The organism is Nonomuraea sp. ZG12, assembly GCF_052068115.1.
Classification (GTDB): Bacteria; Actinomycetota; Actinomycetes; order Streptosporangiales; family Streptosporangiaceae; genus Nonomuraea.
In genome coordinates this window covers 617961-672872 of sequence record NZ_JBQHCW010000001.1, presented here as the reverse complement: position 1 = coordinate 672872, position 54912 = coordinate 617961, and the positions used below count along the sequence as shown (strand labels likewise).

At 71.1% G+C, this 54912-nt stretch carries 57 protein-coding genes, 1 tRNA gene and 1 pseudogene (2 of these 59 running past the window's edge); 24 read left to right on the top strand and 35 right to left on the bottom strand.

Annotation, left to right across the window (positions count from 1 at the left end; all coding sequences use genetic code 11):
* Positions 1-34: the 3' end of a TIGR03086 family metal-binding protein gene (locus ACTMTF_RS03155; protein ID WP_441109116.1), read on the top strand. Its footprint begins 551 nt before the window's first position; the window shows 34 of its 585 coding nt (coding positions 552-585); its start codon lies off the left edge, out of view; the stop codon is at positions 32-34.
* A 65-nt stretch (positions 35-99) separates the two neighbouring features.
* Here the strand turns inward: ACTMTF_RS03155 and ACTMTF_RS03150 are convergent, their stop codons facing one another.
* From ACTMTF_RS03150 to ACTMTF_RS03125, 6 genes are all read right to left on the bottom strand, one after another.
* The gene (locus ACTMTF_RS03150; RefSeq protein WP_441109115.1) at positions 100-1062 is read right to left on the bottom strand and encodes a hypothetical protein; all 963 of its coding nucleotides are present in this window, start codon (positions 1060-1062) and stop codon (positions 100-102) included.
* Complete coding sequence (locus ACTMTF_RS03145; RefSeq protein WP_441109114.1) at positions 1059-1940, bottom strand: ABC transporter ATP-binding protein; 882 nt, start codon at positions 1938-1940, stop codon at positions 1059-1061. Before ACTMTF_RS03145 ends, ACTMTF_RS03150 begins: the two co-directional genes overlap by 4 nt.
* The gene (locus tag ACTMTF_RS03140) at positions 1937-2329 is read right to left on the bottom strand and encodes a GntR family transcriptional regulator (RefSeq protein ID WP_397000468.1); all 393 of its coding nucleotides are present in this window, start codon (positions 2327-2329) and stop codon (positions 1937-1939) included. The genes ACTMTF_RS03145 and ACTMTF_RS03140 overlap by 4 nt, the downstream gene beginning before the upstream one ends.
* Before the next feature lie 62 nt (positions 2330-2391).
* A complete protein-coding gene (locus ACTMTF_RS03135) occupies positions 2392-3135 on the bottom strand; it encodes a DUF427 domain-containing protein (protein WP_397000470.1) in 744 nt (247 codons plus the stop codon).
* Positions 3136-3177: 42 nt separating this feature from the next.
* A complete protein-coding gene (locus ACTMTF_RS03130) occupies positions 3178-3765 on the bottom strand; it encodes a hypothetical protein (protein ID WP_441109113.1) in 588 nt (195 codons plus the stop codon).
* A 209-nt stretch (positions 3766-3974) separates the two neighbouring features.
* Positions 3975-4442 (bottom strand): adenylyltransferase/cytidyltransferase family protein, encoded by a 468-nt coding sequence (locus ACTMTF_RS03125; protein WP_397000474.1) that lies wholly within the window; start codon positions 4440-4442, stop codon positions 3975-3977.
* A gap of 158 nt (positions 4443-4600) precedes the next feature.
* On the opposite strand from ACTMTF_RS03125, the gene ACTMTF_RS03120 reads away from it, so the two are divergent.
* The gene (locus tag ACTMTF_RS03120) at positions 4601-5041 is read left to right on the top strand and encodes an ATP-binding protein (protein ID WP_441109112.1); all 441 of its coding nucleotides are present in this window, start codon (positions 4601-4603) and stop codon (positions 5039-5041) included.
* 32 nt (positions 5042-5073) lie between these two features.
* Here ACTMTF_RS03120 and ACTMTF_RS03115 read toward each other — a convergent pair whose 3' ends face one another.
* Positions 5074-6045, bottom strand: a complete 972-nt coding sequence (locus ACTMTF_RS03115) for a response regulator transcription factor (RefSeq protein ID WP_441109111.1) — start codon at positions 6043-6045, stop codon at positions 5074-5076.
* A gap of 211 nt (positions 6046-6256) precedes the next feature.
* On the opposite strand from ACTMTF_RS03115, the gene thrS reads away from it, so the two are divergent.
* From thrS to ACTMTF_RS03095, 4 genes are all read left to right on the top strand, one after another.
* On the top strand, positions 6257-7432 hold the full coding sequence (thrS, locus tag ACTMTF_RS03110; protein WP_441109110.1) for a threonine--tRNA ligase: 1176 nt from the start codon (positions 6257-6259) through the stop codon (positions 7430-7432).
* A gap of 92 nt (positions 7433-7524) precedes the next feature.
* Positions 7525-9663: a TRAP transporter permease gene (locus ACTMTF_RS03105; RefSeq protein ID WP_441109109.1), complete on the top strand. Its 2139-nt coding sequence runs from the start codon at positions 7525-7527 to the stop codon at positions 9661-9663.
* A complete protein-coding gene (locus ACTMTF_RS03100) occupies positions 9660-10601 on the top strand; it encodes a TAXI family TRAP transporter solute-binding subunit (RefSeq protein WP_441109108.1) in 942 nt (313 codons plus the stop codon). The genes ACTMTF_RS03105 and ACTMTF_RS03100 overlap by 4 nt, the downstream gene beginning before the upstream one ends.
* 29 nt (positions 10602-10630) lie before the next feature.
* On the top strand, positions 10631-11176 hold the full coding sequence (locus ACTMTF_RS03095) for a DUF1850 domain-containing protein (protein WP_441109107.1): 546 nt from the start codon (positions 10631-10633) through the stop codon (positions 11174-11176).
* Here ACTMTF_RS03095 and ACTMTF_RS03090 read toward each other — a convergent pair.
* Positions 11071-12036, bottom strand: a complete 966-nt coding sequence (locus ACTMTF_RS03090) for a magnesium transporter CorA family protein (RefSeq protein ID WP_441109106.1) — start codon at positions 12034-12036, stop codon at positions 11071-11073. The genes ACTMTF_RS03095 and ACTMTF_RS03090 overlap by 106 nt on opposite strands.
* Positions 12037-12750 (bottom strand): DUF72 domain-containing protein, encoded by a 714-nt coding sequence (locus tag ACTMTF_RS03085; RefSeq protein ID WP_441109105.1) that lies wholly within the window; start codon positions 12748-12750, stop codon positions 12037-12039.
* A gap of 72 nt (positions 12751-12822) precedes the next feature.
* Here ACTMTF_RS03085 and ACTMTF_RS03080 point away from each other — a divergent pair, with 72 nt between their 5' ends.
* Complete coding sequence (locus ACTMTF_RS03080; RefSeq protein ID WP_441109104.1) at positions 12823-14223, top strand: YibE/F family protein; 1401 nt, start codon at positions 12823-12825, stop codon at positions 14221-14223.
* On the opposite strand, the gene ACTMTF_RS03075 is transcribed toward ACTMTF_RS03080, so the two are convergent.
* A complete protein-coding gene (locus tag ACTMTF_RS03075; protein WP_441109103.1) occupies positions 14169-15029 on the bottom strand; it encodes an NAD(+)/NADH kinase in 861 nt (286 codons plus the stop codon). The two genes, ACTMTF_RS03080 and ACTMTF_RS03075, sit on opposite strands and share 55 nt — an antisense overlap.
* Before the next feature lie 186 nt (positions 15030-15215).
* Positions 15216-15289: transfer RNA gene (locus tag ACTMTF_RS03070), tRNA-Pro, on the bottom strand.
* Positions 15290-15425: 136 nt separating this feature from the next.
* On the opposite strand from ACTMTF_RS03070, the gene ACTMTF_RS03065 reads away from it, so the two are divergent.
* The 4 genes from ACTMTF_RS03065 to ACTMTF_RS03050 all read left to right on the top strand — a co-directional run bounded on the left by ACTMTF_RS03065 (position 15426) and on the right by ACTMTF_RS03050 (position 17301).
* Entirely contained in the window at positions 15426-15866 is a 441-nt protein-coding gene (locus tag ACTMTF_RS03065; protein WP_441109102.1) for a hypothetical protein, read from the top strand.
* Positions 15867-15940: 74 nt separating this feature from the next.
* Complete coding sequence (locus ACTMTF_RS03060) at positions 15941-16486, top strand: hypothetical protein (protein ID WP_441109101.1); 546 nt, start codon at positions 15941-15943, stop codon at positions 16484-16486.
* Positions 16487-16491: 5 nt separating this feature from the next.
* Positions 16492-17100, top strand: coding sequence for a hypothetical protein (locus tag ACTMTF_RS03055; RefSeq protein WP_441109100.1), 609 nt, complete (start codon positions 16492-16494; stop codon positions 17098-17100).
* A 6-nt stretch (positions 17101-17106) separates the two neighbouring features.
* On the top strand, positions 17107-17301 hold the full coding sequence (locus tag ACTMTF_RS03050) for a hypothetical protein (protein ID WP_441109099.1): 195 nt from the start codon (positions 17107-17109) through the stop codon (positions 17299-17301).
* Between the two features lie 111 nt (positions 17302-17412).
* Here the strand turns inward: ACTMTF_RS03050 and ACTMTF_RS03045 are convergent, their stop codons facing one another.
* Together ACTMTF_RS03045 and ACTMTF_RS03040 are read right to left on the bottom strand one after the other, a co-directional pair.
* On the bottom strand, positions 17413-17769 hold the full coding sequence (locus ACTMTF_RS03045) for an ATP-binding protein (RefSeq protein ID WP_441109098.1): 357 nt from the start codon (positions 17767-17769) through the stop codon (positions 17413-17415).
* Between the two features lie 75 nt (positions 17770-17844).
* Entirely contained in the window at positions 17845-18618 is a 774-nt protein-coding gene (locus tag ACTMTF_RS03040) for a SigB/SigF/SigG family RNA polymerase sigma factor (RefSeq protein ID WP_397000506.1), read from the bottom strand.
* A gap of 212 nt (positions 18619-18830) precedes the next feature.
* Here ACTMTF_RS03040 and ACTMTF_RS03035 point away from each other — a divergent pair, with 212 nt between their 5' ends.
* Positions 18831-19187, top strand: a complete 357-nt coding sequence (locus tag ACTMTF_RS03035; protein ID WP_441109817.1) for an STAS domain-containing protein — start codon at positions 18831-18833, stop codon at positions 19185-19187.
* Here the strand turns inward: ACTMTF_RS03035 and ACTMTF_RS03030 are convergent.
* On the bottom strand, positions 19184-19900 hold the full coding sequence (locus tag ACTMTF_RS03030) for an ANTAR domain-containing response regulator (protein WP_397001532.1): 717 nt from the start codon (positions 19898-19900) through the stop codon (positions 19184-19186). The two genes, ACTMTF_RS03035 and ACTMTF_RS03030, sit on opposite strands and share 4 nt — an antisense overlap.
* Positions 19901-19959: 59 nt before the next feature.
* Here ACTMTF_RS03030 and ACTMTF_RS03025 point away from each other — a divergent pair, with 59 nt between their 5' ends.
* From ACTMTF_RS03025 to ACTMTF_RS03015, 3 genes are all read left to right on the top strand, one after another.
* Positions 19960-21792: a SpoIIE family protein phosphatase gene (locus ACTMTF_RS03025; RefSeq protein ID WP_441109097.1), complete on the top strand. Its 1833-nt coding sequence runs from the start codon at positions 19960-19962 to the stop codon at positions 21790-21792.
* A 105-nt stretch (positions 21793-21897) separates the two neighbouring features.
* Complete coding sequence (locus tag ACTMTF_RS03020; RefSeq protein ID WP_441109096.1) at positions 21898-23001, top strand: glycosyltransferase; 1104 nt, start codon at positions 21898-21900, stop codon at positions 22999-23001.
* A 45-nt stretch (positions 23002-23046) separates the two neighbouring features.
* Complete coding sequence (locus ACTMTF_RS03015) at positions 23047-23640, top strand: FMN-binding negative transcriptional regulator (RefSeq protein WP_441109095.1); 594 nt, start codon at positions 23047-23049, stop codon at positions 23638-23640.
* Positions 23641-23644: 4 nt separating this feature from the next.
* Here the strand turns inward: ACTMTF_RS03015 and ACTMTF_RS03010 are convergent, their stop codons facing one another.
* Entirely contained in the window at positions 23645-24697 is a 1053-nt protein-coding gene (locus tag ACTMTF_RS03010; RefSeq protein WP_441109094.1) for a PucR family transcriptional regulator, read from the bottom strand.
* Between the two features lie 75 nt (positions 24698-24772).
* Here ACTMTF_RS03010 and ACTMTF_RS03005 point away from each other — a divergent pair, with 75 nt between their 5' ends.
* Both ACTMTF_RS03005 and pruA read left to right on the top strand, forming a co-directional pair.
* The gene (locus ACTMTF_RS03005) at positions 24773-25690 is read left to right on the top strand and encodes a proline dehydrogenase family protein (RefSeq protein WP_441109093.1); all 918 of its coding nucleotides are present in this window, start codon (positions 24773-24775) and stop codon (positions 25688-25690) included.
* Positions 25691-25692: 2 nt separating this feature from the next.
* Positions 25693-27318: an L-glutamate gamma-semialdehyde dehydrogenase gene (pruA, locus tag ACTMTF_RS03000; RefSeq protein WP_441109092.1), complete on the top strand. Its 1626-nt coding sequence runs from the start codon at positions 25693-25695 to the stop codon at positions 27316-27318.
* Positions 27319-27429: 111 nt separating this feature from the next.
* Here the strand turns inward: pruA and ACTMTF_RS02995 are convergent, their stop codons facing one another.
* The 10 genes from ACTMTF_RS02995 to ACTMTF_RS02950 all read right to left on the bottom strand — a co-directional run bounded on the left by ACTMTF_RS02995 (position 27430) and on the right by ACTMTF_RS02950 (position 36263).
* Positions 27430-29736 carry a xanthine dehydrogenase family protein molybdopterin-binding subunit gene (locus ACTMTF_RS02995; protein WP_441109091.1) on the bottom strand — a complete coding sequence of 769 codons (2307 nt, stop codon included), beginning with the start codon at positions 29734-29736 and terminating at the stop codon, positions 27430-27432.
* A complete protein-coding gene (locus ACTMTF_RS02990) occupies positions 29733-30722 on the bottom strand; it encodes an FAD binding domain-containing protein (RefSeq protein ID WP_441109090.1) in 990 nt (329 codons plus the stop codon). Before ACTMTF_RS02990 ends, ACTMTF_RS02995 begins: the two co-directional genes overlap by 4 nt.
* The gene (locus ACTMTF_RS02985; RefSeq protein WP_441109816.1) at positions 30719-31219 is read right to left on the bottom strand and encodes a (2Fe-2S)-binding protein; all 501 of its coding nucleotides are present in this window, start codon (positions 31217-31219) and stop codon (positions 30719-30721) included. Before ACTMTF_RS02985 ends, ACTMTF_RS02990 begins: the two co-directional genes overlap by 4 nt.
* Positions 31220-31304: 85 nt before the next feature.
* Positions 31305-31973 (bottom strand): TetR/AcrR family transcriptional regulator, encoded by a 669-nt coding sequence (locus ACTMTF_RS02980; protein WP_441109089.1) that lies wholly within the window; start codon positions 31971-31973, stop codon positions 31305-31307.
* Between the two features lie 225 nt (positions 31974-32198).
* Entirely contained in the window at positions 32199-32552 is a 354-nt protein-coding gene (locus tag ACTMTF_RS02975; RefSeq protein WP_441109088.1) for a dihydrofolate reductase family protein, read from the bottom strand.
* 311 nt (positions 32553-32863) lie between these two features.
* On the bottom strand, positions 32864-33472 hold the full coding sequence (locus ACTMTF_RS02970; RefSeq protein WP_441109087.1) for a hypothetical protein: 609 nt from the start codon (positions 33470-33472) through the stop codon (positions 32864-32866).
* Complete coding sequence (locus ACTMTF_RS02965; RefSeq protein WP_441109086.1) at positions 33469-34032, bottom strand: hypothetical protein; 564 nt, start codon at positions 34030-34032, stop codon at positions 33469-33471. The genes ACTMTF_RS02970 and ACTMTF_RS02965 overlap by 4 nt, the downstream gene beginning before the upstream one ends.
* Positions 34033-34061: 29 nt before the next feature.
* On the bottom strand, positions 34062-34781 hold the full coding sequence (locus ACTMTF_RS02960; RefSeq protein WP_441109085.1) for a DUF6461 domain-containing protein: 720 nt from the start codon (positions 34779-34781) through the stop codon (positions 34062-34064).
* Between the two features lie 154 nt (positions 34782-34935).
* Positions 34936-35673, bottom strand: coding sequence for a VOC family protein (locus ACTMTF_RS02955; protein ID WP_441109084.1), 738 nt, complete (start codon positions 35671-35673; stop codon positions 34936-34938).
* Between the two features lie 161 nt (positions 35674-35834).
* Positions 35835-36263, bottom strand: a complete 429-nt coding sequence (locus ACTMTF_RS02950; protein WP_441109083.1) for a DUF5980 family protein — start codon at positions 36261-36263, stop codon at positions 35835-35837.
* Between the two features lie 194 nt (positions 36264-36457).
* On the opposite strand from ACTMTF_RS02950, the gene ACTMTF_RS02945 reads away from it, so the two are divergent.
* Both ACTMTF_RS02945 and ACTMTF_RS02940 read left to right on the top strand, forming a co-directional pair.
* A complete protein-coding gene (locus ACTMTF_RS02945; protein ID WP_441109082.1) occupies positions 36458-36664 on the top strand; it encodes a hypothetical protein in 207 nt (68 codons plus the stop codon).
* Positions 36643-36729: pseudogene (locus ACTMTF_RS02940) on the top strand (transposase); the annotation flags it as partial. The gene ACTMTF_RS02945 and the pseudogene ACTMTF_RS02940, both read left to right, overlap by 22 nt.
* Positions 36730-36858: 129 nt before the next feature.
* Here ACTMTF_RS02940 and ACTMTF_RS02935 read toward each other — a convergent pair.
* Entirely contained in the window at positions 36859-37788 is a 930-nt protein-coding gene (locus ACTMTF_RS02935) for an NADP-dependent oxidoreductase (RefSeq protein ID WP_441109815.1), read from the bottom strand.
* Between the two features lie 226 nt (positions 37789-38014).
* Between ACTMTF_RS02935 and ACTMTF_RS02930 the strand changes: the two genes are divergently transcribed.
* Positions 38015-39025: a GlxA family transcriptional regulator gene (locus tag ACTMTF_RS02930; protein WP_441109814.1), complete on the top strand. Its 1011-nt coding sequence runs from the start codon at positions 38015-38017 to the stop codon at positions 39023-39025.
* 166 nt (positions 39026-39191) lie between these two features.
* On the opposite strand, the gene ACTMTF_RS02925 is transcribed toward ACTMTF_RS02930, so the two are convergent.
* Positions 39192-40619, bottom strand: coding sequence for an N-6 DNA methylase (locus tag ACTMTF_RS02925; protein WP_441109081.1), 1428 nt, complete (start codon positions 40617-40619; stop codon positions 39192-39194).
* A gap of 29 nt (positions 40620-40648) precedes the next feature.
* On the bottom strand, positions 40649-41494 hold the full coding sequence (locus ACTMTF_RS02920) for an SDR family oxidoreductase (protein WP_441109080.1): 846 nt from the start codon (positions 41492-41494) through the stop codon (positions 40649-40651).
* Between the two features lie 175 nt (positions 41495-41669).
* Here ACTMTF_RS02920 and ACTMTF_RS02915 point away from each other — a divergent pair, with 175 nt between their 5' ends.
* Positions 41670-42554 (top strand): helix-turn-helix transcriptional regulator, encoded by an 885-nt coding sequence (locus ACTMTF_RS02915; RefSeq protein WP_441109079.1) that lies wholly within the window; start codon positions 41670-41672, stop codon positions 42552-42554.
* On the opposite strand, the gene ACTMTF_RS02910 is transcribed toward ACTMTF_RS02915, so the two are convergent.
* Entirely contained in the window at positions 42551-42886 is a 336-nt protein-coding gene (locus ACTMTF_RS02910; protein WP_441109078.1) for an EthD domain-containing protein, read from the bottom strand. The genes ACTMTF_RS02915 and ACTMTF_RS02910 overlap by 4 nt on opposite strands.
* Positions 42887-43021: 135 nt before the next feature.
* Here ACTMTF_RS02910 and ACTMTF_RS02905 point away from each other — a divergent pair, with 135 nt between their 5' ends.
* Positions 43022-43411: a MerR family transcriptional regulator gene (locus ACTMTF_RS02905; RefSeq protein ID WP_441109077.1), complete on the top strand. Its 390-nt coding sequence runs from the start codon at positions 43022-43024 to the stop codon at positions 43409-43411.
* 15 nt (positions 43412-43426) lie between these two features.
* Here the strand turns inward: ACTMTF_RS02905 and ACTMTF_RS02900 are convergent, their stop codons facing one another.
* The 5 genes from ACTMTF_RS02900 to ACTMTF_RS02880 are packed head-to-tail and all read right to left on the bottom strand — an operon-like array spanning position 43427 to position 52449.
* A complete protein-coding gene (locus ACTMTF_RS02900) occupies positions 43427-46849 on the bottom strand; it encodes a hypothetical protein (RefSeq protein ID WP_441109076.1) in 3423 nt (1140 codons plus the stop codon).
* Positions 46846-47658, bottom strand: coding sequence for a carbohydrate ABC transporter permease (locus ACTMTF_RS02895; RefSeq protein ID WP_397000546.1), 813 nt, complete (start codon positions 47656-47658; stop codon positions 46846-46848). Before ACTMTF_RS02895 ends, ACTMTF_RS02900 begins: the two co-directional genes overlap by 4 nt.
* On the bottom strand, positions 47655-48587 hold the full coding sequence (locus tag ACTMTF_RS02890; RefSeq protein ID WP_397000548.1) for a carbohydrate ABC transporter permease: 933 nt from the start codon (positions 48585-48587) through the stop codon (positions 47655-47657). The genes ACTMTF_RS02895 and ACTMTF_RS02890 overlap by 4 nt, the downstream gene beginning before the upstream one ends.
* The gene (locus ACTMTF_RS02885) at positions 48584-49885 is read right to left on the bottom strand and encodes an extracellular solute-binding protein (protein WP_441109075.1); all 1302 of its coding nucleotides are present in this window, start codon (positions 49883-49885) and stop codon (positions 48584-48586) included. Before ACTMTF_RS02885 ends, ACTMTF_RS02890 begins: the two co-directional genes overlap by 4 nt.
* Positions 49882-52449 (bottom strand): glycoside hydrolase family 78 protein, encoded by a 2568-nt coding sequence (locus ACTMTF_RS02880; protein WP_441109074.1) that lies wholly within the window; start codon positions 52447-52449, stop codon positions 49882-49884. The genes ACTMTF_RS02885 and ACTMTF_RS02880 overlap by 4 nt, the downstream gene beginning before the upstream one ends.
* Positions 52450-52574: 125 nt before the next feature.
* Between ACTMTF_RS02880 and ACTMTF_RS02875 the strand changes: the two genes are divergently transcribed.
* A complete protein-coding gene (locus tag ACTMTF_RS02875; RefSeq protein ID WP_397000554.1) occupies positions 52575-53360 on the top strand; it encodes a DeoR/GlpR family DNA-binding transcription regulator in 786 nt (261 codons plus the stop codon).
* Here the strand turns inward: ACTMTF_RS02875 and ACTMTF_RS02870 are convergent.
* Complete coding sequence (locus tag ACTMTF_RS02870) at positions 53275-54249, bottom strand: AraC family transcriptional regulator (protein ID WP_441109073.1); 975 nt, start codon at positions 54247-54249, stop codon at positions 53275-53277. The two genes, ACTMTF_RS02875 and ACTMTF_RS02870, sit on opposite strands and share 86 nt — an antisense overlap.
* A 101-nt stretch (positions 54250-54350) precedes the next feature.
* On the opposite strand from ACTMTF_RS02870, the gene ACTMTF_RS02865 reads away from it, so the two are divergent.
* Positions 54351-54912, top strand: partial view of a phytanoyl-CoA dioxygenase family protein gene (locus ACTMTF_RS02865; protein WP_441109072.1) — the 5' portion only. It continues 230 nt past the right edge of the window; the window shows 562 of its 792 coding nt (coding positions 1-562); its start codon is at positions 54351-54353; its stop codon lies off the right edge, out of view.

Genomic DNA, 54912 nt, shown 5'->3' with positions numbered 1-54912 from the left:
CCTGGGCCGCGACCCTCACTGGGCCCGCTCCTGAGCGAGCCGCACGGCCTGGCGGCCCGAGGAACGGGCCGCACGGGTCCGCGGCTCGCGCAGGGCCCGCTAGGCCGTGCGGCGTAGCGTGCGCAGCACGGCCAGCCCGCCCATCGCCCCGGAGGCGAGCAGGAGGATGCCCGCCTCCGTCCACTGGAAGCGCCAGAACATCGCGGGCGGGTGGTAGGAGACGGCGTAGCCGTACCCCTTGCCGAACAGGCACCTCTCCCACGCCTCGGTGTTCCGGCTGCTTCGCCCGGCGTCCACCCGGCGCGGGCAGACCTCCGCGCCGGGGCTGTCGACCTCCCGGCCCGCCGGGTCCACCCACGTCGCGCCGACCAGCCGCGCGTCCGGATCACCGAGCTCGGTGGTGCCCGAGAGCACCACCCGCTCGGGGGTCGCGTAGTGGTCGCTCAGCGCGAACAGCGTGAACATGGTCACCGCCACCCCCGCGACGACCACCGCCATCGCCGGCATCGTGCGCCGGAGCACGGTCCCGGCCAGCGTGCCGAAGGCGAAGGCGTACAGCCACCACACGGCCGGCGCCACGCCGACCATGTTGAACACGCCGATGTTGCCGAACGACGATTCGATCCCGGCCCGGAACACCGGCCGCCACAGGCTGACCATCAGCGACAGCAGCAGCCCGCCGGCCACCACCGCGCCGCCGAGCACCGCCAGCTTGACCGCCAGCCAACGCCACACCGGCACCGCCTGGGTCCAGGCCAGCCGGTGGGTGCCCCGCTCGTACTCCCTGCCGAGCAGCGGCGCCCCCCAGAACGCGCCGATCAGCGCCGGCAGCACCAGCGGCATCCAGCCGAAGATCGAGTAGATCGCGTCGTACCGCTCCCCCAGCGCCACCTCCAGCGGGGCGCACGCGGGCGCGCTCCCGGGGCAGCCGGGCGCGGCGTGCTCGGAGACGTACAGCGTGGCCTCGATCGCCGACCCGAGCAGCAGCAGCGCGAGCGCGGCCAGGAAGGCGGCGGTCAGCAGGATCTGCGCCCGGTGCTGGCGCCAGGTGAGCCAGATCATCGGCCCACCGCCGCGAGTCCCGGCAGCGCGGCCGACTCGGGGCTGCGCAGATAGCCCATGACGAGCTCGTCCAGCCCCGGCCGCCGCGCCTGCCAGCGCGGGTCCAGCGGCGGCTCGCCCCTGACGAGCAGCCTGACCTGCCGCGCGGTGCGGCTCTCGGCGACGACCTGCACCCGGCCCGGCCCGGCGAGCCCGGCGGGGCCCGTCATGACGAGATGCCCGGCCAGCAGGTCCTCGATGTCGCCGCTCACCTGCAGCCGCCCGCCGTTCAGCACGACCAGCCAGTCGCAGGTCCCCTCCAGATCGGAGACCACGTGGGACGACAGCAGCACGCTCAGCCCGTGCTCGGCCACCTCCGCCATGATCGCCCGCATCACGTCGTGCCTGGCGACAGGGTCGAGGTTGGCGAGCGGTTCGTCCAGCACGAGCAGATCGGGGGTCCTGGCCAGCGCGATGGTCAGCGCCACCTGCGCCTGCTGCCCGCCGGACAGCCGGCCCACCTTGCGGTCCAGGGGGATGCCCAGCCCGGCCAGCCGATCCAGCGCCGCCCGCTCGTCCCACCGGAGGTTCGTCCGGCGGCCGAAGGTGAGCATCTCCGCGACGGTGAACGTCTCGTACAGCGGCTTGTCCTGGGCCACGAACGCGGCCTGTCCCCGTACGACCACCCTGCCCCGGGCGGGGGCGAGCAGCCCGACGGCGGCGTGCATGAGCGTGGTCTTGCCCGCCCCGTTCGGCCCGACCAGCGCGGCCACCCGTCCGGCGGGGAGGGCCAGCGAGCAGTCGCGCAGCGCCCAGCCGCGCCGGTAGCGCACGCCCAGCCCGGTCGCTTCCAGCACTGGCGCTCCCAGCACGGGCGCCTCGGGCGCGGGCGGCCTCACGCGACCCCCTCACGCGCCGCGTCGGCCAGCACCGCGCCGAACAGCGTCCGCAGGTCCTCCTCGTCCAGCCCGGCCTCCCGCGCCTGCCGCACCCACGCCTCGAGCCCGCGCCGCAGGCGGGTGTGGTCGGCCAGTGTCCCGCCGGCGAGGCCGCGCTCCACGAACGTGCCGAGCCCCGGCTTGCCCGCCACCAGCCCCTCACGCTCCAGCTCCCGGTAGGCCTTGAGCACGGTGTTCGGGTTGATCGCCAGGCTCTCGACGACCTCCCTCGCCGTGGGCAGCTTGTCACCCGGCCGCAGGGTGCCCAGCCGCAGCGCCTGCCTGACCTGGTGGACGAGCTGGAGGTACGTGGACACCCCCGAACCCCTGTCCAGCTGGAACTCGATCACCAATACACCCTTTCACTATTTGAATAGTGAAAGGGTGTTGGATGCGGGCCGGGTCTGTCAACTCAGCCGAACTTGGTCTTCGGCCGCTCCTCCAGCTCGCCGTCGACGTAGATGTCGAGCTTCTCGTTGTAGAAGGCGATCAGGCCCGCGACCCGCTCGCTCTCCGGCAGCGGGGTGCGATAGGACCACGCCAGGTCCTCGCGCCCGTTGACCGACCAGTACTCGGCGCTCCCCTTGTACGGGCAGTGGGTGACGGTGTCGGTGTGCTCCAGCAGGTCCAGCCGGACGTCGGTCTTCGGCAGGTAGTAGCGGGCCGGCAGGCCGGTCTCGAAGAGGATCCTGGCGGCGCGCGAGTCGGCCACCGTCACCCCGTCCACCTCCACCCGGACATGACGCGAGCTCGGCAGGATGTCCACGCGCGTGTACGGGTCACGCGCGTGGAAGTAGACCTGCTCGTCCTCCTCGAACCAGGCGTCCATCGCCTCCCAGTCGAAGCGCACATGCCCCCGGATGTCCTCCAGCGGCGACTCCGGATAGGTCAGCGCCGCCTCCGGCGCCTCCACGCCCCCGGACGTCACCGTGTGGACGACGCCGTCGCCCCTGCTCGGCGAGTGCTTGGTCGTGTCCGTCCGCTTGAGCGCCGATTCCTCGACGTCCTGCAGCGGGAAGTAGTAGACGGGGTAGTAGGGGACCTCCCACACCAGCAGCGCGCGGGTGGTGTCGGCCACCACCCGGCCACCGAGGTAGGTCCTGACGCGCTTGGCCGAGCGCTCGACACGCACCCGGCCGCGGTTCGTGGCATCCATGCTCGCGGAAACCCCCGCCCGCCCCCCGCTATTCCGCGCCCGCTACTCCATCCCGAACGCCGCCAAGGTCCCCCAGGTCACCAGTGCCCCGACCAACGCCCCGGCGGCCACCTGGGCCGGGGTGTGGTGGGCCAGCCGCACCCGCGCCCAGCACACCAGCGCCACCGCCGCCGCCCCGGCGGCCAGGGTGGGCAGGGCGGGCAGCACCTGCGCCAGCACCACGACCGTGCCCGCGGAGACGGCGGCGTGGAAGGAGATCTTCCAGCGCAGCGTGACCGGGATGGTCACGGTCAGGGCGGCGAGCATCGCGGTCACCGTGGCCACCAGCAGCCTCGGCGCGCCCAGCACGGCCAGCACCAGCAGCGCGAACAGCACGGCCGCGACGGCGGCGAGCAGCGGGCCGGTCCGGCGGGCCCGGTCGACGATGTGGTGGGAGTCCAGCCGCCCCGACTGCACCCCCACGGCGATCACCGCGGCGGGCACCCCACCGCACAGGGCGGAGGCCAGCAGCCCCCACGCAGCTCCGGGCCACCCCTGCGCGATCAGGCCGACGGCAGGCGGCATCGCGATCACGAGCACCTGGGGAGCGAGCAGGTCGGTGACCTTCCGCGCCAACGAGTCGGCCATCATGTCAGGAAAGATTACGCGATCATGCCCGCCCAGCCGGTCGCCCGGCCCCCACGTCGTGTCGCGCTCCGGACGCGCGCCACCACCCCTGTCGGGTACGGACGCCGCACCACCCCGCGTCGCCCTCGCAGACGCCAGGCACCGGCCCACCTCGTCCTGAGAACGCCGGGCACCGATCACCATCCATCGCCCCTCGGACTGCGGGGCTGCCTTCAGCCTTTGCCGGCGGCGTTGACGATGCGGGTGGTCGAGCGGTCGGGGATCGCCTCCAGTTCCCAGCACTCGGCGTCCAGGAGCGTCGCGGCGGCGTGGCGGGCGGCCGCGTGGGGGTCTCCCACCGTGTGCGCGAGCGCGCCGGGCCGCATCGGGGCCAGCAGGTCGATGTAGTCCTCGGGCCCGTGCGCGTCCGGCGGTCCTGTGACGATGAACACCCCGGTCACGAACCGCAGCGCCGCCATCACCTCAGCCCGCTCCGGCGCCGGGTTGAAGGGCCGCGACGGCCCCTTCCAGGCCCGCACCCTCGGATCGTCCTCGATCCCGACGACCAGCGGCCGGCCGCGCGCGGCGACGGAGCTCAGATAGCGCACGTGTCCCACGTGCAGGATGTCGAAGACGCCGGTCACGACCGCTGCCCCCGGGTGGTCGTACCGCTGCACCCAGACGGCCTCCAGGCTGCTCACGCAGGCACTCCTCCTAGTCGACTCGTCGATCGCAGCGTACTCGGTCCACCCGCACGGTCGTACGGGCGACCTTGAGAAAGGGCATTCCTACCTTTTCGCGATAGTCCCTGGCACCGGTCTGGCGCGTCTCATGACGTCGCCGTCATCAGGGGGTCGCCGTGACACCGTCCTCGCCAGAGACCATCGACCCGGGCTCCCACCGGCTCGAACTCCGCTTCCCGGGAATCCCGTCCCAGGTGGCGAGGGCGAGGAGTCTGGTGACCGCCGTGCTCGGGCGGGACCATCCGCTGCACGACGACTGCGTGCTGCTCACCAGCGAACTGGCCACGAACGCGATCCTGCACTCCCGGTCGGGGGCCGGGGGCGAGTTCACGGTCACCGTGCTGGCGGCCCGGGACGTGGTGCGGGTGTGCGTGGAGGACGCGGGCTCCGAGGAGCCGCCGTGCGCCTGCCGTGCCAACGCGCAGTCGACCGGCGGGCGGGGGCTGCCGCTGCTGGAGGCGCTCAGCCACCGCTGGGGTTTCACCCGGGGCGGGGGCAGGACGGCGGTCTGGTTCGAGTTGCCGCTGGTGACGGTCCCGGCGGGGTGGGCCGTCTAGACGAGGCTGGGCCGTCCAGGGAGGTGGGCCGTCTAGACGTCCAGCCGGCACAGGCCCTCGGCGAGCGCCTTGGTGGTGAGCCGGGTGCGGCTGTCGCAGCCGAGCTTGGCGAAGATGTGCTCCAGGTGGGTCGTCACGGTGCGCACGCTGAGCACCAGGGCGGCGGCGATCTGCGGGTTGGAGTCGCCGGCCGCGACCCGGGTGAGCACGTCCACCTCCCGGCCGGTCAGGTCGTACGGCAGCGAGCACGGCCGCTCGGCCACCACCGCGCCCTGCAGCGCGCCCTGGAAGCCGACGCCGGCCCGCAGGAGCCGCGTCTCGTGCCACTGGCCGCGCGGGTCGAGCCAGAGGCCGTGCCGGTTGAGCTCGCGTGAGTCGATGAACGCGCGGGCGTAGCCGGCCATCGCGGGGTCGTCCCACAGCGCCGCCGAGGTGTCCAGGCCGGGCACGTCGCGGCGGGTGCCCACCCGGTCGAAGGCGACCGCGCGGAACCCGGCGGGCAGCCCCACCGGGTCGATCACGCAGGTGGCCAGGTCGGTGACGTGCGCCAGCATCGGGCTCGCGGCGGCGATCAGCGCGGGCGTGACGTCCGCGAAGGCGTCCCTGGTGGCCAGGTGCAGCAGGCCGGTGTAGCGGCCCTCGGCCAGGAACAGCGGCGCGGTCAGCCCGGCCCGCCAGCCGTAGGGCGCCAGGTGGCGGCGGAAGTAGCGCTCGGTGCCCGGCTCGGGCATCGTCACCGGCTCCCGCGTGGCCATGGCCGTGCGGTAGGCGTCGAGGCCCGCGTACTCCTCCGCCGCGTCGCCGTCGATGCGCGCGTGCCCGTCGGAGGAGACGCTGTGGTGGCGGCCGGTGGCGGGGTCGAAGGCGACGAACTCGTACGCGTCGAGCGGCACGACCCGGCGCAGCGCCGTCATCGCGCCGTGCGCCCCGCCGCCGCCGGCGACCTGGTAGCCGACCTCGGCGAACGCCCGCAGCTGGCGGAGGTTCAGGGTGATCTCGGCCACCGGTTCTTTATATCATTTTGACCTTTTGTTGGTGATTTTGTGCGGTGGCGAAATTCGGCAGCCGAAGCGGGACCTCCGGTGCTAGCGTCGCAGGCATGCAGCGCGCTTACGTCACGACGACGCCGGACCCTGTCCCGGCGCGCTGATTCCTGCTCCCCGGGCGAACGCCCGGGGACATCGGCCGTTCGCCCCTTCCACCCAAGGGATGATCATGAACGACCACCGCAGGCTCGGCCGTGAGCTCGGCCTCTTCGGCACCGACCCGCTGATCGGCTCCGGCCTGCCCTACTGGCTGCCCGCGGGCGCGGCCGTCCGCAAGGCCATCGAGGACTACGTGCACGAGCTCGAACGCCGGCACGGCTATCAGCACGTCAACTCGCCCGTGCTCGGCAAGCGGGAGCTGTACGAGAAGTCGGGGCACTGGGCGCACTACGCCGAGGACATGTTCCCGCCGATGATGGTGGGCGGGGAGGAGTTCGTGCTGCGGCCGAGCCTGTGCCCGCACCACGCGCTGATCTACCGCTCCCGGCAGCGCAGCCACCGCGACCTGCCCCTGCGCATCGCCGAGATCGGCGGCATGTACCGCTCCGAGCTGTCGGGCGTGCTCGGCGGGCTGACCAGGGTGCGGGCCATCCAGCTCAACGACGGGCACACCTTCTGCGCGCCCGAGCAGGCCGCCGCCGAGGTGTCGGCCGCACTCGACCTGATCGAGGCCGCGCACGCCCAGCTCGGCATCCGGGCCGTCCGCTACCGGCTGTCGCTGCGGGGCCAGGGCGCCAAGTTCGTGGACGACCCCGGCATGTGGCAGCGCTCGGAGGCCGTCCTGACCGAGGTCCTGAAACAGCGCGGGCGCGACTTCGACGCCGAGCCCGGCGAGGGCGCCTTCTACGGCCCGAAGATCGACATCCAGATCGCCGACTCCGCCGGGCGCGAGTCGACCTTGTCGACCGTCCAGGTGGACTACTACCAGCCCGGCCGCTTCGACCTCGGCTACGTCGGCGGCGGCCGGCCCGTCATGGTGCACCGCAGCGTGGTCGGCGGCCTGGAGCGGCTCATGGCCCACCTGATCGAGGTGCACGCCGGCGCGTTCCCCGCCTGGCTGGCGCCTGTGCAGGCGGTCGTGCTGCCGCTGTCCGACGCCGAGCTGCCCGCCGCCGAGGATCTCGTACGGCGAAGCGTCGCGGCGGGGCTCAGGACCGAGTTGGCTCCGGCCGGCAGAGGGACCCTCGGCGCCCGGATCAGAGCCCACCGGCTGGTGCCGTACCAGCTCGTGGTGGGGCCGCGCGAGGTGGCGAGCGGACAGGCGTCGGTGCGGTCGCGCGACGGCGGCCAGGAGGGGCCGGTGCCGCTCGCCGAATTGGCCGATCGGTCCAGGCCACGATTTTAAGCCGGGCAAATAATCAAATAAAGGTAACAGAGGCTTCCCACAGGCAGTAAAGGGCTCTTAAATTGCCCCAACGCCCTGTCGGGAGGAATCACTTGACCGAGCTCAGTGACCGGGAGGCGGAGCTGGTCTCCGCCCACGAGCAGGAACGGCCCGCCCGCCGGCTACCCGACCGCCTCCGGCTCGGCGCCTGGATCGTGGGCGGATCGCTGTCGGCGTACTCGATCGCGGTGGTGTTCTACCCGGTCGAGGCGCTGCAGCACCGGATGACCTTCCTGGCGGTGGCGCTGCCGCTGGTTTTCCTCAGCTACCGCTCCGGCCTGGGGCCGGCGATCCGGCGCCTGCGCGAACGCCGCGCCGGCCCGCCGGACGCGGCAGCGACCGCCCTTCGCGACGCGGACGCGACGGTGGAGACCGTGCCGGCAGCCCGCGATACGCGGGCGACCGTGCCCGTGGCGGTGAGCGAGGAGCCGTCGGCGACCGTGCCCAGGGTGGCCGGTGCGGAGCCGCCGGCCACCGCGCCCGCGGCGGCGGGCGGGGCTCGGTCGCGGGTCGAGTGGCCGACCGTCGGGGACTGGCTGCTGGCGGCGGCCTCCCTGGCGGTGCTGGTCTATCCGCTGCTCGGCATCGACGCCTTCCGCGACCGGGGCTCGGGCGCGGCGCTGAGCGAGCTGGACGTGGTGGCGGGGGTGGTGCTGACGGCGCTGCTGCTGGAGGCCGTACGACGAACCGTCGGATGGGCACTCACCCTCATCTGCGCTTTTTTCCTGGCGTATGCCTATTTGGGTGCATATTTGCCGATTGACTGGACTATTGGTCACCGAGGATTCGACCTTGACCAGATCGTGTCGCAGCTGTATACGGGCACCGAAGGCTTTTTCGGCGTCCCCTTGCAGGTGGCGGCCAGCTACATCATCCTTTTCACCATCTACGGCGCCGTCCTCGACTTCTCCGGCGCCAGCAAGTTCTTCATCGACCTGAGCTTCGCCGCCTTCCGCAAATCCCGCGCCGCCCCCGGCCGCACCGTCACCACCGCGGGCTTCCTGCTCGGCACCGTCTCGGGGTCGGGCGTGGCGACCACGGTCAGCCTGGGCAGCGTCGCCTGGCCGGTGCTCAGGCGGGCCGGCTACCCGAAGGAGCCGGCCGGCGGCATCCTGGCGGCGGGCGGCATCGGCGCGATCCTGTCACCGCCCACGCTGGGCGCGGCGGCGTTCATCATCGCCGAGTACCTCCGGGTCAGCTATCTGGAGGTGCTGGTCTACGCGACGATCCCGACGATCCTGTACTACCTGGGCATCTTCCTGGCCATCGAGATCGACTCGCGCCGCTTCGACACCCACGCCGTGGCGGTGGACGCGCCGCGGGCCGGGAAGCTGCTGCTGCGCTTCGGCTACCACTTCAGCTCGCTCATCCTGATCGTCGTGCTGATGGCGCTGGACCGGTCGGCGTTCCAGTCCGTGGTGATCGCCACCGCCGTCGCGTTCGCGCTGTCCTTCCTGGACCCGGCGCACCGGATGACCCCCGGACGGATCGGCCAGGCACTGGCCAAGGGCACGCTGGAGGTGCTGCCGGTGACCGCGGTCTGCGCGGCGGCGGGCATCATCGTCGGCGTCATCACCCAGACCGGGCTCGGGCTCAACCTCAGCTCGATCATCGTGGACGTCGCGGCGGGCAACCTCATCCTCACCACGGTCATGTCCGCCGTGGCGGTCCTGCTGCTCGGCCTGGCGGTGCCGGTGACGGCGAGCTTCATCATCGCGGCGGTGATCATCGCCCCGGCGCTCACCACGCTCGGCGTGAGCCCGGCGGAGGCGTACATGTTCGTGTTCTACTACGCGGTCCTGTCGGAGGTGAGCCCGCCGACCGCGCTGTCGGCGGTCGCGGCCTCCGCGATCACGGGCGGCAACACGTACAAGACCATGATGATGACCTGGCGTTACACGCTGCCGGCCTTCTTGGTGCCGTTCGCGTTCGTGCTCACCCCGAACGGACAGGCGCTGCTGGGTCAGGGGCCGATCACCGTCGTGCTGCTGATGGCGGCGGTCTCGGCGGTGGCGGTGGCGGCGCTCGCCATGGCGACCGGCGGGCTCAGCGGCCCGGTGGAGCGGCTGCTGGCCACGGTCGCCGCGGTGCTGCTGCTCTTCCTCGAACCCGTCCCGATCGCCGCGGGCATCGTCGTGCTGGCGGTCGCGGCGGCCGTACACCTCATCAGAAGAAGGAGAGTCCAAGCGTGAAGCGGATACTGGCGCTACTCGGCGTGGCCGTCCTGATCGCGGGCTGCGGCGGCGGTGCGGGCGGGTCGGGCAACCGGCTGTCGATCGCCACCGGCGGCACCACCGGCGTCTACTACGTCTACGGCGGCGGGCTGGCCAAGCAGCTGTCCGCCAACATCGCCAACACCCAGGCCACCGCCTCGGTCACCTCCGCGTCGATCGAGAACATCAAGCTGCTGGCCACCGGCAAGGCCGACATCGGCTTCTCGCAGTCCGACACGGCGGCCGACGCCGTCAACGGCACCGGCTCCTTCACCGAGAAGCAGCCCGTCAAGGCGCTGGCCCGCATCTACGACAACTACGCGCACGTGGTGGTCGCGCCGGGGATCGCCGCCGATAAGGTGGCCGACCTGAAGGGCCGGACGGTCTCGCTCGGCCCGCCGAACTCCGGCACGCAGGTGGTGGCCAGGCGCATGCTGGAGGCCGCCGGGCTCAACCCGGACAGCGACATCAGCAAGCAGCAGCTGTCGATCAACGAGTCGGTGCAGGCGGTGAAGGACGGCACGATCGACGCGTTCTTCTGGGTGGGCGGCCTGCCCACGGCCGGGGTGGTGGACCTGGCGACGACCAGGTCCGACATGAAGATGCTCGACACCGCCGACGTGCTCGCGAAGATGCAGGCCGAGCACGGCGAGCAGTACGTCGGCCTGGACATCGACATGAGCGTCTACAAACTGGACGGCACGATCAAGACCGTCGGGATCGCCAACGTGCTGCTGGTGCCGGACAAGATGAACGAGCAGCTCGCCTTCGACATCACCCGGACCCTGTTCGAGAAGAAGGCCGAGCTCGTGGCCGTGCACCCGGAGGCGAGCAAACTCGACCCGGCCCTCGCCCAGCAGGTGCAGCCGGTGGCGCTGCACCCGGGCGCGGCCAGGTACTTCAAGGAAAGAGGCTGAAACAAGGGGGAGCAGGCCTGATCAGGTTCGTGCTGGTGCTGGCGGCGGTGCTGGCGGTGGGCTCCGGGAGCGGGGCCGGCCGCCTGGCCGTGAACGGCCTCGTCCTCCCCCGCTCAGGCGTGTTCGCGATCGGCTATGTGCATAGCGTCTACCACTCCCCCTCCGCCGAGATCTTCACCGTCGAGGACGGCCGCTTCACCATGCGGGCCGTCGTCTCGGACAGCGGCGGCGTGCTCGACTATTACGCGCTGGACGGCGAGCGGAGCCGAACGCCGGGCGGGCGGTGGCTGCTGCGGCTGGCCGTGCCCGCGACGTACGACGAGTTGCCGCTGCTCGCGACCCCCATCGGCCGCAGGACGCTGTTGGCGGGCGGGCGCTGCCTGCCGCTGTATCCGGCGTCGGGGGCGCGGCGGGTGCGGGTGGCGGTGGAGCTGACGTCGCACGACCGGGGCGGTCCGTGCCCGCCGCCTTACAGCCAGTCCTTCTTCTTGAACGCCGCGTACAGCGCCACCGAGGCGACGGCCACCAGCAGCAGCGACATCCAGAAGCCCCACGGCTCGCCCTCGCCGGGATAGGGCACGTTCTGGCCGTAGAAGCCGGTGATGGCGGTCGGCACCGCGATGATCGCCGCCCAGCCCGTCAGCCGTTTCATGATCTCGTTCAGCCGGAAGCCCTGCTGGGCCAGGCGGGTCTCACGCATGTTGGCGAGCAGGTCGCGCAGTGACTCGACCCATTCGGCGGTGCGCAGCACGTGATCGTAGACGTCCTCGAAGTAGGGGTCCATCCTGGGCTCGGCGACCAGCTCCTGGTCGCGCCGGAGCGTGCCCATGATCTCCCGCATCGGCATCGTGATCTTGCGGAAGGTGACCGTCGCCTTGCGCAGGCCGTACATCCTGCGCTGCAGCTCGCGGCTGTCGGCGGGGCCCTCCTCGAACAGCGCGTCCTCCAGCGCCTCGGCCTGCGTGTCGAGCTCCTGGGCCACGGTGAGGTGGCCGTCGGCCACGTAGTCCAGCAGGCCGTGCAGGAGGAAGGCGACGCCGTAGCCCGCCAGGTGGGGGGCGGAGTCCCAGCGCCGGAGCACCTCGTGGATGTCGAAGTGGTCGCTCTGCCGCACCGTGACCAGGGCGTTGGCGGTGACGAAGACGTCGACCTCGTCGAGGTCGACGCCCTCGCCGTCGAGGCGCGCCGCATAAACGGTGATGAACAGGTGATTGTCGTAAATATCGATCTTTGGGCGTTGATGGTCGTTGTGCACGTCCTCCACCGCCAGCTCGTGCAGCCCGAGCTCCTCCCCGACCACGGCGAGCTCGGCCACCGTCGGGGAGCACAGGTCGAACCAGACGACGTTCTGCCGGTCGGCCACGTAGTCGGAGACCTCCGCGACGGGGAAGCCCTCCTTCTCCAGACGGCCGTTTCTATACAGACGTGTACGCACTCAGATGAGTTTGGCAAAGCGCTCGGCGTTCCGCACGGCCGCCGCGTTGGGATCGTTGTTGAAGTACACGTACGCGTCCCGCCAGCCCGCCTCGCGCACCCGTCTGGCCCACGTCTTCAGCGACGTGTCGCCGTACGACGGTCTGGGGGTGGCGCGGCCCTCGTGCAGCCGCACGTACCCCCAGGGCGCAGTGTCCCAGAACGGGTTCTGCGGCCTGCCGAGCCGGTCCGCCCAGCACAGCGCCGCCCCGCGCGCCTCCAGGACCTTGCGCGTCTCCTCCGTCCACCAGGACGCGTGCCTGAACTCCACCGCCACCCGCACCCGGCCGGGAAAGCAGCCCAGGCACCGGTCCAGCCTGCCCGGATCGGCCTTCAGCGTCGGCGGGAGCTGCAGCAGGATCGGGCCGAGCTTGTCCCCCAGCCCCGCCACGGCCGTCATCAGCCGCTCGACCGGCTCCTCCGGGTCGGCCAGCCGCTTGATGTGGGTGAGGAACCTGCTCGCCTTCACGGCCATCACGAAGCCGCGCGGGGTCCGCTCGCGCCAGGAGGCGAACGTCTCCGGGGACGGCAGCCGGTAGAAGGCGTTGTTGCTCTCGACCGTGCCGAACCACTCGCCGTAGGTCTCCAGCCAGAGCCGTTGCGGGACGTCCTGCGGGTAGAGCACGCCACGCCAGTCCCGGTACTGCCATCCGGAGGTGCCCACCAGCGTCGTCATGCGAGCTGTCTACCCAGCAGGTCGAGGTGCAGTACTGTCTCATCCCGAAGTCCACGGGGAGGGCGATTCGGGATGGGCGCCAATCACGCGCACGGCACCGCCGTACCCGCGTCACGGCGGGCGGTGGTCGCCACGCTGGCAGTGTTGCTGCCGCTGGCGATCGCCACGCTGGTGGCGCTGGTCTGGCTCTGGCCCGACAGCAGGACGGCGACGGTCCAGGAGACCGGCTTCCAGCGCCTCAGCGGCACGATCAGCACCGTGACCCTGGAGCCCTGCGGCGAGACCCAGCCGGGAGCGCCCAAGCCGCACCCGGCCACCTGCGGCAAGGCCACGGTGCAGGTCGAGGGCGGCAAGCGGGTGACGCTCTCGCTGCCCAGCGGTCCCGGCTCTCAGCGCTTCACCCCGGGCGACGACGTGATCCTGCTGCACCATCCGGGAGCCGAGCCCGGCACGCCCGCCTACCAGCTGTCCGACCATGACCGGTCGACCCCGCTGTGGCTGTTCGGCGCGGCCTTCGCGCTGGCCGTGATCGCGTTCGGCCGCTGGCGCGGCGTCACCGCGCTGGCCGGGCTCGCGATCACGTTCGTGCTGCTGCTGACCTTCGTGATCCCCGGCATCCTGCAGGGCCGGCCGCCGATGCTGGTGGCCATCGTGGGCGCGGCGGCGATCATGCTGACCGTCCTCTACCTCACCCACGGCTTCACGCTGGCGACGTCCATGGCCCTGCTCGGCACGCTGGCCAGCCTGGTCATCACCGGAGCCCTGTCCTACGCCGCGATCGGGCTGGCCCGGCTCAACGGCATCACCGACGACAGCTCCTTCACCCTGGACATGAGCCTGTCGATCGACACCCAGGGGCTGCTGCTGGCCAGCATCATCATCGGCGCGCTCGGCGTGCTCGACGACGTGACGGTCACCCAGTCGGTCACCGTCGCCGAGCTGGCCGCCGCCAACCCCTCCTACGGGTTCCGCCGCCTCTACCGGGCGGGCAGCCGGGTCGGCCGGGCGCACATCGCCTCGGTGATCAACACCATCATCCTGGCCTACGCGGGCGCCTCGCTGCCCCTGCTGCTGCTCTTCAGCATCGGCGAGCAGCCGCTCGGCGAGGTGCTGACGACGCCGGTCCTGGCCCAGGAGATCGCCCGCAGCGTCGTCGGCACGCTCGGCCTCATCGCCGCCGTGCCGATCACCACCGCGCTCGCCGCCCTCGTCACGGCCCGCCGCGACCCGCCGGACACCCGCGCGCACCCCGGCCCGCACGACCACACCGACCCGGACGACCGTCCGGACCGTCCGGACCGCCCGGACCGACACGACCTGTGGACCCCCAGGGACCGCGCCGATCCGTACGGCCGGCCGGGCCCGCAGGATCACGCCGAGCCGCCGTCCCGGTCGGCCCGGCATCGCCGCTCGCCGGCTCAGCCCACCTCGGCGCTGCCGTCCACCCGCAGCTTGCGCCGCGCGCGTTCGTAGAAGGTGGTGCCGAGACGCACCACCTTGGCTGCGCCCGGCATGGCGGTCACCGTGATCCGGTCACCCGGCCGCAGATGCCCGACCACCATCCCGTCCAGCTCGACCGCCAACCGCCCGCTGGACGGCAGCAGCTCCAGCTCCACCTCCTCGTCGGCGGGCAGGACCAGCGCCCGGTTGAAGGAGGAGTGGGCCGCCGCCGGCACCACGAGCACCGCCTCCACCCGGGGCGACACGACCGGCCCGCCGGCCGAGAAGCTGTAGGCGGTCGAGCCGGTGGAGGTGGCCACGATCACCGCGTCGGCCGCGTAGTTCACGAACGGATGACCGGCCGGCGTGATGGTCACCTCGGCCAGGCCGTCCCCCGGGATGCGAACCAGCGCGATGTCGTTGAACGCGGTCAGCTCCGCCGTGTCCGACAGTCTGGTGCGCACCGCCATCCGGGGCTCGACGGTGTAGCGGTTGCCGTCGATGGCCGACAGGGTGGCGGGCAGCTCCTCGACGTCGATCTCGGCCAGGAAGCCGAGCCGCCCCATGTTGACGCCGAGCACCGGCGTGTCCCGCCCGGCGATCAGCCGCATCGTGCGCAGCATGGTGCCGTCACCGCCGAGGCCCACCAGCAGGTCGGCCCGCTCCACCAGCGAGTCGGCGTCCACCGACACCGCGCTGCAGTCGATCCGGCCCACCTCCTCCGGCAGCCCGAGCACGGTGACGCCGCGCTCGGCGGCCCACCTCAGGATCGTGTCGATCGCCTTCTTGGAGTCGCGCCTGGGATGCAGCACCAGGCCGACCGTCCCCACCATGCCCATGGGAACACCTTATGGGCCCTGCTCGGAGCCGGTCGCCCGCGCCGCCACGCGTCGCCGTACGGGCAGGAAGGACGTACGGGGCGAGAGGCGTACGGGCCGGGAAGCCGATCGGGGTGGGAAGCCGATCTGGGCGGAAAATGAGAAGGGCTCGATCAACGGTGTCCGTCGATCGAGCCTCTCCATGCGTCGGGGTAACCGGATTCGAACCGATGACCTCCTGACCCCCAGTCAGGCGCCCTACCAAGCTGGGCCATACCCCGGAAACTGCTGCTCAGAGCCGTGGTGAATGTGGTGGATTCCCTCGGTTGCGCAGGAGAAAGACTATCACGGTTGCGGGCCACGCGATCCGTGCTCGACGCCCCTGGACGACGGGCGGGCACCGTAGTCTCAGGAGGTATGGGAAGCGGAGGTGGCCGGGTGGGGCGCAGGCCGACGATCGATCGGGACGAGCTGGCCAGGCTCGTCGCCGAAGGGCTGAGCGTGCAGGAGCTGGCCGCGCGTTTCGGGGTGAGCGAGTCCGGTGTGCTGCAGGCCAAGCGGTCGGCCGGGCTGGCCAAGCCGATGCTCGACCACAGCCGCGCCGTACCGTGGAAGCTGGCGCGCGCGCACGCCCAGTCCGGGCCCGCCACCAACCTGCGCAACCTGTCGGCGGCGGCGCAGGGCAGGCCGCCCGCGGCCGAGCGGCTCAACACCGCGCTGCGGTGGGCGGAGCGGCTCGTCGGCGCCGGGCTCGACGTGAGCTACGACCCGGCCGCCGGGTTCACCGAGGTCCCCGCAGGCGCATCCGGCTCGCACGTCGCATCCGTGCTGGCAGCGGCCAGAGAAGCCCTGCAATAGGGCTGATACGGGCGTTTCGCGAGCCCGTTCCCGGGCAGACGCCGGTCTCAACACAGAGACCGGAGGCGAACATCATGACCACCTTCATCTGGGTGGCCGTCGTCGTACTCGCGGTGGTCGCGGTCGCCGCGGTGGGCTATGTCGTGGTTCAGCAGCAGCGCCGCGGCCACCTGCGCGAACGCTTCGGCCCCGAGTACGAGCGCATGATGGCCGAGCACGACAACAAGCGGGAAGTGGAGCAGGAGCTGCTCGCCCGCGAGCAGCGCCACGCCGAGCTCGACATCCGGCCGCTGCCCGAGGAGTCGCGTGAGACCTACGCCAACCGCTGGACCGAGGTGCAGGAGCGTTTCGTCGACTCCCCCGGCTTCGCGGTGACGGAGGCCGACCAACTGGTCGCCGAAGTCATGGCCGAGCGGGGCTACCCGACCGAGGACTTCGAGCAGCGGCTGTCCGACCTGTCGGTGGGTCACGCGACGACGCTGGACCACTATCGCAAGGCTCACGAGATCAGCGGGCGCGCGGCCAGGAAGGCGGCCTCCACCGAGGAGCTCCGTCAGGCCATGGTGCACTACCGCGAGCTGTTCGAGGAACTGCTCCACGAGACCTCCCGAGGACGGTGACAGACATGCACGGCGACGAGCTCAAGGTGCCGTCGCAACGGGCGGACGCCGCCCATGACGGCACACAGGACGACCACGAAGACCCCACCTACCGTGCCCCCTACGCCGACACGGACGGCGACATGCTGGTCGCGGCCGACGCCGACACCGGTGCCGCCCCCAGGCCCGGGAGCAGTACCGACCCCACGACCGGAGCCGGTGCCGACCCCGGCAGCAGGATCACCCCCGAGACCGGGACCAGTGCCGACACGGACTCCGAGACCGTGGTCGTCACCGAGACCGGCCAGGGCGGCCCGGCCGACGAGACCCCCGCGCACGCGGCCCCCAAGGAGATCGTCCTGTTCGACCAGGACCCCACCGAGGCGCAGGCCCGCTGGCGCGACCTGCAGGCCTCGTTCGTCGACGACCCCGGCCAGGCCGTTCACCGGGCCGACGAGCTGGTGGAAGAGGTCGTCGAGGCCCTCACCGGCTCACTGACCGCACGTACGGCAGAGCTGCGCGAGCGCTGGAAGAGCGCCGACGGCGGCGACACCGAGCAGCTCCGCCTGGCGCTGCGCGACTACCGGGGCGTGCTCGAACGCCTGCTGGCCCTTTCCGAACCGAGAACGAGGTGACCTGACATGCTCGCCATCGTCGCAGCGATCATCTTCGGCCTGGGCTTCCTGCTCGACCTGCTGGACACCCAGATCCCCGGAGGCATCTCGGGGACGACCTTCATCCTGCTCGGCCTGACCCTGCTGGCGCTCCACCAGGCCGGCATCGGGACGGCCAGTTTCAAGACCAGTGGCGGATGGCGGGGACGCGCCCGCCGCTGACCATCGCCTGACCGTCGTACGACCTCACTGACGCGGCGCACCCGGATCACCGGGTGCGCCGCACACGTCGTTGTCGAGCCGCGTCGAGCCGCCGTCGTCAGGCCGTAGTTGTCAGGCCCTGGCCGGGAACCGCATGATCACCGTGCTGCCACGGCCGCCGATGCGCAGCGTCAGGTCGGCGGAGAGCAGCCGGGCCACCCACAGCCCCATGCCGCCCACCGCCCCGGGCGTCGGCCCCGCCTTCCAGTCGCCCTCGTCGTGCACCTCGACGACGAGGTCGCCGCTGTCGGCCCAGGTGCGCACCTGGGCGTCGCCGGCGCCGTGGGTGACGGCGTTCGTGGCCACCTCGTTGACGGCGATCACGAAGTCGTGGACGGACTCTTCGGACATGCCGACGTCACGGGCCCCGGACTCGGCGAACTCCCGGACCCGAGGCAGGTCCGGGAGCCGGAAACGGAGTCGTCGCACGGGCGCACCGGGCGGCGGGTCCGTGGAGCCCACCCGAGGATCCGCGTCCTCTCTCATCACCCGGCAACCGCCTTCTCAACCGACCAGAAGCTCTGCGCGCAGCTGGTCGAGAACCTTACGGAGAATCCTGGACACGTGCATTTGCGAGATGCCGAACTCCGCCGCGATCTCGGCCTGCGTCATGTTGCCGAAGAACCGCAGCAGCAGAATGTGCTTCTCCCTCGACGGCAGCGCGTCGATCAGCGGCTTGACCGCCTCCCGGTCGACCATGGTGCTGAGGGTGTCGTCGTCCTCCGGGATGACGTCGCCGAGTGAGGCGGCGTCGTCCTCGGTGCCCAGCGGCGCATCGAGGGAGAGCGTGCTGTACGCCGCAGAGGCGTCGAGGGTGAGCAGGACGTCCTCCTCGGAGATGTTCATCTTGGCCGCCAGCTCGGCGATGGTGGGTGAGCGGCCGAGGTCCTGGCTGAGGTCGGCGACGAGCCGGTTCAGCTCGGAGCGGCGTTCCTGGTAGAGGCGGGGCACCCGGATGGCCCAGGTGCGGTCGCGGAAGTGACGTTTGACCTCTCCGGTCATGGTGACGACCGCGTATCCCCTGAAGGCGTGGCCGAGGGTCGGGTCGAAGCCGTTGATGGCCTTCATCAGGCCGACGTAGGCGGCCTGGAGGAGATCTTCCAGGGGCTCGCCGCGGTAGCGGTAGCGCCTGGCGATCTCCATGGCGAGCGGCCGGTGCATCTCGACGATGCGTTCGCGCACCCGTTCCCGCTGGCTGTGAGGGGCGTCTTCCCTGACCATCTCGGCCAGAAGCTCTTCTGCGGTCATCTCTTCGAGGACGAGTGTCTGCGCAGCCATGGCTGCTCCTCATCTGGGTTTCGGGCGTCCCCCACATGAGAAAAAGCCCATGCAGAGGCACGCCTCGCTCTACTTCGAGACGGAAGCCCTCTGCTGGACTTCTCCTCCAGTATCCCCCATCTCCCCGGAAATATCCCCTCTTGAGTTGCTGGGGAGCTCAATGCCTGGAGGCCAAGGCTTTCTGCGGACTTCGGTAATGTTGCCCCGTGACAATGCCCGAGAACGGCGACGGGTCCGTGGCGGCCCTGACCCTGACATCGTCGACAGTGGCCGAGGTCTCTGTGATCAAGGTCGACGGTGTCCTTGACGCCACGACGCGCGAACAGTTCGCCGACTATCTCTCGCTGGCCGGCCCGGATCTGATCCTGGACCTCGGTGGGGTGACGTTCATGGACTCGCGCGCCCTGGGGCTGATCGTCCACCACTGGCAGACGAGCCTGACCTCGGGGACCAAGTTCGCCCTGATCGGTGTGGAGTATTCGAAGTCCAAGGTGATGTGGATCACCGGACTGGCCCAGAGGCTGCCGATCTACGACACGCTCGACGACGCCCTGGCCGCCATCGGCTAACGACGATTCTTGCGCTGGTGCTCCTCGACCAGGAGGCGCGCCAGGTCGGCGACCTTCACCTGATGATGCTGGGAGATCCGGCGCAGCTCCTCGAAGGCGGCCTCGGCCGTGCATCCGCTGGTCTGCATGATGATGCCCTTGGCCTGGTCGATCAGTGCCCGGCCGGCCAGGGCCTCCTGCATCTGGGCGGCGTCGGTGCGCACCTCTTCGAAGTCCCACATGTTGGCCATGGCCACCCCGACCTGCTCGGTCAGCATGCCGGCGAGCGACTGGGCGCCCTGGGGGGAGAAGGCGCCGCGCCGTACCGAGTACAGGCCCACGATCAGCAGGACGGGGGCCACCTCGATGGGGACCGCGAGGACCGAGCGCACGCCCCAGCGGGTGGCCAGGGCGGCGTAGCGCGGCCAGCGGCTGTCGGCGAGCACGTCGGCGACGGCGACCCGGCCGCCGGTCTTCCTGGCCTCGACGGACGGCCCTTCGCCCAGCTCGCGCTCGCCTTCGACGAGCATGATCAGCTCGCTGTGCGAGCCGGACACCAGGACGCGGTGATCGCGCCAGTGCTCCGCCGAGCCGCCCGAGCAGCCGGGCACGCCGGCCGCCAGCGCCGTGGTCAGGCCGCGCAGCACACTCTCGGTCGAGGTGTCCTCACCGAGCCGGCCGAGCGTTGCCAGGTTGCGGGCAAGCCCGGGAGTGATCATCGCGGTGGATTCCATAACATTCAAGCCCCTACCCCTTCTGGCTACCATTATCCCGTGTGGCGTAGCGTCAGAGGATGACCATGCCGGACCTCGATCACGCCCTCGACGCCCTCGAGGGGCGTGTCGCGTCGTTGCGTGAGGCGAGGGCCGCCTACCCCGCGGACCTCGGCCCCACCCTGGACGCCGCACTCGCGGAGCTGGACACCGCGGCCGAGCTGCTGGCCGAGGCCCGCGAGCAGCTGAGCAAGGCGCCCCGGCGGCCCGCCGGGAAGAAGGACGGGTCGCAGCGGGAGCTGAAGCTGCTGCGCCAGGTGTTCCGGGCCTTTCCGGTGCCGGTCATCGTGCTCGACGGCGGCGGCATGGTCCGGCGGATCAACCCCGAGACCTCACGGATGCTCGGCAGTCCCGACGGCTATCTCGTGGGCCGGTCGTTCCCGCTGCTGGTGGACGTGTCGCGCAGGGCGGCGTTCCGGTCCCACCTGACGTCCGTCCTGCAGATCGGGCAGCCGGCGGCGTTCGAGACGCGGCTGTCGCACCAGGGCAGGACGCACACGGTGCAGCTGGCGATCTCGCGGCTGACGATGCCCGGTGAGCCGCAGCAGATGGTGGCCGTGGTGGCGTTGCCGACGCAGGTGCAGCTGCCCGAGCCGGGCTCCCGGCGGCCCGAGCTGTCCGACGGCGCGCTGCTGATGGCCGCGGCCAGACGGCAGGACCTGCTGGCCAGGATGGGCAGTCTGCTGCTGGACGAGGAGGCGCTGCGCCAGCCGGTGGCGCTGCCCAGGGCGACCCGGCTGCTGGCAGCCGAATGGGCCGACTGGGTGATCGCGGACATGGTCCGTGACGGGCTGCCCCGGCGCTCGATCGTGGCCGGGCCCAAGAACCTCCCGGTGGCCGAGCTGGTCCGGCAGGTGGAGGCGACCGCCCCAGCCGGCGCCCAGGTGGTGACGCAGGTGCTGGAGCGCCGCTCGGGCGTGGTGCACGAGATGGTCGACGACGAGACGTTGCTCGGTTTCTGCGCCGAGGGGCCGCTGCTGACCGTGATGGGCGCCGGATCGCTGCTGTGCGTGCCGATCGGCGACGGCGACGGCGCGCTGACGCTGGTGCGCGCGCACGACCGGCCGCCGTTCACGCTGGCGGACCTGAGCGTCATGCAGGACGTCGGGATGCAGCTCGGGCTGGCGGCCCGGGCGCAGAGCAGCTTCCAGAGCCGCTCGCGGGCGGCCGACGCCTTGTCGGCGAGCGTCGCCCCGCGCAGCCTGCCGGACGTGCCCGGGTACGAGGCCGCCGCCGTCTACCGTCCCGGCTCGTCGGTCGGGGCCGAGTTCTACGACGTGTTCCCGGTCGGGGGCGGCTGGGGTTTCGCGCTGGGCGGCGCGGCCGGCAAGGGCGAGGAGGCGGCGTCGGTCAGCGCGATGGTCAGGGGCGGGCTGCGGGTGCTCAGCGTCTGGGAGTCCGACCCGGACCCGGTGGTGCGCAAGGTCAACGAGGCGCTGGTCGAGCAGGGCACCGGCCTGTTCGTGATGGCGGTGGCCGGGTTCGTGAAGGGCCGCCGGATCCGCATGTCCTCGGCCGGTCACCATCCGGCGGCGCTGGTGCAGCCCGACGGCTACGTGCGCTTCACCGCGGGCGGCGGGGTGCCGCTGGGCATCGCGCCGGAGGCGGAGACGAGCACGGAGGAGATCACGCTGGCCGTCGGCGAGACGCTGGTGCTCTATTCGGAGGGCCTCATCTCCTCCAGGAACGAGCTGGGCGAGCCGTACGGCGAGGAGCGACTGGCGGACGTCCTGGGCAGGTGTGCCGGTCAGGGGCCGTCCACCGTGGTCAAGGCGATCGAGGAGGACCGCAGCGCCTTCTCTGGCGGGCAGGTCTGGGACGAGATCGTGGTGCTGGCCCTGCGCGGTGTCTGATTCGGCAGGGTTTGCGAATCAGCGGAAAGTGGGTATCGTCTTGCCGTAGAACGACGTGCCTAAGACGCAGGCACACCTTGAAGGCTTTCAACGCTGAGGTGTGCCATGAATATCGCGATCGTCGCTTCCGGTTCCGGCAACAAGCGTCACCAGATCCTTTCGGTGGCCCGTGAGCTCGGGCGTGAGCACCACGTCACCATCTACTCCCGCCGCGAGAGCGCCGACGGCAAACCCAGGACGAGGGTGGCCCCGGGTGTCACGGTGGAGCACATCGGCGTGGGGCCGGCCCGCAGCCTGAGCCCGTCCGATGTCGTGCCGTTCCTCAACGACGTCGGCGACCATTTGATGAAGCGGTGGCAGCAGGACCGCCCCGACGTGATCCACGCGCACTCGTGGACCTGCGGCCTGGCCGCGGTCACCGGCGCGAAGGGCCTGGACGTGCCGGTCACGCATACTTTTCACACCGTCGACGCGGCGCATCTGAAGCTGGAGCGGGCACTCGGCCGCAGGGCCAGGGTGGTCATCGCGGGCTCGGGCGACGAGGAGTCGGCGCTGATCAGGATCGGCGTCCCGCGCAACCACATCGCGATCGTGCCCTACGGCGTGGACACCGAGCGTTTCCACCGCCAGGGCCTGACGGCCGTGCGCGGGACCCGTAAGCGGCTGCTGCACGTCGGCCCGCTCTCCCCCGACCGGGGCGCGCACACCGTGGTCCGCGCGCTGCCTGGCCTGACGGACGTGGAGCTGGTGATCGCGGGCGGCCCCGACCCCGAGCAGCTCGAGGACGACAGGGACGCGCGGCGTCTGCGCGCCCTGGCCGAGCAGCTCGGCGTCTCCGACCGGGTGACGATGCTGGGCCAGGTCAAGCGCGCCTCGGTGCCCAAGCTGATGCGCAGCGCCGACGCCGTGGTGTCGGTGCCGCGGGAGACCACCAGCGGCATCGTGGCGCTGGAGGCGATGGCCTGCGGCGTGCCGGTGATCGCCTCGGCCGTGGGCGCCCACCTCGACTCCGTCATCGACGGCGTCACCGGCCTGCTGGTGCCGCCGGACCGGCCCGCCAGGACCGCGCGGCTGGCTCGTGAGCTGCTCACCGACCCGACGCTGCGCACCGCGCTCGGGTACGCGGGGGCCGACCGGGCCCGTTCACGCTACTCCTGGGAGCGCGTCAGCCAGGAACTGCTCCGCGTGTACGAATCGGCCTGCGCGTAGGAAACCCGTACGACAGCCTCAAAGAGCGTCTTGTATGGTCACCGCATGCTGATCCACCCGTGGGACGCGGGCACCGACGACCAGGCGCTCGCGTACGTCAAGGACCACCAGTTCGGGCACCTGATCGCGGCCGGCCGAGGCCGTGACGTGCCCGTCGTGGTGCCCACCCAGTTCCTGCTCGTGGACGATCGGACGGTCTGGCTGCATCTGGCCAGGCCCAACCCCATCTGGTCCGCCATCGAGGAGAACCCGGCGGTTCTGCTGTCGGTGGCGGGTCCGTGGGCGTACATCGCCGGGCGGTGGCGGGCCGAGCCCGGCACCGACCCCTCGCTCGGCGTCCCCACGACCTACTACTCCTCGGTCCAGCTCACCTGCCACGCCGAGATCGTCGCCGATCCCGAGGGCAAGCTGGAGATCCTGCGCGCCCAGCTCCGCGACCTGGAGCCCGGCCACGGCGACCCGGCCGCGCTGCCGAGGCTGCTGGCCGGGCTGCAGGGCCTGCGGCTGGCGGTGACGGAGGTCCGGGGCAAGTTCAAGTACGACGCGCACAAGGACGCCGAGGTGCGCGAGCAGGTCGCCCGGGGGCTCGCCGAGCGCGGCGGCCCCGGCGACGAGGCGGCCCTGCGCCACCTCGCCTGAACCATCACCGCAACCGGCCGGCCTTCAGCCCCAGGTGAACGGTGAGCCGGTCGTCGCCGTCGGACAGGTCCCGGTGGGTCAGCCGCTCGGCCTTGCCGAGGCGGTAGTAGAGCGTCTGCCGGTGGACGCCCAGCTCGGCGGCGGCCTGGTTCGCGTGGCCGCCCAGGTCCAGATAGACCTCCACCGTCCGGGCCAGCTCCGGTTCGAGGACGGCGACCTCGGCCGCCAGCTCTCGCAGATCGCCCGGGCCGAGCCTGGCCAGCAGCCGGTGCACGCCGAGCTCCTCCCAGCGGGCGACCGGGGCGAACCTCGGGAAGTGCTCGGCCACTCGCAGCGCCTGCTTCGCCTCCCGCCAGCTCTGCCAGGCGTCCGCCGGGTCGGCCCGGGGCGCGCCGATTCCGGCGGCGGTGCCGTACGCGCGCTGCAGGGTCTGGGCGACCTCGGCGCCCAGGTGCGCCGGGGCGAGCAGCGCCACCGGTGAGCCGGCGCGGGCGAGCACGCCGCGCGGGAGCGTCCACAGGGCGGCGACCCGATCCTGCGACTCACGCACCGCGATCACGGTCACCGGGCCCGGCACCTCGATGGAGACGTCGGCGCGCTCCTCGGGGTCGGCGGACAGCAGCGCCGTGAGGCTCCGGCCGAGGTCCTGGCGGCTCCTGGCCTCCTGGGCGAGCGCGCCGGCGGCCCTGGCGACGAGCGGCGCGACCCGGGCCAGCGCGGCGTCGGTCAGACTGCCCGATTCGAGCAGCCACAGGTAGCCGTAGACGACGTCGCGGTGCCGCAGCGGCCAGCAGACCCTGGCCAGCACCTTGAGGTCGGCGTCGGCGGGGATGCGCACCGGGCCGTGCGCCCTGGCGATGCCGTAGCGCTCGAAGTAGTCGCGCACCTCCCCCGTGGCGCGCCTGCGCAGGATGGACTCCTGGCGGACGGTGTCGATGTCGCCGTGCTGCGCGCCGTACGCCAGCAGCCGGAACGAACGGTCCTCCAGCGTCGCCGACGCGCCCAGCACACCGGCTATCTCGTCGACGATCTCCTGCAGATCGGTGGCTTTGTACATATGTATGACAGCCTGCCACACCCCGCGTTACGCCCGTCAATGGCCCCGCCTGAACAGGGGTTTTAGTCTGGAGACATGTTGGGTCAGCTGCTGTTCGCCGCGTCCCGGAGCGGGATCGTGCGCCGCTCCGTGTCCGCCTTCCCGCTCACGCGCAAGGTGGTCCGCCGCTTCGTCGCCGGAGAGCGCGTCGAGGACGCTCGCGACGCGGTCGAGCGACTGTGCGACGCGGGCCTCGCCGTGACCGTCGACCATCTCGGTGAGCAGACCCTCGACGCCGACGCCGCGGCCGCCACCGCGAGGGCGTACGTCACACTGCTGGACGCGCTGCGCCCGCTGGATCTCGGGCCGAGGGCCGAGGTGTCGGTCAAGCTGTCGGCCGTCGGGCAGGCCCTGGACGAGACGATGGCGCTGAAGCACGCCCGCGAGATCTGCGCCGCCGCCGACGCCGCCGGCGCGACCGTGACCCTCGACATGGAGGACCACACCACCGTCGACTCGACGCTGCGCATCCTGCGGGAGCTGCGCGCCGACCACCCGTCGACCGGCGTGGCGATCCAGTCCTACCTGTTCCGCAGCGAGGACGACTGCCGCGAGCTCGCCGCCGAGGGCGCCCGCGTACGGCTGGTCAAGGGCGCCTACAAGGAGCCCGCCGCCGTCGCCCACCAGAGCAAGACCGACGTGGACAAGGCCTTCGTAAGGTGCCTGCGCCTCCTCATGGCGGGGAAGGGGTACCCCATGGTGGCGACGCACGACGACCGGCTGATCTCCATCACCGAGCTGCTCGCCGACCGGTGCGGCCGCTCCAGGGGCGACTACGAGTATCAGATGCTGTACGGGATCCGCACCGACCGGCAGGAAGCCCTGGCCGGAGCCGGTCACACCGTCCGGGTCTACGTCCCCTACGGCGGCGACTGGTACGGCTACTTCATGCGCCGCCTGGCCGAACGCCCCGCGAACGTCGCCTTCTTCCTTCGTGCCCTTGGGGGTAAGTGAAAATGGACGCCATCAGCAACGTGCCGGTTCCCGCGAACGAGCGGATCTACGGATACGCGCCCGGCAGCGCCGAGCGCACGGCACTGGAGAACCGGATCAAGGAGCTGGCCGGCTCCTCGATCGACCTGACCATGACCATCGACGGCGAGCAGCGCCTGGGCGGCGGCACGCCCATCGACGTGGTGCAGCCGCACAACAAGAGCGCCGTCCTGGGGCGTACCAACGACGCTACGGCCCAGGACGTGCAGGACGCGGTCGCGAGCGCGTTGCGGGCGGCCCCCGCCTGGCGGGCGCTGTCCTTCGACGAGCGGGCCGCGATCTTCCTGAAGGCGGCCGACCTGCTGGCCGGCCCGTGGCGGGCGACGCTGAACGGCGCGACCGTGCTCGGCCAGTCGAAGTCGGCGCAGCAGGCGGAGATCGACGCCGCCTGTGAGCTGATCGACTTCCTGCGGTTCAACGTCTCCTACGCCCGGCAGCTCTACGCCGACCAGCCGGTCTCCTCGGCCGGGGTGTGGAACCGGATGGAGTACCGGCCGCTCGAAGGCTTCGTGCTCGCGATCACGCCGTTCAACTTCACCGCCATCGCCGGCAACCTGCCGACCGCGCCCGCCCTGATGGGCAACGTGGTCGTGTGGAAGCCGTCGCCGACGCAGCAGTTCGCGGCGCACTTCACCATGCGGCTGCTGGAGGCGGCCGGGCTGCCTCCGGGTGTCATCAACATGGTGACCGGCAACGGCCAGGCGATCTCCGAGGTCGCGCTGACCCATCCGGAGCTCGCCGGGATCCACTTCACCGGCTCGACCGCGACCTTCCAGCACCTGTGGGGCACGGTCGGCGCGAACATCGCCTCCTACCGCGGCTACCCGCGGCTCGTCGGCGAGACCGGCGGCAAGGACTTCGTCATGGCCCACCCGTCCGCCGACCCGGGCGTGCTCGCGACCGCGCTGATCAGGGGCGCGTTCGAGTACCAGGGGCAGAAGTGCTCGGCGGCCTCGCGGGCCTACGTGCCACGCTCGGTGTGGAGCCGGATGCGCGACGACTTCGTGGCCACGGCCGAGTCGCTGACGGCCGGGGACGTGGCGGCGGACCTGTCGACGTTCATGGGCGCGGTCATCGACGAGCGGGCCTTCGCCAAGCACAAGACCGCCATCGACCGGGCCCGCCAGGCGTCGAACATCGACGTGCTCACCGGCTCGTACGACGATTCGGTCGGATATTTCGTGAAGCCGACCATTCTGGAGTGCGCCGACCCGACGGACGAGATCTTCGTCAAGGAGTACTTCGGCCCGATCCTCGGCGTGCACGTCTACGACGACGGCGACTACGACACGGTGCTGGACCAGATGGAGGGCATCGCGCCGTACGCCCTGACCGGGTCGATCATCGCCCAGGACCGCTACGCCATCGCGGCGGCCTCGGAGCGGCTGCGCTTCGCGGCGGGCAACTTCTACATCAACGACAAGCCGACCGGCGCGGTCGTCGGCCAGCAGCCCTTCGGCGGCGCCCGCTCCTCCGGCACCAACGACAAGGCCGGCTCGATCTTCAACCTGATCAGGTGGGTGAACGCCCGCACGATCAAGGAGACCTTCGTCCCGCCGACCGACCACCGCTACCCGCACATGGGGTAACGGTCCGGCTCTGTGCCGCGCCCCGGCTCTCGGGCCGGCTCTGTTCCCGCGCCCCGGCTCTCGCGTGAGCCGGGGCGCGGTTTCAGTTCGCCGGTGACGACCCCGTGGACGTCACAGCAGCTTGTCCAGGGTGATGGGCAGGTCGCGGACGCGTTTGCCGGTCGCGTGGTGGACGGCGTTCGCGACCGCGGCGGCGACGCCGGTGATGCCGACCTCACCCAGCCCGCGCAGCCCGAGCGGCATGGTCGGGTCGGGCTCGTTCAGGTAGTGGACGTCGATCGGCGGGATGTCGGCGTGCACCGGGACGTGGTACTCGGACAGGCTCGGGTTCATGATCCGGCCGGTGCGCGGGTCGATGAGCGTGTGCTCGCTCATCGCCATGCCGATCCCCATCACGATGCCGCCGCGGAGCTGGCTGCTCGCCGTCTTCGGGTTGATCACCGTACCGACGTCGAACGAGCCGACCCAGCGGGAGACGCGTACCTCGCCGGTGTCCGGATCCACCCGTACCTCACAGAAGTGCGCCCCCGTCGCGGCCTTCACCCAACGTCGCCGGTCCCGGAGGAACTTCGCCATGAAACGGACCTGTCCGGCCACCGCCCCGAGCCCGGTGTCGGACCCGACGGCGGCCTCGACCGAGGGCCGGCCCGCCCGCCCGAGAATGTCGGTGTACTTCTCCCCCAGGCCCGGCTCGCCGACCTGGTAGAGGCCGCCGTCGCGGGCTTCGAGACGGTCCAGGCGCCGGCCGCGCAGCGGCGACTCGCTCGACCGTCTGGCCAGGGCGTGCATCGACCGCTTGAGTTTCTCGCACGCGGCCAGCAGGGCGGCGGCCACGCTCGCGGTCTGGGTGGCTCCGCCGGCCATCGGCGCCATGGGCAGCTCCGAGTCGCCGTACTCCACCTTGACGGACGCGAACGGCACGCCGAGCGCGTCGGCGGCGATCTGCCCCTGTACGGTCGCCCCGCCCATCCCCATCTCCTGGAAGCCGCACCGCACCACGACGGTGCCGTCCATCGACAGCCGCACCGTGATGTTGGCGTTCAGCTGGATGGGCGGATGATACGCCGACGCCACGCCCATGCCGACCAGCCACCTGCCGTCCCGCATCGAACGCGGCTGCGGCGTCCGCCGGGACCAGCCGAACTTCTCCGCCCCGAGCACGTACGCCTCCCGGAGCATCCGGTTCGAGAAGTCCTGGCCGCCGATCGGATTCTTGGCGGGCTCGTTGCGCATCCGCAGCTCGATCGGGTCGACGCCGAGCTCGCAGGCGAGCTCGTCGACGGCCGCCTCCAGCGCGAACGTGCCGATCGACTCGCCGGGCGCGCGCATGAACGTGTTCGACAGCAGGTCGAGCTCGACGATGTTCTGCTGGAGCAGGATGGCGGCGGCGTCGTAGAGGTGCTCGGACACGGTGGTCACCGGCTCGGGCCGGCCGCCGATCTTGCCGATCCGCGTCACGCTGGTGTGGATCAGGGCGGTCATCCTGCCGTCGGCGTCCGCGCCGAGCGCGACCCGCTGCACCGAGGGGGTGCGTCCGCCGACCGTGTGGTAGATGCTCTCGCGGGTGAGCACCATCCGCACCGGCCGGCCGGTCACCCGTGCCGCCATCACGGCGAGGATGGTGCCGGCCCAGACCGAGCCCTTGCCGCCGAAGCCGCCGCCGACGTACGGCGCGATCACCCGCACCCCGGCCACCGGCACGTCGAATCGCAGGGCGAGATGCTTGCGCACCCAGTCGATGCTCTGCGTCGAGTCGTGGACGGTGAGCCGGTCGCCGTCCCACGCCGCCGTCGTCGCGTGCGGCTCGATCGCGTTGTGGTGGTACGGCGGCGTGGTGAACCGCAGGTCCACCGAGACGGGCGCCGCCGCGAGCGCGGCCTCCGCGTCGCCCTTCTTCACTTCGCCGGGCGATATCAGGTCGCCCTTGCGCGGCTTGGCGTTCTTCTCTTCGGCCGCGAAGTCCACCGTGGCGGGGAGCGTGTCGTAGGTGACGCGGACCAGGAGCGCGGCGTGGCGGGCGGCGTCCAGGGTCTCCGCGACGACGACCGCGACCGGCTGTCCGTTCCAGTGCACCTCGTCGGTGTTGAGGTAGTTGAGCGACGCGCCGGAGACCATGCTGCTCAGGTTCAGCGGGCTCGGCGAGGGCGGCGGTTTCAGCACCGGCGCGTTCTCATGGGTGAGCACCGCCAGCACGCCTTCGACGGCGGACGCGTCCGCCGTGTCGATCCCGGTGATCCGGCCGCGGGCGACCGTCGCGTGCGCCAGCGCGGCATGCGCGAGGTCGGGATAGGGGTATTCGGCCGTGAAGCGGGCCGTGCCGGTCGTCTTGGCCGTGCCGTCCACCCGGTCGATCGGCTTGCCGACGCTGCGTTCCTTCGCCCCGCTCCGGGGCGGGCTCTCCGTCTGGGTCTGGGTCATGCCGCGCTCCCGTCCAGCGCACGCAGCGTCGCCACGATCGCGCGCCGAGCCAATTCGATCTTGAACTCGTTCCCCGGCCGGCCGATCGCGGCGCCGAGCTCCGCGGCCGCCGCCCGCTCGAAGGACTCCTCGGTGGCCGGCGCGCCGAGCAGGATCCGCTCCGCCTCGTGCGCCCGCCACGGCTTGGCGGCGACCCCGCCGAGGGCCAGCCGGACCTCCGACACCATGCCATCCCGTACGTCCAGCGCCGCGGCGACGGAGACCAGGGCGAAGGCGTAGGAGGAGCGATCCCGCACCTTGCGGTAGCGCGACTTCGCCGCCACCGGCAGGGCCGGCAGCTCGACCGCCGTGATCAGCTCGTCGGCGGCCAGCTCGGTCTCCAGGTGCGGTGTGCTGCCCGGCAGCCGGTGGAAGTCGGCCAGCGCGATGCGGCGAACTCCGCGTACGCTCTCCGCCTCGACGATCGCGTCGAGCGCGGCCAGCGCGACGCACATGTCCGAGGGGTTCGTCGCGATGCACGACTCGCTCACGCCCAGGACGGCGAGATTACGGTTGAACCCGCCGATGGCGTCGCAGCCGCTGCCCGGTTCGCGCTTGTTGCAGGCTGCGGCCGAGTCGTAGAAGTAGGCGCAGCGGGTGCGCTGCAGCAGGTTCCCGCCGACGGTCGCCATGTTCCGCAGCTGCCCCGACGCGCCGCTGAGCAGTGCCTGGGACAGCATCGGATAGCGGGTCCTGATCAGCCGGTCGGCGGCCAGGTGGCTGTTGCGGACCAGCGCGCCGATCCGGACGCCGCCGCCGGGCAGCTCCTCGATCCCGGTCAGGGGAAGCCTGGTGATGTCGATGACCGTGTCGGGCGTCTCGATGTCCTCGCGCATCAGATCGACGAGGTTCGTCCCGCCGCCGATGAACTTCGCGTTGGGGCCGGCCCCGATCGCGCTGATGGCCGAGGCGACGTCGGGGGCGCTCACGTACGAGAAGGACCTCATCGGGCGACCTCGGCGATGGCGTCGACGATGCCGTTGTAGGCGCCGCAGCGGCACAGGTTGCCGCTCATCCGCTCCCTGATCTCTGCATCGGTCAGCTCGGCGTCGGTCAGCTCGGCGTCGCCGTGGTGGTGCGCGGTCACGGCGCTCGGCATGCCGGCGGCGTGCTCGGCCAGCATGCCGATCGCGGAGCAGATCTGGCCGGAGGTGCAGTAGCCGCACTGGAGGCCGTCATGCCGGACGAACGCCCGCTGGAGCTCGCCGTCGGTGACCCCTTCGATCGTGGTGATCTCGCGGCCGGTGTACTGCACGGCGAGGGTCAGGCAGGAGTTGATCCGCTCCCCGTCGGCGAGCACCGTGCACGCCCCGCAGGCGCCCTGGTCGCAGCCCTTCTTCGTGCCGGTCAGGCCCAGGTGCTCGCGGAGCGCGTCGAGCAGGCTGACCTGTGGCGGGAGCTGGAGTGTCCGGTCTGCACCGTTCACCCGCAGCCTTGTCTCCATCGTGTGCTCGGCCTGACGCGGCCGTACCTCAGGATGCAACGACACCGATCCTCCTATGATCATTTGTCGTGGGGCGGCGATGCGCTCAACCGCAGGAAAAACGTGGTGACTCGCGGCCGTGCTCCGAGTCCTCCGTCGTGGGCGATGACGCCTCGCGAAGCTGCTGCTCGACGAGGGCCCGCGCGGTGCGGGCCGCCCGCTCCTCGGCCGCCGCGAGGGGCGCCTGCACGTCGCCGGGGAGGCCCTCCTGCAGGAAGAACGCGAGGCCGTGGGCGGCAGACGCCATGCAGATGAGCAGGTCGAAGGCGGCGGCCTCCGTGCCGGTGACACGCCTGGCGATCGGCAGCAGGGTGTCGAAGAGGGCATGGACCACCTCGGCCAGCTCAGGATGCCGAGTCTTGTCCAGGCCCGCGTTGAACATGATGTCGAAGAGCGCCTGCTCCTCGTAGGCGAAGCGCACGTACGCCGCGGCCAGGGCGGCCAGCTGCTCGGTGGGGTCCTCGCTCGCCGAGCAGGCCTCCGTGAAGCGCCGATCCTGCTCCTGGTAGCCCTTCACGGCGAGCGAGACGAGCAGGGCGTCGCGGTCGGCGAAGTGCTTGTACGGCGCTGCGACGCTCACCCCTGCCCGGCGGCAGGCCTCGGCCAGGGTGAAACCATGCGGGCCACGCTCGGCGACGAGCGCGAGAGCCGCCTCCTCCAGCGCCTTGCGGAGGCCGCCATGGTGTTGCCCGGTGCTGCGCCGTCTGCCGATCACGCCACGAGGTTAACACTATTTACCTGTGGAGGTGAATAGTATTTACCTATTGAGGTTAATGAGATTTACCTACAGCCAGGCCGACCGCCCGGAGCGCCGTGCCTGGGCTGGATCCAGCCGGCGAATCGGTTCATGACGGCGAGACCTGCCTCTTCCCCCAGGCCACGGCCCGAACGGGACTTGAGGGGGGCGAAGCGCGGCACCGGCTCGCACCACCGGATCGGCCTATGACACGGCCCGGCGCGCCACGCGGTAGCGGAGGTGGACGACTCTCGAGCTGAAGGTACGGGTCTCGACGAGTTCGAGATCCACCCGGCGCTCGCGCTGGGGAAAGAGCGGAATATTACCGCCGACCAGCACCGGGTAGACCCTGGCCAGGTACTCGTCGATCAGATCCGACGCGGCCGCCTCGGCGGCGAGAGTCGCGCCGCCGATCGCGATGTCGCCCTCCCCGGCTCGGCCCGCAACCGCTCGATGTCCTCCGCCAGGCCGCAGAAGGCCAGGCGGGCATTTCCCTGCACCGCCCGCAGCGTGGTGGAGAACACCACCTTGGGGAGCGCCTTCCAGAGCGCGGCCCACTCGAGCGTTGAGTCGTCGAGCGATGGATCCTGGTCGGCGGTCTCCCAGTACCGAAGTCGCCGTCCGGCCCGGCCATGTAGCCGTCGAGGGAGACGCTCATCGAATGGGTCTCGCTGCGCATCAGAAGTCCTCCTCGGTGACGGGTACGACAGGAGGACCGCCGGACGCCGCAGAACTCATCGCGGCTCGCGGGTTCCCCGGCGGCTTCTTCTGGACTTGGCCGTCCCGGCGTCCTGGCGCTTGCAGCTCGGCGAGCAGCCTGCCCGCACTCCCAGACGCTGCCGGCGGCGATACCGTCCGTAGACCGTCTGCTACCCCACCGGTGACGGCGGGAGGGTGTAGAGGGCCCTCTTCTCGTCCAGCCATGCGCGGTCGATGAACCGGCCGCTCATGCGCCCGGTGAGGAAGAGATAGATCTCCAGGCAGGCCCGGTTGTGGTCCTCGGGTTCGGTGATCCAGGATCCGGAGCGCACGACCGCGGGCACCTCGGGTGGGGCGGCTTCCCGGAGGTAGGGCTCGACCATGGAGCCGGGTTCGGTGATGATCTCGCCGTACCACCGCTGGGGCGCCCAGGCGTTCGTGACGCCGTCACCGTAGAAGAGATCGTGCACGTAGGCATCCATGGTGCGGATCTGGAGGAAACGCAGGCCCGCCTCCGTCAGGCCCGTGGTCACCGGGGGCGGGCCGCTGATGGTGAGGGCGTGCGTCCATCCGTCGGCGTGGGGGCCGATCCAGACGCGTTCGGTGAAGGCCATCGGCCGGTAGTGGGCCATCGCGGTGGCCAGGTCGCAGTCCTGGCGGGAGGCGAGATCCGCGCCGAGCAACATGGCCACGGCTTCGGCGTCGCCCGACTCGACCCAGGTGCCGGTGAACCCACGGCCCAGTCCCGCGCCGAGCAGGAACTCCCACTGGTCGCTCATGGTGCCCACGTCCCGTCCCGGATGCGGCAGAGCAGCCCCGGCGTGGTGAACCAGGTGTCGTCGACGAACCTGCCGGTCGTGTACCCCATCACGGCGAGGAACAGGTTCATCTCCTGGGCGATGCCCGAGGAACCGACGAGGTGCGCGCCCTCCTTCATCGGGCGGTCCCAGACGTCCGGGGGCATGTCCAGCCAGCGGCCCTCATCGACATAGACCGGATCGCTCACCCGGCCGATGGCCTGGTCATATGAGAGGTAGAAGGCTCGGCCGCCCGGCTGCGGGAGCGAGTCGAGAGCCCACCACAAGCACGATCCGGACAGGGCGAAGAGCTTGACCCAGCCGGGGCTCTGGTCGGCCACCCACACGACGTCCTCCTGGGAGAGAGGGTGATGCCATCGCCGCGCCTGGTTCAGGTCGCAGGCGAGCGTCTCCTCCTCCGCTCGCAGCCTGGTGACCACCGCGCGGTGGTCGGGCGCCTCGACCCACGAGCACACGAACGCGCCCGCCAGATCTCGCTCCTCGAAATACGACCACTGGTCGAACCTGTCACGGTCCGTCATGAGGCTCCCCTCGATATCTTCGCGAACGCTCAGGTAGTGGTCGGTGACCTGGAAATGACCCCGGACAGGTACGTGGACCCCTCCAGGACCTGGGGCGAGAGCTTGATTCCGGTGAGGCGCTCGATCAGGACGAGCCCTGGCCCCCTGTAGAGCTCATGGTTGTCCCCATAGTCGTGGTCGATCTGCTTCATGGTCTCCACGAGTTCGCCGGGAACCTCGGAGTAGCCCTCCTGTGCCCAGAAAGCGAACCGGATGTCCCCGTCCTCCACCCAGCGGAACTCCTCCAAGCCCTTGATGTCGAGGCGATAAAGGGAAACCAGGCGGGTGCCCGCCGACAGCGGCACGATGAACGTGTCGTCCGCGCCCAGGTAACTGTTGGACTGCGCGACGAACGCCCAGTCGTCGATGGCCGTGACCGCGACGAATTCGGTCTCGGAGCCGTAATGGAAGCCGACATCCATCGCATCATCGAGCGTCGTCCAGGAGAACTTTTCCGCTCGGCCGCCCATTCGGACAATAAGCTCCTCAGGTGTGAGCCCACGGACGAAGATGAAGCTGAAGGCCTCCGCGAGACCGGAGTCGGTGAACCAGGCGTAATCGCCAGGGGGCGTGATCATTCGGCGATCATGGCAGAGCCCACCGACACAAACTGCCGACGAATCGATCTCCTTGGACCGATCGTCGCGCAGGGACAGGCACCGGCTCGGCGAGGGGCCCGCTGACACCTTGACCGCGCTCAACGTCAGCATGCTGACCAGGTTGCGGACTCAGCCGGCGCACTCGACACCGGGATGAACTCGCGGCCAGGTGGCGGCCGTATCGGACGGTCAGCCCTGGGATCTGCTCGACGAACGTCGTCTTCGCGCACGTGGAAGTGCGAGCCGCAGGTGGAGAAACCCTGCGTCAGCCCCGTCCGAGGACGCAGAACTCGTTGCCCTCCGGGTCGGCCAGAACCACCCACGGAACATCACCCTGGCCGACGTCGGCGGCGGTGGCGCCCAGAGCCCGTAGCCGGGCCACCTCCGCCTTCTGACCTTCAACGGGATAGGGCAGCAGGTCGAGATGAATGCGGTTCCCCACGGTCTGCACGCCGGGCCTGCGAAGGAGCTCCAGATACGGGCCCACCCCCCTGGCGGAGCGCAGCCGCGCATGATCGTCGGTGACCTCGTGCAGGGTCCAGTCCAGCGCCTCGTCCCAGAACCGGGCCACGGCCCGCGGATCGGCGCAGTCGACCACCACCGCGGCGATCGGTCCGGTGTCCCGGTAGGTCTCCCGAGGCTCCAGCACGCAGAACACGTTGCCCTCCGGGTCGGCCAGGACCGTCCACGGCACGTCGCCCTGGCCCACATCGGCCGGCGTCGCACCGAGCTCCTTCAGCCGCGCCACCAACTCCGCCTGATGCGCGGCAGAGGTGGTGGCGAGGTCGAGGTGCACGCGGTACTGCACCGTTTCGGGGTCCGGGACGGTGACGAGATCGATGTAGAAGGCGTCGGGGTCCGGCCAGGCGAAGCCCTCGGGTGCGAGGTTGGTCACGCCGGGTCCCTCGCTGGAAACACTCCAGCCGAGCGCCTCCGCCCAGAACCGGCCGAGCGCCGCGTCATCCCGAGCCTTGAAATTGACCTGAACAAGTCGCAGTGCCATGCCGCCGATCTTATGACCGGATAGATGGGTGCTATGAGCCCGCCGGTGGGCCATACCGCGGACGCGAACCTGTCGTCGGCAACAGCACCGCGGCGACCGCCGACGCGACGAATGGCGTCGTGGCGGCCGCGCGGGCCTGCCGGCATGTGCGGGGGGCGACGCTAGTAGCAGCGCACCTTCACGTTGATCGTGACGGGGACGGACTGGGTCTCCGTTCCATCCGTGGCTGTCAGTGACGCGGTGTAGACCCCCACCGGGAGTGGCGCGACCTTCATCTCGATGAGGCTCTGTACTATCGCCTGTCCGCCGGGGTGGGTGGGGTTGGAGCCGGGTCCGACCAGCAGTCCGTCATTGCTGGTGAAACCGGGAGGCAGGTTCTCCAGCTTGCTCTGGATGACCTTCGACCAACTCCCGTTGATCTGGACCAGGAAATACGTCCAGTGGCCGTCGGTCGTGTGGATGCAGATCCGCTGGTCCATATCGTCCAGCTCCCACGTCGACGCCGTGGCCGCTGTGGTGCTGGACAGCACGAGCGCCAGCCCGGCGGTCGCGCCGAGTGCCAGCCTGGCGGCACGGGGGATCGGGTTCACGTCTGCCTCCTTGATGGTGCTCCGGGAGATGTTTTCTCTTACAGTCAACTCTTGTTAAGTGAAAGATCAATGAGATATTTCTGTGAGTTCCCGAAATTTTCGGAGTCCGGCGCCAACCGATCGGCTGACGTTGGGAAGTCACTGAGGCCGCCCAGGGCTTAACACGCCCCGGGCGGCCCTCATGAAAAGAGAGGATGAAGATCATCGCCGAAATGATCGCTTTTTTCACCGAAGAAGACGCTGCCAAAGACTTGTACGGGATCTTTGATATCGGCGTCGATGAGGAGATGTCAGGAGGAGAGCCCAGCCCATGGGCTGTCCTGCCACCCGGACCCGAGGAGCGGGTGACCGTCGGCCCCAACGCGGTGATGCTGCAGCGGAGCGATACTGCCGTCGCCTGATCATGGATGCCATCCGGTATGTGGCCGACAACGGCTGCAAGTGGCGCAACTTGCCCGCCGACTTCCTGGCGTCCGGTTCGAGCTCCCTGCCGTCTTCAGGCGTCGGGAGTTTTTTCCTCTTGAGGCGTGGGCGCGGACCGTCGGAGCACGCTCGGCATGGGACACAGCCACCGCCTGCGCCGGAGCCATCCGCCTCAGCGCACGGTGATGACCAGCTTGCCCGTGGTGCGGCCCGTTTCCCCCAGAACGTGGGCCCGGGCGCCTTCGGCGAGGGGGAAGGTGGCGGAGACGTGGGCGCGGAGCCTGCCCCGGTCGACGAGGTCGGCGATGGCACGCATCCCGGCCTGGTCGTGCTCAACGATCAGGGTGACGGCGCGGACCTGTGCCTTCTCGGCCGCGGCTCGGGTGTCCTCGGCGCCCGGCACCAGGGAGATGAGGACGCCGCCGGGGCGGAGCACGCCCACGGAACGGGTGGCGGTCTCCCCGCCGAGGGCGTCGAGGACGACGTCGTAGCGCTCCTCGGTGTCGGTGAAGTCCTCGGAGTGGTGGTCGATGCAGGCATCCGCGCCGAGCTCGCGCAGGAAAGCATGCTTGGGGGCGCTCGCCGTCCCGGTGACATGAGCCCGGCGTTCCTTGGCGATCTGTACGGCGAGGTGACCGACACCGCCGGCCGCGGCGTGGATCAGCACCCGCTGCCCGGCCCGCAGGCCCGCGGTCTCGACGAGGGCCTGCCAGGCGGTGAGCGCGGCCAGCGGCAGAGCGGCCGCCTGGATGTGGTCGATCCCGGTGGGCTTGGCGACGAAGGCGCGGGTGGGACCGGTCACGTACTCGGCGTGGGAGCCGGCTCCATACGGGTAGGGCAGCATGCCGAACACCTCGTCACCGGGCTGGAAGAGGGTGACGCCCGGGCCGCTCTCCACCACGGTGCCGGAGACGTCCCAGCCGAGGATCAGCGGCGGGGGTGGCAGGAAGATACTCAGGGCGCGGTGCTTGAAGTCCGTGGGGTTGAGTCCGGCCGCGTGCACGGCGACGAGGATCTCCCCGGGGCCGGGCGCGGGCCGCGGAAGCTCGGTCAACCGCAGAACCTCCGGGCCGCCGAGGGCCGTCTGGTGCAGGGCGAGCATCACAGGGGCGCTGTGCGGGGCAGCGGGGCCCGGGGAGCTGAGATTGTCAGGGGTGTCCGTCGGAGTCATGCCTCGATCCTGGCCCTACGGTCCAGCCCGGGGCGATGGCAAGAAGGTCAGCCTCCGATACATTCTTGCCATGTCCGTCGACCCTGCCGCCCACCGCGTCCCCCACGCCCTCCCCGCGTCCGCCCGGGCCCGTGACCTCGCTGTTCGCGCGGCCGAACTGGACCCGGCCCCGCGGCCCGGCGCGCACAAGGTCGTCGTCCTTGCCCTCGACGGCGTCTACCCCTTCGAACTCGGCATCCCGCACCGGGTCCTGGGATCCGCCGATGGCCGCTACGAGGTGCTGTCCGCGAGCGTGGACGGGCGACCCGTACGTACCGACGCGGACCTGACCGTCACCCCCGGGCACGGTCCCGAGGTGCTGGCCGAGGCGGACACCGTGATCATCCCTCCGTACGGGATCTCGCCGGCCTCGGCCGCCGCCCCGGACCCGCAGGCCCTGGCCGCCCTGTCCCGTGTCCGCCCCGGCACCCGCCTGGTGTCCATCTGCACCGGCGCTTTCCTGCTGGCCGCCGCCGGTCTCCTGGACGGACGCCGAGCCACCACCCACTGGGAGCTCACCGACATCTTCCAGGAACTGTTCCCCCGGGTCGAGCTCGATGTCGGCGTGCTCTTCGTCGACCACGGTGACGTACTGACCTCCGCGGGGGCGGCGAGCGGTGTCGACATCTGCCTGCACCTGGTGCGCCAGGACCACGGCAGCGAGGTCGCCAACCAGGTCGCCCGACGCTGCGTCGTGCCGCCGTACCGGGACGGCGGGCAGGCGCAGTACATCGAGCGGCCGCTGCCGCCGGCGAGCGAAACCGGCACAGGACCGACCCGCGACTGGGCGCTGCAGCGGCTGGAACTGCCGCTGCCGCTGGAGGAGTTGGCCGCGCACGCGGCGATGAGCACCCGCACCTTCTCCCGACGCTTCCGGCAAGAGACCGGTCTGAGCCCCGGCCGCTGGCTGACCCAGCAGCGGCTGAGGCGGGCGCGGCACCTGTTGGAGTCCAGCGACCTGCCGGTGGAACGGGTCGCCCACGAGGTCGGCTTCGCCACCGCCACCTCGCTGCGGCGGCACCTGGCAGCGGAGACAGGGGTCGCCCCATCGGCGTACCGGCGCACCTTCCGCGTCTCGGATGATCCGGCCGCGGGCGACGTCAGGGAAGCATCAGGACCTGGGCGCTGAGAGGTCGTTCTCACGCAAGAGCGGGCCTGCCCTGCTGCTGGTTCTTAACGGCACCCCCAATCGACCTGACGATCAGTTTGTACACGGGCACTTAACGGTCGTTGACCAGCCGTGCTCGTGAGCCGCCGCAGGTGTCCTGGAGTGGGACGGCCGGCTCGTTCCTGCCTCACTGAGGGCGTATCGCGCCGCTGGTGAGGCCGTCGCGCGCCATCGAAGCGGCCTGCTCCCCCAGGTCAGCGAGCTCCTTGACCTGCCGTTCGAACTCGTCGAGCGCGCGGAAGGCGGCGCCGTACAGCCGCTGATCCTCGATGCTCATCCGCGCGCCGTCGAGCGTGCCGGGGCCGGCGGTGAGGGGTGGTAGCAGGGTCAGCACTTCGTGGAGCCGGTGCGCCAGGTCCTCGCGCAGGGACGCGTACTGCGCGAGCCGGTCGCTGCGGGAGGCCGCGACGTGGCGCGCGGGGGTGAGGTCGACCGTCTCGTCGAGCAGCTCGACCAGGGGTACGTCCACCACCTGGCCGGGAGTGGGCGTGAGCGGGCCGTCGGGGTCGTCGGCCGTGAGATCCACCATGCGTACGGAGGAGACCGCGTCGTCAGGGGAGGCCGGTCGGGCCAGCAGCCACAGGTGCACGGGCTGATCGTGCTCGGCGGCCATCCCCGGGGGCAGGGCGACGAGCTGGGTGAGGAGGCCGCGTCGTACGAGCTCCGCGCGGATGTGGCGGCCTGCCTCGCGGTGGGCGACGGCGGGCGGCATCACCAGGATCGCCCTGCCCGCCGGCGCGACGTGCGCGTAGCAGTGCTGCAGCCAGGCCAGCTCGCCCCCCGCCCGGGTGGGGACGCCGAGCTCCCAGCGGGCGTCGAGCAGCAGGTCTTCGCGGCCCCAGTCGGGCGCGTTCACCGGCGGATCGCAGACCACGAGGGGCGCACGCAGCTCCGGCCAGCCGTCCGCGCGCAGGGAATCGCCCGTTCTGATCGTCACGTCTCCCCGCCCGGCGAGTCGTGCGCGCGACCCGGCCAGCCGGGCGGCGGCCGGGTCGAGCTCCTGACCGGCCACGCCGCAGCCGTCGCCGAGCGCCAGGAGCAAGGATCCGATGCCGCAGGCCGGGTCGAAGACGACGCCGTGTGCCCGGCCCGCGAAGTGCTTCACGGCGCGGACCAGGCGAGGACCGGTGACGTGCCCCGGAACCGCCGAACCGGCGAGACGTGCCGTCAGCCCCGCGACCACCTCGGACGGTGAGCTTTCGGCGGCCAGACCGGTGGCCTGCGATGCGATCTCGTCGTCGAGAGACGCGGCGGCGCCGGTGACGAAAAGGTCCGCGATATCGGCGACGCCGCGCGTCATGTCGTCTCCGTACGCCCGCCGCAGAGTCTCCCAGAGGAGCACCGCCCCGGGGTCGCTCCTACGCCGCCGGTCCAGCCAGGTGTGCACCTCGGACAGGGCGAACAGGGCGTTGCGTGTGCCGCCTCCCACCGGAGCGGGAAAGTCGGCGTGGCGCCTGCGCCAGCCGGAGACCGCGGCCCGCGTCACACCCACCGATCTCGCGATCTCAGCAGCCGTGACCAGGAGATCAGCACCCGACCGGGACTCGGCGTTCACAGCGGCAACAGTACACACATGCCTGAGAGTCAGGCGGCTGGGAAGTCGGTGGCGGGTGCGCTGAGGGCGGTGGCGTCGAGGTTGTCCTGGAGGGCCTTGACCTTGGCGGTGGCGTAGGCGTGGGCGTCCGAGCCGAGCAACTGGCGCAGCGGGCCGTCGCCGGCCACGACCTGGCCGATGATCGCCTCCGCGCCCTTGACCGGGTCGCCGAGCTGGCTGCCCTGGAGCTTGAGGTGGTCGGCGACCATCTCGCGGATGGCCGGGTAGTGCTCGGTGGTGTCGGCGGGCAGGGCGAGCGAGTCCTCGGTGAGGAAGTCCGTGCGGAAGTAGCCGGGTTCGACGATGGTGACCTTGACGCCGAAGTCCGCCACCTCGGCGGCAAGGGCCTCGCTGAGCCCTTCCAGCGCGAACTTCCCCGCGCTGTACAGCGCCCAGCCCGGGACGGCGGTCAGGCCCAGGATCGACGACACGTTGACGATGTGGCCGCCGCGCTGCTCGCGCAGGACGGGCAGCGTGGCACGGAGCACGTTCCACACGCCGACGACCTGGACGTCGAGCATGTCGCGGATGTCGCGGTCGCTGGTCTCCTCCACCGCGGCCAGGAATCCGTAGCCCGCGTTGTTGACGACGCGGTCCAGGCCGCCGAAGCGCTCGGTGGTCTCCCGTACGGCCTGCTTGACCGCCGCCTCGTCGCGCAGGTCGACGGTGAGCGGGAGAAGGCGGGCGGTGTCGACGTCGCCGAGCGCCGCGAGCAGCCGCTCGGCCGAGCGGGTCGTGGCGGCGACGCTGTCACCGCGCGCCAGCAGTTGCCTGACCAGTTCGAGCCCCAGGCCGCGGGAGGTGCCGGTGACGAACCAGATCGCAGGAATAGCCATGATCGTCCCTATCTGTGGGCCGCCCCGAGCGGTTCTCGGGGCCGGTACGTCATCCAGCTTGGTCCGGCCCACCTCGCTGTAGAGGCGCATATCGAGCCCTGTACGACCGCGGACGGAGCAACCTAGGACGCACAGGGCCAGTCTGGAACGCCCCGGCGTCGGGGACACTGGTGATGTGGCTAAGACCAACCGTGAACTGGCTGATTTCCTGAGACGAGCCCGTAGCCAGGGCGACCCCTCACGAGCCGGCCTTCCACCGGACGGCCGCGTCCGCCGGGTGCCGGGCCTGCGCCGCGAGGAAGTCGCCCTCCTGGCCGGAGTGTCGACCGACTACTACGCCCGCCTCGAACAGGGGCGGCCGATCGTCCCGTCGCCCGCCGTCGTCGAAGCCCTCGGCCGCGCCCTGGGGCTCGACGCCGCGGGACGCGCCCATCTCCAGGACCTCATCGGCGTGACCGCGGCGCCGGCCCGCCGGCGTCCCCCCAGCGTCCAGCGGGTCCGTCCCGGCCTCTACCAGCTCCTCGACGCCCTCGACGGCGAGCCCGCCCTCGTCCTGGGACGCCGCACCGACGTCCTCGCCGCCAACCAGATGGCCAAGGCGCTGTTCACCGACTTCGAGCAGTTGCCGCCCCGGCAGCGCAACTACGCACGCTGGATGTTCCTCGACGACGACGCCCGCTCCTTGTTCGTCGACTGGGCCGACCAGGCGCGGGCCGCGGTCGAGAGTCTGCGGTTCGAGGTCGGCCGCGACCCTGACGACCAGGCCACGATCGCCCTGGTCGACGACCTGCGCGCCCGCAGCCCCGAGTTCGACCAGTGGTGGGAGCAGCACCGCGTGCACCAGCGCACCCACGGTTCCAAGCGCCTCCGCCACCCTCTGGTCGGCGAACTGACGGTCGAGTACGAGACTCTCTCGCCGCCCGGGGACCCCGACACGACCCTGTACGCTTACACCGCCGAGGCGGGATCACCGTCGAAACGGGCTCTGGACCTGCTCGCGAGCTGGAGCCTCACCAGCCCCAGGCCCGGACCTGACCGCCCACGGCCGAAGCCGAGCTAGATGACGATTCTCTCTTCGGTGACCATCACCGCGACCGAACTCATATCGATGAACACACTCTCGTCCGGGTTCACCAGCTTCCTGTAGTTGTCGGACGCGAAGAAGGCGTCGTGATCGGCCCAGCTTTCGAACCAGATCTCGGTCAGCCCGTCGTAGGCCGGACTCGGATAGCCATCAGCGGGCACCGGGTGCGAGACGGTGTACTTCTTCACCAGCTGCCGCGCTTCAGGAATGGAGGTGAACAGCGGGGCGTGACGGTTCCGGTGATAATCGACGAATTCCTCGAAGGTCATTCCCTGGATACGGTTGATCAGGAAAGCGAATTTGATCATGCCTGTCCTCTTTCGTGCTCACGGAAGCGAAAGGCCGGCGACCGGACGCCGGGTCGCTGACCACGGGCTACGCTAAATGCTGACATCGATGTCACGGGCAAGCCGTTGTGACCCAACGCACATGAGGGGTGTGAGATGCGGATCGGTGAGCTGTCCGCCCGGACAGGGGCGAGCCGTCGCTCACTGCGCTACTACGAGCAGCAGGGCTTGCTGGTCAGCACGAGGCACCTCAACGGCCAGCGGCACTACGACGACGGTCACGTCCAGCGGGTGACGCTGATCCAGAAGTTCCTGGCGGCGGGCGTGCCCAGCCGGACCATCGCCCAGATGGTTCCCTGCATGGCGGAGCCCAGCAGCGAAGGCGCCCGGCAGGCCTTGACCGCGATGCATCAGGAGCGAGGCCGCCTTTCCTCCGCGATCGACGACCTGACCGCCGCCAGAGAGGCCCTTGACCTCCTGATCAACGAAAACCTGGCCTTCCTGGCGGAGGACCGCCGCACCGGCGCCGCCCTCCCCGGTCGGTGAGCGGCCTCCGGCGGCTCAGGGCAGGCGCAGGCGTACGGGTCCGAACAGGCCGGTGACCCGTTGCCCGGGGAAGACGAAGTGGGTGGGGCTCACCTCGTCCAGGTAGGGGGCGAGGGTGCCGAGGACCAGGATCTCGATCGTGTTGTCGCCGTCGTCGAGCCGGACGTCGAAGGTGTACGGCGAGCACACCCTGATCCCGCAGGGCCGCCCGTTCACGGTCACCTCGGCGGTGCCCCGGACCCGGCCCAGATCGATCAGGCCGGGACCGGCCGTGGCGTTGACCGTGGTGCGGTAGCGGACGCCGCCGCTGTAGCCCGCCAGCCCGTGCTCCTCCCAGTCGCCGAGCCGCATCCGGCCGGGCCCGCAGGTGAAGCGGACCGGTCCGGTCAGCGCCGCGCCGGAACGGGCGCCGGGGGTCGTCGTCACCCTCAGCTCGCGGCCGTCGACGATCTCCACGGAGCCCGCCGCGTCCACCTGGATGCCGGTCACCCCCGGCGGCGGGTCCAGCAGGAAGCGCTCGACGCCGGATCGGCCTCCCGGCACCGCGAACCCGGCGGGCAGCGCGGCCGGGCGGCCGTCCAGCCAGCCCGCCTCGGGCAGTGGGTGCGGCCGGGGGCGCAGGTACAGCGCCGCCGGGTCACCGTGCTGGCGTCGCCGTACGCGCGGCCGGGACGACCAGCCGGGACCGGAGACGACCAGCCCGTCGACCAGCACCCAGCCGTCGGACTCCACCCGGATGGTGTTGTCGCCGGGCCGCAGCAGGTGGGCCACGTCGTAGCGGCGCACCCGGGGGATGTCCGCCTCCTCGTACGGGTCGAAACCGCCCTGCCTGCCCGCTTCCTCGCCGTTGACGTACAGGACGCAGGGCGCGGTCGAGGCGACCTGGATCAGTTCGGGCCGGCCGACGCGCACCGTCGTCTCCAGCGGTGAGCCGCCGATCCACTCGGGCCGGACCGCGTCGGCGGGATCGGCCACCAGGCAGACGTAGGCCCGCAGGTCGAGCTCCTCGTCGGGAACGAGCAGCAGCTCCAGCGCGTGGTCGCCGGGCGTGAGCGGCGACAGCGACACCGCGGCGTAGCCCGCGTCGTCGAGCGGCTGCTCGTCGCCGTCCAGCCACACGGTCTTCGCGGCGCCGGCGCCGACGGCCAGCCACGCCTGCCGCCCCTCGGGCACGGTGAGCAGGCTGCGGAAACGGGCCCGCCCGCCCGCCTCGACCCGGCCGAAGGCGAGGAAATCCCCTGGTACGTGCCCTTTCGGGCCCAGCGTGTCACGGTGGATCGGGTCCTTGCGCAGCCCGCGCGAGTCCGACCAGACCGAGGGCGTCCACGGGCCGTCGCCGACCCGCTGCTCCCCACGGGGGCCGAACGTCGCGTGCACCGTCTCCCCGTCGGGTGTGCGCAGCGTCCAGCGTTCGACGGTGGCGCGGCTGCCGAAGTCCGACCAGGTGTCGTCCAGCGTCGGGACGAGCTCGACGGCCCACTCCTCGCCCAGGTCGATCTCTTGGAGGTACGGCGCGGGCGGGGGGCCGACGGGGACGTGACTTCCGTCGAACACGAGCAGCGCGGCGGGCGCGTCGTCGAAGGGCACCACGACCTCCACCGCGTCGCCGTCCATCGTGTACGGCAACGCCCTCGGCTCGCCGCCGAACAGGCCGGCCAGCAACGGGGTGCCCGAGACGCCCCTGACCTTGACCCGCATCTCGCGCGCGTACCTGCCGGGGTCGAAGTCGATGGCGGCGTCCAGCCAGCCCAGCTCCACGCCGCGTTCCTCGGGCCGGCCCACCCCGATCCGGCTGGCCATGGGGGACGTGGCGGTGAGGAACACCAGCGTGGTGTCGTCGACCTCACGCACCAGCGGCGGCACCGGCGCCTCGACCCGGCGGACGAGCCCGGCCAGCGCCTCGCCGAGCCGCTCGCTCGACTCGACGTACAGGGCGTCACCCGTCTCGAACCGAGCCCGCAGCCGTGGCGAGTCCGGCAGCGCGGCCACCGCGATCAGCAGGCCGCCGCCGCTGACGAACTCGTCGAGCCTGGCCACGACGTCCTCGTCGATGACGGTGACGGCGGGCAGGACGAGAGCCCGGTAGGCCTCGGTGGAGACCGTCAGCCGCCCGCCGGTCACGGCCGCGCGCCGCACCGAGTCGTCGTCGATCACGTCGGCGTCGAGGCAGAGCCGGTCCAGCGCGCCGGGGACGGTCGCGAACCACGCCATGTCGCCGACGATCTCCCGGTACACCGTCTGCGCCCGCCCCGCGTCACCGTCCGGGCTGGGGTCCGCCGTGCCCGCGACACCCGCCTGCGCGGTCGTGGTGGGGAGCAGCACGGCGACGTCGCAGGCGTGCCGGCCCAGCGACAGCGCGGCGCACAGCCGGGTGACCGCGTCCGCGAAGACGCGGTGGTGCCGCCAGTACGGCTGGCGCCAGTCGGTGGACGGCGGCGCCCACTCCCACCAGCCGCTCCTGGTCGTGTAATAGACCGCGTGCGGGTTGTAGAGGGTGGCGCCGGCCCGCAGCCAGGGCAGCAACCAGTCGAAGGTCTCCTCCAGCGTGCCGCCCCACCCGCTGGAGTGGAAGGCCTCGATCCAGGTCCGGGGCCTGCCGTACAGGTGGGCGAGCGAGGAGTGCAGGCGCGCGTCGCCGTGGTGGTCGGATCCGGGCGCGCTGAACCAGCGGTGGGTACGGGCGTAGTCGGCGTAGAGTCGCACGCCGTCGACGGGATGCCCGGCGCGGGCCGGGTCCTGCTGGTCGCACCCGTTGAGCAGCCCGTTGCGTTCGTGCCAGGCGGCGAGCGGGCGGAAGAACGCCTCCTCGGCCAGCTCGGCGCGGGTGACCTGGTACGCCTGCCAGTCGGGGTCGGCGACCGAGAACTCCCGGCCGCGCCTGGCCGCGTACTCCTCGGCGAAGGAGGCCGACCAGGTGGGCAGGGTCGGCAGCTCGTCCTGGAACGACCCGGCGATCACCTTGCCGAACCAGTGGCCGAGGCGGCGCTCGAACTCCCCGTGCACCCGGTCGAGCAGCACCGCGCAGGCCGTACGGGACAGGTAGTCGAAACCGCGGACGGAGACCGACCCGTCGGCGGCCAGCCACTGCCCGGCGAACTCCGGATGCTCCAGCACCAGGCGCGCCTGCAGGTCGGCGCCGGAGAAGCCGAGCTGGTCGTAGAACCACAGGTAGGCGCCCAGGTCGGCGGCGTCGGCGCAGACCTCGTCGAGCAGCCGCCACCACGCCTCGGACAGGAACGGCGGGTCGTCGGCGTCGGCGCCGAACAGCGGTCCGGACGGGGCCAGGTTCAGGATGACGAGGTTGCGCACACCCCCGGCGACCAGGCGCTCCATCTGCCAGCGCAGCCGGTCCCGGCGCAGCGGCTCGCCGCTCCACCACCAGATGGCCGCCGGCGAGTGGGAGGCGGGCGGCTCGCGGAGCACGTCGAAGACGTTCATCCCTTGAGCCCGCTGGCGAAGCCCTTGATGACGTAGCGCTGCAGCACCAGGAAGACCGCCACGATCGGCAGCGCGCCCAGGACCAGCCCGGCGAAGACCAGGCCGTGGTCGGAGACGTACTGACCGACGAAGGCGAAGACGCTGACCGGGACCGTCTCGAAGCCCGAGCCGCCGAGGTAGAGCAGCGGGGTGAAGAAGTCGTTCCAGATGAAGACCGCGTTGAGGATCAGCACGGTGCCGGTGATCGGCCGCAGCAGCGGGAAGACCACCCGGGTGAACGCGGTCAGCTGGGAGGCGCCGTCGATCTGGGCGGCGCTGGCGTAGTCGGCGGGCAGCGCGCGGATGAAGCCGGTGTAGAGGAAGACGGTGAACGGGAGCTGGATGCCGGTGTAGAAGATGATCATTCCGGTGTGCGTGCCGATCAGGCCCAGGTCGGTCACCAGCTCGTACAGCGGGATCATGCCGAGCTGGAACGGCAGCACGATGCCCAGCAGGAACAGGATGTACAGGCCGTAGCCGAGGCGGCTCTTCACCCGGGCCAGGTAGTAGGCGGCGAACGAGCCGAGGGCGATCAGCGCGATCAGGCTGACCACGGTGATCACGGTGCTGTTCATCAGCGACGGGCCGAGCGCCGCCGCCGACCAGGCGTTGGCGAAGTTGTCCAGGGTGGGCGGGGCGGGCAGGGCCAGCGGCGTCTGCGAGATCTGCGCCGGGTCCTTCAGGGACAGCGCGACCAGCGTGTAGACGGGGAAGAGGAAGGCCACCGCCGCCGCGATCATGACGATTTCGAGCAGGAACGTTCTTCTCACGCGGTCACCTCGCGGTTGCGCAGGTAGTAGACCTGGACGAGGGAGACGGCCGCCACGAACAGGGCGAGCACGAGGGCGATGGCGGTGCTGTAGCCGAACTTGCCGAAGACGAACGCCTGCTTGTACAGCACCGTGGACAGCGTCTCCGTGGCGTAGCCGGGGCCGCCGTTCGTCGTGGCGAAGATCTGGTCGAACAGCTTGAGCCCGCCGATCGTGGAGAGCATCATGTTGATCGTCAGGGCCGGGGCGAGCAGCGGCCAGGTGACGTAACGGAAGCGCTGGAAGGTGCCCGCGCCGTCGATCATCGCCGCCTCGTGCAGCTCCTTCGGTACGCCCTCCAGCCCGGCCAGGAAGATGACCATGGAGTAGCCGGCGTACTGCCACACGACCATGCCCGCGACCGACCACAGCGCGACCGACGGGTCACCCAGCCAGTTCACGTCCAGGCCGAGCAGCCCGTTCAGGCCCGCCGACGGATCGGGGTTGTAGATGTACTTCCACAGGAACGCCACCATCACCGGGCTGACGACCACGGGCGCGAAGAAGATCACCCGGAGCAGCGCCCTGCTTCTGAGCTTGGCGTGCACGCCCAGGGCCAGCAGCAGCCCGATGCCGTTCTGCACGGCCACGATGGCCACGGTGAGCAGCAGCGTGTTGCCGATCGAGCCCATGGCCTGCTCGTCGTCCAGCAGGGTGCGGAAGTTGGCCAGCCCGACGAAGGACATGTCCTCGCCGATCCCGCTCCAGTCGGTGAAGGCGTAGAACACGCCGCTGATGGCGGGATAGAGCACCACCAGCGCGTAGACGAACAGGGCGGGCGCGGCGAAGAGCCAGGACGGGGTGATGACGCTGAAGCGCCGCCGCCGGCCCGGCCTCCGGGGGGAGGCCGGGCGCGGCCGGGCGGACTTCGCGGTGGCGATGGGGGTCACTTCTGGTAGGCCTCGTCCATCTTCTTCAGCGCCTCGTCGATCGTGGCCTTGCCCGCGAGCAGCTCCTGCACGACCGCGAAGTGCACCGGCTGGACCTCGGCGTTGGGCCAGCGCTGGTCCATGAACGGCACCGCCCGATCCTTGGTGAACGGCAGGAACGACTCCACGGCCGGGTCGATGGTCGAGCCCGCGTCCTGGGTGAGCGGGATGGCGGCGATGGCCTTGGCCCAGGCGTTGATGTTCTCCTGCTTGCCGAGGAAGTCGATGAACGCCTTGGCCTCCTCCACGTTCTTGCCCTTGGCGCTGGCCCCCAGCCCGACGACGACGCCGGCGGGGATCCAGACCGAGGCGGCGTCGTCGGCTCCCGGCACCGGGAACATCGACAGGTCATCGGGGGCGGACGCCGCCTTGCGGAAGTCGGGCAGCACGGCCGACACCTGGACCGCCATGGCGGCCTTGCCGGTGGCCACCATGGAGATCTGCTGCTCGAACGTGGTGCCGTTCGGCTTGTCGTTGAAGAAGCCGCGCTTCTGCAGCTCCAGGTACATCTCCATGGCCTGGCGCCAGCCGGAGTCGGCGAAGGTGGCCTGACCGGCGAGCTGCTTGTCGTCGAAGGTCGGGTCCTTGGCGTAGACGGTCGAGGGCACCAGCGCGTACGTGATCAGCTGGGTTACCCACGCCGTCTGCGCGCCCAGCGCGATCGGGGTGATGCCGGCCTTCTTCAGCTTGTCGCACACGGCGAGGAACTCGGTCCAGGTGGCCGGCGGCGCCTCCACCCCCGCCTTCTCGAAGGCCTTCTTGTTGTAGATCGCGCCGATGACCGAGGATCCGGCGGAGTAGATGTAGGTCTTGCCGTCGAGCTGGAAGGCGGGCTTGAACCCGGCGGGGATCGTCTGCGTCCACGGCTGGGCGGACAGGTCGGCCAGCAGGCCGGCCTGCACGATCTGGGACATCGACATCGCACTGCCGCTGCCCGGGTACACCACGTGCAGGTCGGGCGCGTTGCCCGCGCCGAGCTGGGTGCGCACGGAGGTCTGCACCTGGTCGGTGGGCGCGAAGGAGGCGTTGATCCGCACCGACGGCTTGGCCTGCTGGTAGGCGGCCAGCAGGCTGTCCATCGGCGCCTTCTGGTCGGCGACGCCGACGAACCTCAGCTCGGTCGTGGTGCTCTGGCCACCGGTGGTGGCGGCGGTGTCCGGCTTGGTGGAGCAGGCGGTGGCGGCCGCCGCCACCGCCAGGCCGCCCATCATGCGGAAGAACTGGGTGCGGCTCATTCTGGCGTCGCGCAGATCGGTCATGCTGTCGTCTCCTCGGTCGTGCGAAAGGTGTGATCCCCCGAGGGCACCTGGTGGATCTGCCCGTCGGGCAGATGGACGGTGGCGGTCGCGCCGGGCGGGACGGTCACGGCGAGGTGGAAGTCCCCGCCGGCGCGCTCCCACGCCACGGCGATACGGCCGCGTACCGACTCGTAAGAGGCTCGCGCCCAGGTCAGTTCGCCGGGCAGCGGGCGGATCACCAGCTCCCGGTAGGCGACGGAGTCCGGCGCCTGGCCGATGCCGGCGACGCCGCCGTACAGCCATTCGCCGACCGAGCCGAACGCGTAGTGGTTGAAGGAGTTCATCGAGGGGGCGCCGGCGCCGTCCCACCGCTCCCAGATCGTGGTGGCGCCGTGCCGTACCTGGTAGCGCCAGGACGGCGGGGCGGTACGGTTCAGCAGCGCGTGCGCGAGGTCGTCGCGGCCGTGCTCGGACAGGATGGGGCAGAGCAGGTTCACGCCCAGGAAGCCGGTCTGCGGGCCGTGCTCCTCGACCAGCTCGGCGAGCCGGCGCGCGGCGGGAGCTGTCCACTCCGGCGGCAGCAGGCCGAAGGCGAGGGCCAGCAGGTACCCGGTCTGGGTGTCGCCCGTGAGCCTCCCCGAAGCCGATGCGAACGTTTTAATGAAGGCGGTGCGAATGTCGTCCGCGAGCGTCCTCAGGCGCTCCGCGTCGGCGGTCCGGCCGTGGATCTGGGCGGCCCTGGCGGTCAGGTCGGCGCTGCGGTGGAAGAAGGCCGTGGCCAGCAGCTCGCGCGGGGTGGCGGGGCCGGGCGACAGCCAGTCGGCGTAGTGCGGCCCGGTTCTGGCACGCCAGATCAGATCCGGGTTGTGCCGTTGGACGAAGTCGACCCAGGCGGCCATCGAGTCGACGTCGAGGAAGCGGGCGTCGCCGTACACGCGGTACAGGTGCCAGGGGATCAGGACTCCGGCGTCCGCCCAGCCGGGCGCGCCCTCCTCGGCGACGCCGCTCAGCCGGGGCGCGACGTTGGGGAAGCCGCCCTGCGGGGTCTGCGCGTCGCGCACGTCCCGCAGCCACTTGGCGAAGAACGCGGCCACGTCGGCGTTGAGGCAGGCGGTCGGCAGGAACACCTGCGCGTCGGCCAGCCAGCCGAGCCGCTCGTCGCGCTGCGGGCAGTCGGTCGGGACGCTGACGAAGTTGCCGCGCTGCCCCCACTCGATGTTCCGCTGGAGCCGGTCGAGCTCCGGGTCGGAGCATTCGAACGTGCCCGTCCAGGGGGTGTCGCTGTGCAGGACCACGGCGGTGACCTCGCCGAGGTGCTCAACGCCGGTGATCTCGGCGTAGCGGAAGCCGTGGTAGGTGAAGCCGGGCTCGAAGACGGTGGCGGGTCCCGCGCTGATCAGCACGTCGGTCGCGTCGGCCGTGCGCAGGTTCGCGGTGTCCAGGCGGCCCGCGGCGTCGAGCGTCTCCGCGTGCCTGATCGTCACCCGCGCGCCAGGCTCCAGAGCCGGTACGGCCACGCGGACGCGGCCTACCAGGTTCTGCCCGAAGTCGACCAGGTGGGTGCCGGGGCCGGTGCGGGTGACGGAGACCGGGGCCAGTTCGCGGACCGCCCTGACGGGCTCGTCCGGCGACGGCACCAGCGGCGCGTGGTCGTGGCCGGTGACCACGGCCGGGCTCCAGGAGGAGTCGTCGAACCCGGGCAGCTGCCAGCCGGTCGTGGCGGCGCGCAGGTCGTGGCACTCACCCTTGAGCAGGTCGGCGTAGCGGACGTGGCCGCGGCCGGCGCGCCAGCCGTTGCCGGAGGCGACACCCTCAGCAGGGCCGGTGGCCACGACCTCGGCCGTGCCGTCGGCGTAGGTGAGGTGCAGCTCGGCGATGAGCTCGGGGAACGTGCCGTAGTGGTAGCCGGGACGGCGCGGGTCGAACCCGGCGAATCCGCTCCACCAGCCGTCGGCGAGCGTGACGGCCAGCACGTTCTCACCCTCGGTGAGACAGCTCGTCACGTCGTAGGTCTGGTACTGGATGCGCCGGCGGTAGTCCGTCCAGCCGGGGGCCAGCTCGGCGTCACCCGCGCGGTGGCCGTTGATCCTGGCCTCGTAGAGCCCCTTCGCGCTGATGTACAGCCGGGCCGCCGCCACCGGTGAGCGGGGCTCGAAGGCGCGGCGCAGCTGCGGGCAGGCCGACAGGCCGTGGTCGCGCAGCGCCAGGTCGCCTTCGGTGGGCGGATCGACGTGCTCGACAGCGTCGGGGTCGGCCGCGATCCAGGATGCCGTCCATGCGTCCTGCCCGGTCTCGAACCACGAGCGTGCGGTGCTCGACGTGCCGTCGCCGGCCCAGAGCGTGACCTGCCAGGTGTAACGGGTGCGTGGGCGCAGCGGCGGCCCGGCGTATCTGACGCCGATCGCGGCGGGATCGTCCAGCCGGCCGCTCGACCACAGGCCGTCCACCTCCACGAGGCAGGCCACCGGGTCGGCGCCGCTGAGCCGCCAGGACAGCAGCGGTGCGGAGGCGCCGGTGCCTACCTCCGTGCCGAGCGGCGTCGCGCGGTGGTCGCAGGACAGGCCGTAAGGCCGCACGGAGCCCATACCCCACCTCCATGTTGCTTGAGTGTTAACTTAACGCCGAAATTGTTAAAAGGGACGGTATGAGTCGCCCAAGTGGGGTGTCAAGAGTAAGATTCGCGACCGTCCGGAAGAAGGTGGGAGCTCAGGTGAACGCACGGCAGCACATCTCCGGTAGGTCCGCGCGGCGACAGGAGATGGCCGAGCACATCGTGCGACAGGGCTCGGCCTCGGTGACCGAGCTCGCCGAGAGCTTCGCCGTGAGTGTGATGACCGTCCACCGCGACCTCGACGAGCTGGAGCGCCAGGGGATGGTGCGCAAGGTACGCGGCGGCGTCACGGCCCAGGCCTCCAACGTCTGGGAGAGCAACATCGCCTACCGGCTCACGGCCCACACCGCCGAGAAGGACGCCATCGCGCGGCTGGTGGCCGGCCTGATCGAGCCGGGCAGCTCCGTCATGCTCGACGACTCGACCACGGCCCTGGCCGTCGCCGGTCACCTGGCCGAGGCGGCGCCGCTGACCGTCGTGACGAACTTCCTGGAGGCGATCAGGCTGCTCGCCGGCAATCCCAGCATCCGGCTCATCGCGCTCGGCGGTGAATATCACGCCACCCATGACTCCTTTCTCGGCCTGGGCTGCGTCGAGGCGGTCGACGCGGTGAGCACCGACGTGGTCGTGGTCTCCACCTCGGCGGTCTCCGACCAGTACGCCTTCCACCAGGAACAGGAGATCGTCCTGGTCAAGCGGGCGATGCTGCGCTCGGGCGGGCGGCGCATCCTGGCCGTGGACGGCTCCAAGCTGGCCCGCGTGGCCCTGCACCGGGTCGCGCCGCTGGCCGACTTCGACGTCATCGTGGTCGACTCGAACGCGCCGCACGAGCTGCTCCAGCGGCTCCGGGACCACCACCCGAACGTTCAGGTGGCGCAGTTGTAACACTTTGAGGGTGATTTTTAACAGCCGCTCCGGCCAGGGCGCTACGTCGCCGGTACTCGGTAGGCGTCAGCCCGACCAGCGTCCGGAAGCGGCGGGCGAAGTACGTCGGGTCGTCCCAGCCGACGGCGGCGCCGACCCGCGCGACCGGCAGGGTCGAGTGCGCCAGCAGCGTGGCGGCGCGCTCGGCTCGCAGCCGGGCCAGGAAGGCCAGCGGAGTCACCCCGACGTACTGCCCGAACAGCCGGCCCAGGTAGGCGGGATCCAGACTGACCGCCCGAGCCAGATCATCCAGGCGCCACGGATCCTCAGGCGCCGCCTCCAGCCGGGCGATGGTGGCGGCCACAGCGGGATGGACGGCGGGCCCGGACGTCTCCGGATCGGGATCACGGCCGTCGACCAGGATGCCGAGCACGGTGACCAGCCGGCCCAGCACCCGGCCCGGCCGGGCCTGATCGGCTGCCAGGTCCCGTTCGAGCAGGCCGATCTCCGCAATGGCCTCCTCGGCGGCGGCCGGATCGACGGCCGTGACCGCCACACCGTGCGTGCCGGACGCCACCGGATCGGTCCACAGCACCCGGCGCAGCATCGCGATGTCGGACAGCGCCGCCAGCTCGGTCCGCAGCGCCTGGGTGGACAGGCAGCAGTTGGCGACGGTCAGGCCGGCGCAGTCGCGGAACCCGTGCCAGGCGCCCGGCCGGAGCACGATGACCTCACCACGCCGCAGCTCGTGCTCGCCCTGGCTGGTCACATGCCGGCCGCGACCGGCGCCGATCACCGCGATCTCGAGGAAGTCGTGCGCGTGCGGCTCGATGCCGGCGTCCAGGTGGTGAACACCGCCCAGGACCGGGCCCCCGGCGAACAGCGCGTGCTCGTGCAGCGTGGCAGGCATGTCGGGATCGTACGACTACTCGCCGGGATCGGCCTAGCCCACGACGGCCCACCACGACGACGCTGGGAGCATCCCGACGGCAGGAACCCTGGAGGCCAGTGATGACCACGACCACGACCGAGCAGCACGGCAGCGACGTCGGCGCCGACGGCAGGGTGCCGGACGCGCTGGTGGAGGCGTATCGCGAACACGGTTTCGTCCGAGTGCGCGGCGTACTCGGACCGGAGCAGGTCGAGCGCTTCCGGGCCGGCGCCGAGGCGTTCCTGGAAGCGCACCGCGCGGAGAGCCTGGAGAGGCAGGGCGTCTTCAGCCAGCTCGTCAACGTCTGGCAGCGTGACCGGACGCTGCGGGAGCTCACGCTCGACCGGCGGCTCGGCCGGATCGCCGAACAGCTCGCCGGGTTCCCGCTGCGGCTCTGGCACGACCAGATGCTGGTCAAGGAGCCGCACAACAACGCCGCCACCGAGTTTCACCAGGACCGTCCGTACTGGCCGCACAGCGGCGACCGGCTCCCGCTGTCGGCGTGGATCGCCCTGGTCGACGTTCCGCCGGAGCGGGGCTGCATGACCTTCCTGCCGGGCACCCAGCATCGCACCGGCCTGCGCCCGCAGGATCTCCACCACGAGGAGGACCTGTTCGAGGCGGACCCGTCCCTGCGCTGGA

Excerpts from the sequence above, each read along its gene's own strand:
- ACTMTF_RS03150 (WP_441109115.1), bottom strand. The coding sequence starts at position 1,062 with ATGATCTGGCTCACCTGGCGCCAGCACCGGGCGCAGATCCTGCTGACC.
- ACTMTF_RS03135 (WP_397000470.1), bottom strand. The coding sequence starts at position 3,135 with ATGGATGCCACGAACCGCGGCCGGGTGCGTGTCGAGCGCTCGGCCAAG.
- ACTMTF_RS03130 (WP_441109113.1), bottom strand. The coding sequence starts at position 3,765 with ATGATGGCCGACTCGTTGGCGCGGAAGGTCACCGACCTGCTCGCTCCC.
- thrS (WP_441109110.1), top strand. The coding sequence starts at position 6,257 with ATGAACGACCACCGCAGGCTCGGCCGTGAGCTCGGCCTCTTCGGCACC.
- ACTMTF_RS03085 (WP_441109105.1), bottom strand. The coding sequence starts at position 12,750 with ATGACGACGCTGGTGGGCACCTCCGGATGGCAGTACCGGGACTGGCGT.
- ACTMTF_RS03080 (WP_441109104.1), top strand. The coding sequence starts at position 12,823 with ATGGGCGCCAATCACGCGCACGGCACCGCCGTACCCGCGTCACGGCGG.
- ACTMTF_RS03075 (WP_441109103.1), bottom strand. The coding sequence starts at position 15,029 with ATGGGCATGGTGGGGACGGTCGGCCTGGTGCTGCATCCCAGGCGCGAC.
- ACTMTF_RS03065 (WP_441109102.1), top strand. The coding sequence starts at position 15,426 with ATGGGAAGCGGAGGTGGCCGGGTGGGGCGCAGGCCGACGATCGATCGG.
- ACTMTF_RS03060 (WP_441109101.1), top strand. The coding sequence starts at position 15,941 with ATGACCACCTTCATCTGGGTGGCCGTCGTCGTACTCGCGGTGGTCGCG.
- ACTMTF_RS03055 (WP_441109100.1), top strand. The coding sequence starts at position 16,492 with ATGCACGGCGACGAGCTCAAGGTGCCGTCGCAACGGGCGGACGCCGCC.
- ACTMTF_RS03050 (WP_441109099.1), top strand. The coding sequence starts at position 17,107 with ATGCTCGCCATCGTCGCAGCGATCATCTTCGGCCTGGGCTTCCTGCTC.
- ACTMTF_RS03040 (WP_397000506.1), bottom strand. The coding sequence starts at position 18,618 with ATGGCTGCGCAGACACTCGTCCTCGAAGAGATGACCGCAGAAGAGCTT.
- ACTMTF_RS03035 (WP_441109817.1), top strand. The coding sequence starts at position 18,831 with ATGCCCGAGAACGGCGACGGGTCCGTGGCGGCCCTGACCCTGACATCG.
- ACTMTF_RS03030 (WP_397001532.1), bottom strand. The coding sequence starts at position 19,900 with ATGGAATCCACCGCGATGATCACTCCCGGGCTTGCCCGCAACCTGGCA.
- ACTMTF_RS03025 (WP_441109097.1), top strand. The coding sequence starts at position 19,960 with ATGACCATGCCGGACCTCGATCACGCCCTCGACGCCCTCGAGGGGCGT.
- ACTMTF_RS03020 (WP_441109096.1), top strand. The coding sequence starts at position 21,898 with ATGAATATCGCGATCGTCGCTTCCGGTTCCGGCAACAAGCGTCACCAG.
- ACTMTF_RS03015 (WP_441109095.1), top strand. The coding sequence starts at position 23,047 with ATGCTGATCCACCCGTGGGACGCGGGCACCGACGACCAGGCGCTCGCG.
- ACTMTF_RS03010 (WP_441109094.1), bottom strand. The coding sequence starts at position 24,697 with ATGTACAAAGCCACCGATCTGCAGGAGATCGTCGACGAGATAGCCGGT.
- ACTMTF_RS03005 (WP_441109093.1), top strand. The coding sequence starts at position 24,773 with ATGTTGGGTCAGCTGCTGTTCGCCGCGTCCCGGAGCGGGATCGTGCGC.
- pruA (WP_441109092.1), top strand. The coding sequence starts at position 25,693 with ATGGACGCCATCAGCAACGTGCCGGTTCCCGCGAACGAGCGGATCTAC.
- ACTMTF_RS02995 (WP_441109091.1), bottom strand. The coding sequence starts at position 29,736 with ATGACCCAGACCCAGACGGAGAGCCCGCCCCGGAGCGGGGCGAAGGAA.
- ACTMTF_RS02990 (WP_441109090.1), bottom strand. The coding sequence starts at position 30,722 with ATGAGGTCCTTCTCGTACGTGAGCGCCCCCGACGTCGCCTCGGCCATC.
- ACTMTF_RS02985 (WP_441109816.1), bottom strand. The coding sequence starts at position 31,219 with ATGGAGACAAGGCTGCGGGTGAACGGTGCAGACCGGACACTCCAGCTC.
- ACTMTF_RS02970 (WP_441109087.1), bottom strand. The coding sequence starts at position 33,472 with ATGAGCGACCAGTGGGAGTTCCTGCTCGGCGCGGGACTGGGCCGTGGG.
- ACTMTF_RS02965 (WP_441109086.1), bottom strand. The coding sequence starts at position 34,032 with ATGACGGACCGTGACAGGTTCGACCAGTGGTCGTATTTCGAGGAGCGA.
- ACTMTF_RS02960 (WP_441109085.1), bottom strand. The coding sequence starts at position 34,781 with ATGCTGACGTTGAGCGCGGTCAAGGTGTCAGCGGGCCCCTCGCCGAGC.
- ACTMTF_RS02955 (WP_441109084.1), bottom strand. The coding sequence starts at position 35,673 with ATGGCACTGCGACTTGTTCAGGTCAATTTCAAGGCTCGGGATGACGCG.
- ACTMTF_RS02945 (WP_441109082.1), top strand. The coding sequence starts at position 36,458 with ATGAAGATCATCGCCGAAATGATCGCTTTTTTCACCGAAGAAGACGCT.
- ACTMTF_RS02935 (WP_441109815.1), bottom strand. The coding sequence starts at position 37,788 with ATGCTCGCCCTGCACCAGACGGCCCTCGGCGGCCCGGAGGTTCTGCGG.
- ACTMTF_RS02920 (WP_441109080.1), bottom strand. The coding sequence starts at position 41,494 with ATGGCTATTCCTGCGATCTGGTTCGTCACCGGCACCTCCCGCGGCCTG.
- ACTMTF_RS02910 (WP_441109078.1), bottom strand. The coding sequence starts at position 42,886 with ATGATCAAATTCGCTTTCCTGATCAACCGTATCCAGGGAATGACCTTC.
- ACTMTF_RS02905 (WP_441109077.1), top strand. The coding sequence starts at position 43,022 with ATGCGGATCGGTGAGCTGTCCGCCCGGACAGGGGCGAGCCGTCGCTCA.
- ACTMTF_RS02900 (WP_441109076.1), bottom strand. The coding sequence starts at position 46,849 with ATGAACGTCTTCGACGTGCTCCGCGAGCCGCCCGCCTCCCACTCGCCG.
- ACTMTF_RS02885 (WP_441109075.1), bottom strand. The coding sequence starts at position 49,885 with ATGACCGATCTGCGCGACGCCAGAATGAGCCGCACCCAGTTCTTCCGC.
- ACTMTF_RS02880 (WP_441109074.1), bottom strand. The coding sequence starts at position 52,449 with ATGGGCTCCGTGCGGCCTTACGGCCTGTCCTGCGACCACCGCGCGACG.
- ACTMTF_RS02870 (WP_441109073.1), bottom strand. The coding sequence starts at position 54,249 with ATGCCTGCCACGCTGCACGAGCACGCGCTGTTCGCCGGGGGCCCGGTC.